Below are 57,458 nucleotides of genomic sequence, written 5' to 3' on the forward strand. Positions count from 1 at the left end.
AGTGAAGATCACATGCTACGCGTCCACTATGCGGTTCCCAACCAACAACAGGAACCACCGAAGAACCACCACCGAAGAACCACAACTGAATACTGGTACATCCACGACCAGGCACCCCCCGGGGACCACCCGATCCCACGATCAGGACCCCCGGACCCCGTGCCCGGTCCGACACGATGTAACCCCACAGATTTACCGGCACCCACCCCACCCGCCAACGCGGGACAGGACCACGGGTGCGTCAGGTAGCAAGGGTTACGGCGGTCATAGCGTGGGGGAAACGCCCGGTCCCATTCCGAACCCGGAAGCTAAGACCCACAGCGCCGATGGTACTGCACCCGAGAGAGTGTGGGAGAGTAGGACACCGCCGGACAACCACTCACGAGCAAAGACCCCACCACGGTGGGGTCTTTCCTCGTTAACCACCCACCCATCAGGACGCCGTGATCGGTATGGTTCGTGTGCCGAGCACGCGGCGCGGTGGCGCAGAGGCATGCACCACAAGCGGCCGTCCCGGGCAGCACGATGAAGTAGAGGCGATCGCTTCGTGGTTCCATAGATGGGTAGAACCCACAGCACAATAGAGACCCGCCGGTAGAGATGCCGGAACCTGATGAGAGGACCGCGCTGCCATGGCTGAGCAGGAGCACACTGCCGGACGAGACGGAGATGCCGACCCGTCGGACGGGGTGCCGGAAGGCAATCAGGGAGGGTCCGGTCAGCCCGAACGCCGCCACTCCTGGGGCTCGAAGTCGGCCGGCAAGGACTCTCGCTCGTCGACTCCCCGTGCGTCGGCTGACAGTCGCACCGATCGGCCGGCCTGGAAGGGGCATTCGGACGCGCATGGTGCTGGAAGCCGGGGCGGGCGGCCTGAGCGAGCCGGCCGGGACCGTGCGGATCGGCCACGCGACGAGCGGACGGGTCAGCCCGGGGCCGCTGGCAGCAGGCAGCAGTGGAGTGACCGCAAAGCTCAGGATCCCGATCGGACAGCACCGCGGTCGACAGGTCGTCCGGCACGAGGCTCCGAGGAGGGGAGAGGCGCCGAGTTGCGTGGATCGGCCTCCCGCGGTGGGTCGTCGTCGGGCTCCGCCGCCGACCGGCAGTCGCGTTCCTCCGGCCGCGGCCAGGCTCCGACGCGCCGGTCCGATGAGGGTCGCGACCGGCCGTGGCAGCCGCGGTCCTCGTCCGGTGAGGGCCAGTCCGGGCAGCGGCGTTCACCCGAGCGCGGCAACGCCAACCGGCGACCATCGGATCGCCAGGAGAGAGGTGCCGGCCCCGAGCGCAGGGACAGTGACCGCCATCAGGGCTACGGAGCGGAGGAGTCCGCAGCGCCACGCCCCCACAACGCACGGGACCTCCGGAGTGCCAACAGGCCGGACCGCGAGCGTTCCCCGGAGATCGACGAGGACGTCAAGGGCGACGAGCTCGACCGCGTGACGCGGGCGCAGATCCGCAACCTCGAGGAACGCAGCGCTCTGTGGGTCGCCAAGCACCTCGTGATGGCGGGTCGACTGCTCGACGTCGACCCGGAGCTCGCCTTCCAGCATGCCCTCGCTGCCAGCCGCCGCGGCGGACGACTCGCTGCCGTCCGGGAGGCCGTCGGGCTGACGGCGTACGGTGCGGGACACTACGGTGAAGCCCTCCGTGAGTTCCGGACGTTCCGCAGGATCAGCGGTTCCAATGTCCATCTCCCGGTAATGGCCGACTGTGAACGCGGTCTGGGGCGTCCCGACAGGGCGCTGGACCTCGCCCGCAGCGAGGAGGCCGAGTCGCTGGACGCCGCGGGCAAGGCCGAACTCGCCATGGTGGTGTCCGGTGCGCGCACGGACCTGGGCCAGTTGGATGCCGCCGTCGCCGCCCTGGAGATCCCTCAGCTCGACCTGCACCGGGCGTTCTCCTTCACACCCCGCCTGTTCCGTGCCTACGCGGCGGCTCTCGACGCGGCCGGACGGTCCGGTGAGTCGGAGAAGTGGCGGCGCCAGGCCCGGGTCGCGGAGAAGGCCCTCGGCCTGGACGACGAGCTCGAGCCCGACATCATCGACCTCGGCGAGGACGACGAACCTGCTCCCGGCCCGGTGCCGAAGGTGGCGGACATCCTCGGTGCACCAGCACCAACGCCCGTAGGCGCCGCGGCCGACAGGCCTGCCGGTGAGGCGTCAGCAGTAAGCGGCGAGTCCGCCGACGAGTCCGCGGAAGCCGCTTCGCTCTTCGACGCGGCGGACGCGACGGACGATGTGTCAAGAGTGGACGCAACGGATGATGCCGATGCCGTCGGGACGGCAGCAGCGGTCGGAGAGCCTGCTGACGGCGAGCGGCCTTCCGCCGCCGTGTTGGAAGGCGCTGACGAGGATACGGACGAGCGCGAGCACGAGCGCGCGCCTGAGCCGGCGGGTGCTTCGACCGAGGCGGATGAGCCGGCAGTGAAGGCCGACCCGGTGCCCGTCGACGCCATCCCGGCCGGTGAGTCGGCTGCTGCGGTGCAGCCGCTCCAGACCGAGATGCTGTTCAGCATGGATGACGCGGGAACCGCTGACCTCGCGCCGTCGGATGCCAAGGATGCCGAAGACACCGAAGATGCCAAGGATGCCGGCTCTGCAGTGGCACCGTCGACGCCGGTCGAGTTCTCAGCGGCGTCCGACGTGACGGGCCCGCAGGACGCCGTCGATGAGTGATCGGTTGATCGACGCCTACGACGGCGTGCTCGCGGACCTCGACGGCGTCGTGTACGCCGGACCTCGGGCCATCCCGGGGGCCACAGCCGCCCTGGAACGGCTCGCGGACGAGGGCAAGAGCCTTGCCTACGTGACGAACAACGCTTCGCGATCCTCCGAGCAGGTGGCCGCACACCTGCGGGAACTCGGAGCGCCGGCCCGTGGCGACCAGGTCTTCGGGTCCGCGCTGGCGGGCGCGGAACTGCTGGCCGGCCTGGTGCCCGCCGGCTCGTCGGTCCTCGTGGTCGGCAGCAGGTCCCTCGCCGACTGCGTCCGGCAGCAGGGGCTCGTCGTCGTCGGATCAGCGGCTGACACCCCGGACGCCGTCATCCAGGGATTCTCGCCGGACCTCGGGTGGAAGGACCTCGCGGAGGCGGCCTACGCCGTCGCCGCGGGCGCGGTGTGGGTCGCGACCAACACCGACCTGTCCATCCCGCAGGAGCGCGGGATCGCCCCCGGCAACGGGACCCTGGTCGCTGCGGTCACCGCCGCGACCGGACGATCACCCTCCGTGGCCGGCAAGCCGGAGGCAGCTCTCTTCCGGACGGCCGCACGCCATTCGGGCGCCGAGCGCGCCCTCGTGGTGGGGGACCGCCTCGACACGGACATCCTGGGCGGCAACCGGGCGGGCATGGCCACGGCCCTCGTCCTCACCGGCGTGGACTCCGTCAGGACAGCCCTGGCGGCACGCGCCGACGAACGCCCGGACTACCTCCTCGGCTCCCTCGCGGAACTGTACGAGGAGTACCCCGCGGTCACCGGCGAGGCCGGCGCATCCACGTGTGGCGACGCGACGGCGCGCGTCTCCGGCTCGACGGTGGCCATCACCGGCCGCGAGGACGACGTCGACAGCTGGCGTGCGGCCTGCGCCGCCTGGTGGGCCGCCCACCCTGGAACGACGACGGCGACCGTACCCCACGTGAGCTTCGACGCCGCTGACTAGGCCGGACGCAGCACGCGCCGGACAGGCAGGCCACACCGCTACAGGCAGGCCACACCGCTACACGCAGCACGCGCCGGACAGGCAGGCCACACCGCTACACGCAGGCCACACCGCTACACGCAGACCACACCGCTACACGCAGGGCACCGGGAGGGGATCAGATGGACGAGGCGCAGGCCGACGCTCCGGAGGGCGGCACGCCGTCGTCCTGGACGGAGGACACACACGTCGACCGGATCCTCCGACTCCTCGACGGGCTGGAGGACCTCCCGGTCGCGGAGCACGCTGGCGTGTACCTGGACGTCCATGACCGGCTGAGCGGGGAGCTGGACCAGGACCGGACGTTCCGTCAGGCGGGGGCCCATGGCTCGGCTTGACCAGGAACTCGTGGCCCGGGGGCTGGCACGCTCCCGCTCGCACGCGGCCCAGCTGATCGCCGCCGGCAGGGTGCTCAGGGGCGGCGTCGTGGCGCGAAAGCCCTCGATCCCGATCCCGCCCGGGGACGTCCTCTCCGTCGAGGAGCAGGGCGAGGACTACGTGAGCCGTGCAGGGACCAAGCTCGACGGCGCCCTGCGCGCCTTCCCCGGCGTCGACCCGGCGGGTCGGCGCTGCCTCGACGCCGGAGCCTCTACCGGCGGGTTCACGGATGTCCTGCTCCGCCGCGGTGCACGCGAGGTCGCGGCAGTCGACGTGGGTCACGGCCAGCTCGTGCAGCAGCTGCGCGACGACCCGCGGGTGCACGTGTTCGAGGGCATGAACGTCCGGCACCTCGAGCCCGTGCACATCGGCGGGCCGGTCCAGCTGACCGTCGCCGATCTCTCGTTCATCTCCCTCCGGCTCGTGATGGCGGCCCTGGCGGGCGCGACGGTCCCCGGCGGAGATCTGCTCCTGATGGTGAAACCCCAGTTCGAGGTGGGGCGCAGCGGCCTCAACCGCCTCGGCGTCGTCACCTCGCCGGAGGCACGCCGGCGCGCGGTGGCCGGCGTGCTGCGCAGCGCCCTCGAGTGCGGGCTGGACATCGGCGGCCTCGCGCAGAGCGAATTGCCCGGACAGGATGGCAACCTCGAGTACTTCGTGTGGATAAAGATGCCGAGCCGGGCGATGGTGCCTAGGATCGAGGGGGAGCTCGACCGGTTGACGGAACAGGCGCTCGCCCAGGCAGCACTCTTCCCGCCGCCCCGACCGACCAATCAGACGGAGCTTGATGAGTAGACGAATTCTGGTGCTCGCGCACACCGGCCGCAGGAACGCGATGATCGCGGCGCAGGAAGCGTGCACGCGCCTCCACGACCTCGGGCTCACGCCCGTCATGCGCCAGGAGGAACTCGCCGACCTCCAGGGCGAGTACGGCGCCCTCGCCGCGCCCGCCGAGGAGCTGGCCGACGGCGTCGACTTCGGCGACGTCGAGCTCGTCATGGTCCTCGGCGGCGACGGCACCATCCTGCGCGCCGCGGAGCTGGTGCGGGAGGCCGACATCCCCCTGCTCGGCGTCAACCTCGGGCACGTGGGCTTCCTCGCGGAGAGCGAGCGGGCCGACCTCGCCGAGACGGTGCGCTGGGTCGCGGACCGCAGCTACACCGTCGAGGAGCGGACCACCATCGAGGTCCTCGTCTGGCAGGGCGATACCCTGCTCGGGCAGAGCTGGGCGCTGAACGAGGCCGCCATCGAGAAGGCGAACCGCGAACGCATGATCGAGGTGGTCATGGAGGTCGACGGCCGCCCGGTCAGCTCCTTCGGCTGCGACGGCGTGGTCCTCGCCACCCCCACCGGATCGACCGCGTACGCATTCTCCGCCGGCGGACCCATCGTGTGGCCGGAGGTCGAGGCACTGCTCATGGTGCCCATCAGCGCCCACGCCCTGTTCGCGAAGCCGCTCGTCGTCGCGCCCACCTCCGTGCTCGCCGTCGAACTGCTGACCCGCACCGACGCCGCCGGCGTGCTGTGGTGCGACGGACGGCGGAGCATCGACCTGCCGCCCGGCGCGCGCATCGAGGTGCGGCGCTCCAACAACCCGGTACGCCTCGCCCGCACCCGGCAGACGCCGTTCTCCGAGCGCCTCGTCCGCAAGTTCGAACTGCCCATCCAGGGGTGGCGGGGCCCCCTGCAGCACCAAGACGGACCCACACGATGATCGAGGAAATGCGCATCCGCGACCTCGGCGTCATCACCGACGCCACCCTCCGCCTCGGGCCCGGCCTGACGGTCGTCACCGGCGAGACCGGCGCGGGCAAGACGATGGTCATCACGGCCCTCGGACTGCTCCGCGGTGCCCGGTCCGACGCCGGCGCCGTCCGGCTCGGGGCCGGATCAGCGTCCGCCGAGGCCGTGCTGCGGCTCGAACCGACGAGCTCCCCCGCCCTGCGGGCCGCGGAGGCAGGAGCCGCCCTGGAGGAGTACGACGGCATGGCCGAGCTGATCCTCGCCCGTACCGTGACCAGTGAGGGTCGCAGCCGGGCGTACGTGGGAGGCCGCGCCGCGCCCGTCGGGGTCCTCGCCGAACTGGGCGACGAACTCGTCGTCGTGCACGGGCAATCGGACCAGTTGCGGCTGAAGGGCGCAGCCGCGCAGCGGCAGGCGCTCGACAAGTTCGGCGGCAGGCCCGTCGACGAGGCGCTCCGCGCCTACGGTGAGGCGTTCCGCCAGTGGCGCGACGCCCTCACCGAGCGTGACCGGTTGAGGAGCGAGGCTCGGGAACGCCTGCGGGAGGCCGAGGGCCTCGAGGCGGCGCTGACGGAGATCGGCGACCTCGACCCGCAGCCGGGAGAGGACGCCGCCCTGAAGGCCGAGTCGATGCGCCTCGGCAACCTCGAGGAGCTCCGCACCGCGGCGCTCGTGGCCCATCAGGCCCTCGTGTCCGAGGAGATCGGGGCCAGCGCGGACGCGGTCTCCCTGGTCGACGAGGCGAAACGCCAGCTCGAGGCAGTCGCGGAGCACGACGCCGACCTGGGCAGGCTCGCCGAGCGGCTCGCCGAGGTGGGTTACCTCCTGGCGGACATCTCCGCGGAACTGGCCGGTTACGGGACGGCGCTCGACAGCGAGGGCGCCGGCCGGCTCGAGGAGGTCGAGTCGCGGAGGGCCGCACTCTCCGTCCTCGTCCGGAAGTACGCCCCCACCATCGACGAGGTGCTGGCGTGGCAGGAGGACGCCGTCAAGCGGCTGCTCGAACTCAGCGGCGACTCCTCCCGCGTGGAGGAACTCGACGACGTCATCGCCGACCTCGACCGGCAGGTGCACGGGCTCGCCGACACCCTGTCCTCCCTCCGCCGCGCGGCGGCCGAGAGCCTGGCGCGGAAGGTGAGCGACGAGCTGACGGCGCTGGCCATGCCGGACGCCGAACTGCTCATCGAGGTCACGCCGGGCGAGTCGCTCTCCGTCCACGGTGCGGACGACATTTCCTTCAACCTGCAGCCGCATCCCGGCTCCGCGCCGCGTGCCCTGGGCAAGGGGGCGTCGGGCGGAGAGCTCTCCCGTGTCATGCTCGCGATCGAAGTGGTCCTCGCCGCCGTCGACCCGGTGCCCACCTTCGTGTTCGACGAGGTGGACGCAGGCGTCGGAGGCAAGGCCGCCGTCGAGATCGGTCGGCGGCTGGCCATGCTGGCCGAGCACGTACAGGTCATCGTGGTGACCCACCTGCCGCAGGTCGCCGCGTTCGCCGCCCGGCACATCCGGGTCACCAAGAACGTCTCCCGGGACGGGGAGGGCGGGGGAGTGACGGCCAGCGACGTCGAGGTGCTGTCCGACGACGAGCGCGTCCGCGAGCTCGCGAGGATGCTCGCCGGCCAGGAGGACTCGGCCTCGGCGCGCGCCCACGCGGAGGAACTGCTCGCTGATGCTGCCCGGACCGCCGCTCGGTGATAGTCTCGAATTCCGTGGCGCAGCAACTAAACTCCCGGTTCCTTAAATCCGCAACGACCAAGCACATCTTCGTGACTGGCGGCGTGGCCTCCTCACTCGGCAAGGGACTGACGGCCTCCAGCCTGGGTCACCTCCTGAGGGCGCGTGGCCTCTCCGTGACGATGCAGAAGCTTGATCCCTACCTCAACGTCGACCCCGGCACGATGAACCCCTTCCAGCACGGTGAAGTCTTCGTGACGGACGACGGCGCAGAGACCGACCTCGACATCGGGCACTACGAGCGGTTCCTCGACGAGAACCTCGACGGGTCGGCGAACGTGACGACCGGCCAGGTGTACTCGACGGTCATCGCGAAGGAACGCCGCGGCGAGTACCTCGGCGACACCGTGCAGGTCATCCCGCACATCACGGACGAGATCAAGCGCCGCATGCGCCTGCCGGCGGAGCACACTCCGGGCAGGAAGGCACCGGACGTCATCATCACCGAGATCGGCGGGACGGTGGGCGACATCGAGTCGCAGCCCTTCCTCGAATCGGCCCGCCAGGTCCGCCAGGACATCGGCCGGAACAACGTCTTCTTCCTGCACGTCTCCCTGGTCCCGTACATCGGACCCTCGCAGGAGCTCAAGACCAAGCCCACCCAGCACTCCGTGGCGATGCTGCGCTCCATCGGCATCCAGCCCGACGCCATCGTGATCCGCTCGGACCGCGAGGTGCCCATGGCGATGCGGGAGAAGATCGGCCGCATGTGCGACGTCGACATCGACGCGGTCGTCAACGCGGCCGACGCCCCGAGCATCTACGACATCCCGAAGACGCTCCACGCCCAGGGCCTCGACGCGTACATCGTCCAGGCGCTCGACCTGAAGTTCAAGGACGTCAACTGGACGCGGTGGAACAAGCTCCTCGACGTCGTCCACAACCCGAAGCACCACGTCGAGGTGGCGCTCGTCGGCAAGTACATCGACCTGCCCGACGCGTACCTCTCCGTCACCGAGGCGCTGCGCGCCGGCGGGTTCGCGAACAAGACGAAGGTCACCATCAAGTGGGTCCCCTCGGACGAGTGCCAGACCCCCGAGGGGGCCAAGCAGGCCCTCGACGGCGTCGACGCCATCTGCATACCGGGCGGCTTCGGCATCCGCGGCCTGGAGGGCAAGCTCGGCGCGCTGACCTACGCCCGGGAGAACAGGATCCCCACCCTGGGCCTCTGCCTCGGACTGCAATGCATGGTCATCGAATACGCCCGGAACGTCGTCGGCCTCGAGGGCGCGTCGTCGAGTGAGTTCGAGCCCGACACGGAGTACCCGGTCATCGCGACCATGGCCGAGCAGCTCCACATCGTCAGCGGTGAGGGTGACATGGGCGGCACCATGCGCCTGGGCCGCTGGGAGGCCAAGCTCCAGGAAGGCTCCGTGGTCGCCGGGACCTACGGCAAGACGACGGTGTTCGAACGCCACCGCCACCGGTACGAGGTGAACAACGAGTACCGCGAGCAGATCGCCGACGCCGGCCTCGTGTTCTCCGGCACGACGACGGACGGCAAGCTGGTGGAGTTCGCGGAGCTGCCGAAGGACGTGCACCCGTACTACGTCTCGACGCAGGCCCACCCCGAACTGGGCTCGCGCCCCACGCGGCCGCACCCGCTGTTCGCGGGCCTGGTCAAGGCCGCCCTCGAACGCCGCGGCGCGAAGGTCTGACGTGCAGCCCTCGGGGAGCAGCGACGCCGGCTTCGGCGACGAGCAGAGCCCGCGCCGGCTCCTCGGGACCACCACGGTCTACGAGGGGCGGGTGTGGGACGTCGTCAGCGAGCAGTTCACGCTGACCGGCGACGGTGAGACCATCACCCGGGACTTCATCCAGCACCCGGGTGCCGTCGCCGTCCTGGTGCTGAACGACGACGGCCAGGTCCTCCTGCTGCGCCAGTACCGGCACCCGGTGCGCATGGCGCTGTGGGAGATCCCCGCCGGCCTGCTCGACGAGGAGGGCGAGGACTTCGTCGACGCCGCGGCCCGCGAGCTCGCGGAGGAAGCCGATCTCACCGCAGGGCGATGGAACGTCCTCGTGGACCTGTTCCTCTCGCCGGGGTCCTCCTCGGAGGCGCTGCGCGTCTATCTGGCGCGCGACGTCGGGGATGTCCCCGAGGCGGACCGGCACACGCGCACCCATGAGGAAGCCGAGATCGAGCTGAAATGGGTGGACCTCGACGCCGCCGTGGACGCCGTCCTCGAGGGGCGCATCCACAGCCCGTCCGCGGCCGCGGCGATCCTGGCGGCCCGGGTGGCACGCGAGGACGGCTTCGCCGGTCTCCGCCCCGCGTCGGCCCCCTGGCCCGAGCACCCCAGCCAGCACTCCGCCTGGCCGCGCGGTGCAGTACTCGGGGACTGACGATCATGCCGGGAACGGCACCCGCGGGCGACGACGGACCGCTGACCGTGCTCGTCCGCGACTATCTGCAGCACATGTCCGTGGAGCGGGGCCTGTCGGCCAACACGCTCGCGGCCTACCGGCGCGACCTGCGGCGGTACGAGGCGTTCCTCGGCGCCCGGGGCGTGGAGGACGCCGCCCGCATCACGCGCCATGACGTCTCCGCCTTCGCGCAGGCCGTCGTCTCGGGGGAGGACGGCCTGTCGCCCCTGAGCCCGCGGTCCGCCGCGCGGACCGTCGTCGCAGTCCGAGGCCTGCACCGGTTCTGGGCCCTGGAGGGCATCACCGCGGGGGACCCGGCCCGCGACGTGCACCCGCCCCTGGCGGGGCGCCGCCTGCCGAAGGCGATCCCCGTCCCGGAGGTGGTGCGCATCCTCGAGGCCGTCGACACGGGCTCCCCCTCGGGCCAGCGCGACCGCGCCCTGCTCGAGTTCCTGTACTCGACGGGGGCCAGGATCAGCGAGGCGGTGGGGCTGGACGTCGACGACGTCTCCGTGACCGACGCCGCGGACGGCCCCGCCGTGGTCCGGCTCACCGGCAAGGGGTCGAAGGAGCGCCTCGTCCCCGTCGGGTCCTACGCCGCCCGGGCCGTCGAGGCCTACCTCGTGCAGGGCCGCCCGGGTCTGGCCTCGAAGGGCACGGGCAGTCCTGCCCTGTTCCTCAACATGCGGGGAGGGCGCCTCAGCCGCCAGAGCGCGTGGACCATCCTCAAGACCGCGACAGAACGCGCCGGGGTCACGCGCGAGGTATCGCCCCACACGCTCCGGCACTCCTTCGCCACCCACCTGCTCGAGGGCGGGGCGGACGTGCGCGTGGTGCAGGAACTCCTCGGCCACGCCTCGGTCACCACGACGCAGGTTTACACGCTGGTCACCGCCGACACGCTGCGGGAAGTGTACGCGGCGGCCCATCCGCGGGCCCTTGCCTGACACGGGAGCGCCGGGGCGGGACGCGGATCCCGTGCCATCCGGCGAGTGGGTGCGCATCGACGGCGTCGACTACCGGCGTGTGGTCCTGTGCTTCCTCTTCCGGGACGGTGACGGTGACAGGGTCGGTGACGGCGACCAGGGCGGTGACGGTCGCGGCGGCAGGCAGGTACTGCTCGGTCTCAAGCGCACCGGGTTCGGTACCGGCCGGGTCGTGGCCCTCGGCGGGAAGATCGACGGTCGGGAGACCGCCCGCGAGGCGGCGGTGCGCGAGGTCGCGGAGGAGAGCGGCATCGATCTCGTGCCGGCGGACGTGCATGCGGCCGGGGAGATCACCTGGCACTTCCCCGCAGAGCCCGCCTGGAACATGGCGGCGTCGCTGTTCACGGCAGAGGCCGGGGACGCCGCAGCCGAAGCCTGCGAGGAGATCGAACCGCGCTGGTACGGCGTCGACGCCATCCCCTGGCAGGACATGTGGCAGGACGCCCCGCACTGGATCCCGGCGCTCCTCGCAGGACGGCCGGTCCGTGCCCGGTTCGTCATGGCCACCGACAACGAGAGCGTCGCCGGCGTCGTCGTCGACTGAGCACGACGACGACGACGCCGCCGACGGCGGGCTCAGCCCCCGACGTGCCGCTCGTCCGGCCCGTTGTAGAGGCTCAGCGGGCGGATGAGCGAGTTGGCGGCCGTCTGCTCCATGATGTGCGCGGTCCAGCCGGTGATCCGCGCCGCGATGAAGAGCGGTGTGAACATCTCCGTGTCGAACCCCATGAGGTGGTAGGTGGGCCCGGCGGGGTAGTCGAGGTTCGGCTTGATGCCCTTGGCCTCGTCCATCGCCGTCTCGAGGCCGGAGTACAGCCCCAGGATCTCGCTGCGGCCGTAGTGTCGAACCATGGCGTCGAGCGCGGACTTCATGGTGGGGACCCGGGAATCGCCGTTCTTGTAGACGCGGTGGCCGAACCCCATGACCTTCTTCTTCGCGGCCAGCGCCTCCTCCATCCACGCCTTCGCACGGGCCGCGGCCTCCTCGGTCGACTCGTCCTCGCGGATGCCGATCTCCTCGAAGGTGTGCATGACGGCCTCGTTCGCCCCGCCGTGCAGTGCTCCCTTGAGGGCGCCGATCGCGCCGGTCACGGCCGAATGCAGGTCGGAGAGGGTGGAGGTGATGACCCTCGCGGTGAAGGTCGACGCGTTGAAGGAATGCTCCGCGTACAGGACCATCGAGACGTCGAACGCGTGCACCACCTCGGCGGGGGCCTCCTCCCCGAAGGTCATCCACAGGAAGTTCGCCGAGTAGCCGAGATCGTCGCGGGGCTCCACGCGGGCCTGCCCGCGGCGGCGGCGCTGATCGTACGCGACGACGGCGGGGAACACCGCGAACAGCGTGGCGGCCTTCTCCATGTTCGCCTCGACCGAGGTGTCGTTCGCCAGCGGGTGGCAGGCGCCCAGCACGGAGACCGCCGTCCGCGCCACGTCCATGGGGTGGGCCGTCAGCGGCAGCAGGTCGATTGCCGCGACCACCTGCTCGGGGAGGGCCCGGTGCGCGCGCTCGAAGGCGTCGAACCGCGCCCGCTCCCCGGGGTCCGGCAGTTCGCCGTTCCACAGCAGGTAGGCGACGTCCTCGACGTCGCGGTGCCCGGCGAGCTCCTGCACGGGGTATCCCCGGTACAGGAGCGAATTGGTGTCCGGATTGACCTTTGAGATCGCGGTGTAGTCCACCACGACTCCCGCGAGCCCCTTGTGGATCTGTGGTTCTGTCACGCCTGGTCCTCCTGTGCAGTCGGTCGTGCGGATCCGGGGCTTCCCGGCGGGCGTCCGTCGGGAATCTCGAAGTCGAAGACGGAGGAGTCGAAGCGGTTGTAGCCCTCGTAGTCCACCAGCTCGTAGAGCCGGCTCCGCGTCTGCATGCCGGCCACGGCCGGCTCCTGCGTCCCCTGCGTCCTGATCGAGTCCAGCGTACGCTCGGCGGCGCCCATCGCACTGCGCAGCAGCGTGACGGGATAGATCACCATGGTGACGCCCACCTCCTGCAGCTGTTCGACGGTGAAGAGGTCGCTCTTGCCGAACTCGGTCATGTTGGCCAGGATCGGCACGTCCACGGCGTCACGGATGGCGCGGAACTCCTCGAGGCTCCGCAGGGCCTCGGGGAAGATGGCGTCGGCCCCGGCTTCGACGAGAGCCCGCGACCGCTCGCAGGCGGCCTCCAGGGTGTCCGTGCCGCGGATGTCCGTGCGCGCCATGATGAGGAAGTTCGGGTCCCGGCGGGCGTCGGCGGCGGCACGGATGCGCTTCACGGCCGTGTCGAGGTCGACGACGTTCTTCCCGTCGAGGTGGCCGCAGCGTTTCGGGTTGAACTGGTCCTCGATGTGGCAGCCCGCGAGGCCCGCGTTCTCGAGCTCCTGCACGCTGCGGGCCACGTTCATCGGCTCGCCGAACCCGGTATCGGCGTCGACGATGCACGGCAGGTCGGTCATGCGCGCGATCTGCCCGGCGCGCTGCGCGACCTCCGTCAGCGTCGTGAGGCCGATGTCCGGCAGGCCGAGATCGGCGGCGATGACCGCCCCGGAGATGTAGACGCCGTCGAAGCCCTTGTCGGCGATCAGGCGGGCCGAGAGCGGGTTGAAGGCGCCCGGGAACTGCTGGACGCGCCCGGAGGCGAGCCCGTCCCTGAGGGCTCTGCGCTTCTGGTCGGGGGTGACGCTCGAGTACAGCACGGCGGCCTCCTAGAGGAGTCCCTGCGGCGCGGCGGCCGCATCGACGACGCCCGGGCGCGCCAGGATGTTCAGTTGCCCCAGCGAGCCGGCCGGCAGGTCCGGCAGCTGCTCGACGGCGGCGAGGAAGCGGTCCAGCTCGGCGTCGTCGACGACGCCCGTGGCGAGCATGCGCAGCTTCGCGATGTAGTCGGCACGGGCGAAGGGACGGGCGCCGAGGGGGTGTGCGTCCGCGACGGCGATCTCGTCGGTGATGACGGTGCCGTCCGTGAGCGTGATCTCGACCCGCCCGCCGAAGGCCTTCTCCGCGATGTCCAGGGAGTGGTAGCGGCGGGTCCACTCGGGGTCCTCGAGCGTGGTGACCTTGTGCCAGAGCGCCACCGTGTCCGGCCGTGCGGCCCGCTCGGGGGCGTAGGAGTCCTCGTGGTGCCAGCGACCGTCCTGCAGCGCGACGGTGAAGATGTAGGGGATCGAGTGGTCGAGCGTCTCCCGGGAGGCCGAGGGGTCGTACTTCTGCGGATCGTTGGCGCCGGAGCCGATCACGTAGTGGGTGTGGTGGGAGGTGTGGATGACGACCGAGGCGACGTTCGCCGGGTCCGTGGCCTCGGGGTGCGCGCCGTGGAGACGCCGGGCGAGGTCGATCCAGGCCTGCGCCTGGTACTCGGCGGAGTGCTCCTTGGTGTAGGTGTCGAGGATGGCGCGCTTCGGCTCGCCCTGCGTCGGCAGGGGCACCTCGTAGGCGGCCTGGGGGCCGTCGAGGAGCCAGGCGATCACGCCGTCCTCGCCCTCGTAGATGGGCGTGGGGGAGGTCTGGCCGCGCAGGGCGCGGTCGATGGCCTCGACGGCCATCTTCCCGGCGAACGCCGGGGCGTGCGCCTTCCAGGTGGAGATCTCGCCCTTGCGGGACTGGCGGGTCGCCGTCGTCGTGTGCAGGGCCTGTCCGACGGCGTGGAAGATGACGTCGGCGTCCAGGCCGAGCAGCGTGCCGATGCCCGCTGCGGCGGACGGGCCGAGATGTGCGACGTGGTCGATCTTGTGCTCGTGCAGGCAGATGGCCTTCACGAGGTCCACCTGGATCTCGTAGCCCGTGGCGATCGCCCGGACCAGGTCCCGGCCCGAGGCGCCGGTGTGCTGCGCCGCGGCGAGGATGGGCGGGATGTTGTCCCCCGGGTGCGAGTAGTCCGCCGCGAGGAACGTGTCGTGGTAGTCGAGCTCACGGACGGCGACGCCGTTGGCCCAGGCGGCCCACTCGGCGGAGACGGGGGAGTCGACGCCGAAGACGGCGGCACCTGAGCCGTGCACGGAGACCGGGTGGCTCAGCGCCTGGGCGCGGGCTGCGACGACGGGCGCGCGGTTGAGCGACGCGAGGGCCACGGAGGCGTTGTCGATGATCCGGTTGATCACCATGTCGGCGACCTCCGCCGTGACCTCGACGGGATCCGTGGCGACCTCGGCGATCTTCCAGGCGAGTTGGCCCTCCCGGGGGAGGTTCTCCTCACTGCGGTGGACGCGGACGGGGTGGAGTTCGACCATGGTGTTCCTCTCGGTGCTGCGGGGCTGGTTCGGGGTTCGGTCCAGGAGTGGTCCGGGGGGTGTCCGGGTGCGGGGCGAGCAGGTGGTGGAGGCTCATGTGGAGGTGCACGCGCATCGAGGCCTCGGCGAGATCGGCGTTGCCGGTGCTCAGGGCGAGGGCGATCTGCTCGTGCTCGCGGGCGGAGGCCAGGAGGCGGGCCGGATGGTCCCGGGCCAGCCGCCGGACCCGCGCCAGATGGGTGCGGATCGGTTTCTGGGCCTGCAGTAGGTAGCGGTTCCCGGCCGCGTCGTCGATCTGCTGGTCCAGCCGCGCCACGAGGGCGTAGTAGGCGTCCTGGCCGCCGTCGTCGTCCCCGATGAGCCGACCGGCCCGGGCGAACTCCCCGGCGAGCGCCGCGAAGACGGTGCGGTCGCCACGCACGGCGGCGAGCCGGACGGCGGCGCATTCGAGGGGTACACGGACGTCGAAGAGATCGGCGACCGCAGCCAGGGAGATCGCGGAGACGACGACGCCGCGCCCGGCGTGCGGGCTGGCGAGGCCTTCGGCGACGAGGCGTGAGAGCGCTTCGCGCAGGGGGGTCCGCGAGACGCCGAGCCGCGCCGACTGCTCGACCTCGGCGAGCACGTCCCCCGGGGCCAGCCGCCACTCGACGATGTCCGAGCGCAGGAGCGTGTAGGCGCGATCGCTGGCCCGCATCCCGTCTCCTCCCCGCTCGTCCTGGTGGTGCCGGTCCGCCCGTTGTCACGGCGCAGTACCGACTCCAATGTATGCAGAAGAGGCCACTAGTACAAGAATCTACGGCTCTCGCCCGGAAGGGATCACGTCTGTGTATACAGAAGGGGATGGTGGATACTGGTCCTCACCATCCACGCGCGACGAGGGGCGATCATGGCTGCTGAACACGATGCCGGACCCGGGGCTCTGCCCGGCCAGGACTACCGACGCCTGCACGCGGAGAGCCTCGCGGACCCGGAACGGTTCTGGCTCGCGGCCGCGCGTGCGATCGACTGGATGAGCCCACCCGCGGCGGCCCTGGACAGCGCGGACGCCCCCCTGCACCGCTGGTTCCCCGGGGCGTCCCTCAACACCAGCTACAACGCGCTCGACCGCCACGTCGAGGCCGGCCGGGGGGACCAGGCGGCCCTCGTCCACGACTCCGCGATGCACGGGACGGTCCGCACCCTCACGTACGCCGAGCTCCGCGACGAGGTCGCCGTCTTCGCCGGCGTCCTCGCACGCCTCGGCGTCGGCAAGGGCGACCGGGTGCTCGTCTACCTGCCGATGATCCCCGAGGCCGCCGTCGCCATGCTCGCCTGCGCGCGGATCGGCGCCGTCCACTCCGTGGTCTTCGGAGGGTTCGCCGCCGTCGAACTGGCGGCCCGCATCAGGGACGCGAGGCCGGCCGCGATCGTGACGGCGGACGGCGGCATCGAACCTGCCCGCCGCGTCGAGTACCTCCCCGCGGTCCAGGAGGCGCTCGCGCTCGCCGACAGCGTCGGGACGCCCGTCGTCGTCAGGGCACGGGACGGGTTCAGCCACGGTGTCGCCGAGTACCGGGAACCCGGGACGCGGTGGCTGGACTGGGACGAGGCGGTGTCCGACGCCGAGGCCGTCCCGCCCGTGGAGGTCGCCGCGACCGACCCGCTCTACATCCTCTACACCTCCGGCACCACGGGCTCCCCCAAGGGCGTGGTGCGCGACAACGGCGGGCACGCCGTCGCGCTCACGTGGTCGATGCGGGCGATCTTCGGCGTGGGGCCGGGAGACACCATGCTGACGGCGTCCGACGTCGGCTGGGTGGTGGGTCACTCCTACATCGTCTACGGGCCGCTCCTGGCCGGGGCCACGACGGTCCTGTACGAGGGGAAGCCCGTGGGCACCCCCGACGCCGGGGTTTTCGGCCGGCTCGTCGAACAGCACCGCGTCACGGCGCTGTTCACCGCGCCCACCGCACTGCGATCCATCCGTCGGGCGGACCCCACCGGTGCGGCCGTCCGGTCCCACGACCTCTCCTCGCTGGAGACGCTCTTCTCGGCCGGCGAGCGGCTCGACACGGGGACCTCGGAGTGGATCGGGGAGGTCCTGGGAGTGCCCGTCGTCGACAACTGGTGGCAGACGGAGACCGGGTGGCCCATCTGCGGGAACCCGCGCGGACTGGGCGGGGTGCCGCTGAAGGCGGGGTCGCCGTCCCTGCCCTCACCCGGGTTCGACGTCGTGATCCTCGACCCCGGCGGGTTACCGGTCCCGGCCGGGACCGAGGGGAGCATCGCCCTGCGCCTCCCGCTCCCGCCCGGCACCCTGACCACCCTGTGGGGGAGTGACGACCGCTACCGGGACGCCTACCTCAGCGACTTCGAAGGCTTCTACACGAGCGGCGACTCCGGGTACCTGGACGAGGACGGCTACCTGTTCGTCATGGGCCGCACCGACGACGTCATCAATGTCGCCGGCCACCGGCTCTCGACGGGCGCGATCGAGCAGGTGATCGCCCAGCACCCCGCGGTCGCCGAGTGCGCCGTGCTCGGGGTGCAGGACCCGGTCAAGGGACAGCGCGCGAGCGGCTACGTGGTCCTCAAGGCGGGCGTCTCCATCGACCCGGCGACGCTCGAGGACGAGCTCGTGGCGATGGTCCGCCGCACCATCGGCCCCGTGGCCGACTTCCGGTCCGCCGTCGTCGTCGAGGCACTGCCGAAGACGCGGTCCGGCAAGATCCTGCGGAAGACGATGCGGCAGATGGCGGCCGGCGGCGCGTACGCCGTCCCCTCCACGATCGAGGACCCCTCGGTGCTCGACGCACTGGAGCCGCTGCTGCGCCCGTCGCCGGCCGGGTGAGCCGCCGAGGACCGTCGGGGACAGTCGCTACCGTTCCGGCGGGGTCCGTGCCCAGGTGTACTCGAACTCGGGGCGGCCCCGGGTGCCGTAGCGCGGTGTCCTGAGGACCGACCTCTGGTCGGCGAGGTACTCGAGGTACCGCCGTGCCGTGACCCGGGACATGGACAGGGCCTCCGACACCTCGACCGCGGAGGTGGGCTCGTGCCGTCGCTTCAGGACCCCCGAGACGGCGCGCAGCGTCTCCGCCGAGACGCCCTTGGGGAGGGCCGCCACGGTGGCCGGCCTGAGCGAGGCGAAGGCCTGGTCCACCTCCTCCTGCGTGGTCGCCGAGGCCTGCTCCACGAGATTCCGGCGGAAGTCCCGGTAGGCGTCGAGCTTCTCCCGGAAGGCCGAGAAGGTGAACGGCTTGATGAGGTACTGCACGATGCCGGAGGAGATCGCCGAGCGCACCACCTGCAGGTCCCGCACGGCGGTGATCGCGATGATGTCCACGGGGAGGCCGAGGCCGCGGAGGCGGCGGATGATGTCCAGGCCGTGCGCGTCCGGCAGGTTCATGTCGAGCAGGATGAGGTCGACGGCGGCCCCTCCTCGGCCCGGCTCCTCACCCGCCAGCCGGAGGAACGCCGCGAGGTCCGCGCCGCTCCGGGCGACTCCCGCCAGCTCGAACCCCTCGAGCCGCCGGACGTATTCGGCGTGCGCGTCCGCGGCGAGCGGATCGTCCTCCACGACGAGGACGCGGATGGCACTCATACGCCGACCCGGTCGTCGGGAGCGGACGCGACGGGCAGCCGGACGGCGAACCGCGCCCCGCCGTCGTCCGTGTCCGTGACCTCGATGGCTCCCGCGAAGCGCCGGACCGCCTGGCGGACGAGGGCCAGACCGATGCCGCGTCCCGCCGGGGTCCCGCCCTCGGCCGCATGCGGCGGTTTGGTGCTGTACCCGAAGTCGAAGATCCTCGCCTTCTCGGAGTCCGGCAGGCCGTTGCCGTTGTCCTCCACGACGATCTCCAGGACCGGCGCGTCGCCGTCGACCGCGCGCCGCACCGTGAGGCGGACGCGGGGTTCCTCGGACCGCGCGGCCTCGTCGAAGGCGTTGTCGAGGAGGTTCCCGAGGATGGTCACGAGGTCCACGGGATCGAGCAAGCCGGCCTGTGCGGCGGGGTCGATGTCCGAGGTGAGCTCGATCCCGCGCTCGTTGGCCTGGGCGGCCTTGCCGACCAGGAGGGCCGCGACGAACGGCTCGTCGACGGCCTGCACCACTTCGTCCGTGAGCCGCTGCGACTGCTGCAGGTCCCGGGTGGCGAAGTCCACGGCCTCGGCGTCCCTGCCGAGTTCCACCAGCGAGACGATGGTGTGCAGTCGGTTCGCGTGCTCGTGCGTCTGCGAGCGCAGCGCGTCCGTGAGGGTCCGCATGGTCTCGACCTGCCCGGTCAGGGCCTCGATCTCGGTGTGGTCGCGCAGGGTCGTGACGGTACCCAGGGCCCCCGGGGCCTGGGAGGCGCGGCCCGGGGGAGTGGGCGGGACGGCGGGCTCCTGGTTGACCACCAGGACGCGGGAGTCGGTGAGGTGCACCTCGTCCAGGGCACGCCGGCCCGAGGCGAGCAGCTCGCGCAGCGACGGCGGCACGGCCAGGCGCGACGCCGGGACGGGCTCCTGCGACCCGTCGAGTCCGAGGAGCCGGGCTGCCTGGTCGTTGTAGAGCACCAGGCGCCCCGCCGCGTCGGTCAGGAGCAGCCCTTCCCTCACGGAATGCAGCACCGAGTCGTAGAACACGAACGTGCGGGAGAGCTCGGCCGGTCCCATGCCCAGCGTGACGTCGCGGAGGCGCCGGCTGAGCAGGAACGAGCCGAGGGCTCCCAGCGCCAGCGCGCCCAGGGCGATGCAGGCGACGAGCGGGAGCTGCGCGTTCCGCGCGATGGCGGCCCGGTCCACGGTGATGCCCGAGGCGACCATGGCTCGCACCGTGCCGCCGTCGTCCACGACGGGCACGATCGCACGGATGGACGGGCCGAGGGTCCCGACGTAGGTCTCGGAGTGCGTGGTCCCGGCCAGGGCCTCGGCCACGGACCCCAGGTAGGGCCTGCCGATCTCCTCGGGGTTGCGGTGAGTGAACCGCGTCCGGTCGGTCGCCATGATCGTGACGAAGTCCACGCCCAGGCGGTCCATCACCTCCACTGCGTACGGCTGCAGCGTCACCGTGGGATCCGGGCCCCGGACGGCGTCCAGGACGGCGGGTTCGAGGGCGATGGACGTGGAGACCGCGATCATCCGCTCGGCTGCGGCATCGTTCACGCCCCGGGCCGCGTCGAGATAGAGGATCACCGACAGGGACGCCGACAGGACCACGATGAAGACGAGCTGGGCCAGGAAGAACTGGCGGGCGAGGCTCCATCGACTCACGCGGCTCCGCGCTCCTTCCGAATGATGCCGGCACCGCCGGGTGGGCCCACGTCCCGCAGGCGTGACCAGTATGAACGCAATCGTGATCCGGGTCACTCGCGCAGGCACGATGGGGAGGAACGACTCAACACTACGCTTCCTGGCCAGACCCCCGCGGACGAAGAACGACCTTCCCCGCCGGCGCCGCCGGGCGGCCGACACCAAGGGAGAACAGCATGGCCATGGCGCCAGCGCGGTCCGACAGCGGACCAGCACAACCCCGCAAGCGGGTGGACAAGACCCACTTCCTGTACATCGCCGTCATCGCGGCCGTGATCCTCGGCGCGGTCCTCGGACTCGTCGCCCCGGAATTCGCGAAGGCCCTCAAGCCCCTCGGCACCGGATTCATCAACCTCATCAAGATGATGATCGCCCCGATCATCTTCTGCACCATCGTGCTCGGGGTCGGCTCGATCGCCAAGGCCGCGACCGTCGGCAAGGTGGGCGGACTGGCGCTCGGCTACTTCATGCTCATGTCGACCTTCGCGCTCGCGATCGGGCTCGTCGTCGGCAACCTCATCCAGCCCGGTGAGGGCCTGGACATCTCGTCCTCGACCTACGCGGTGCCCGAGTCCGCCGAGGGCGGCGAGGGCGGGACGGTCGGCTTCCTGCTCGGCATCATCCCCACGACCCTGCTGTCCGCGCTGACCGGCCCCAGCATCCTGCAGACGCTGTTCGTCGCCCTGCTCGTCGGCTTCGCCCTGCAGAAGATGGGGTCGGCCGGGAAGCCGATCCTCCGAGGCATCGGCCACATCCAGGCGCTGGTCTTCCGCATCCTCGTCATGATCATGTGGCTGGCGCCGATCGGTGCGTTCGGCGCCATCGCCGCCGTCGTGGGCGAGACCGGGGTGCAGGCGATCATCAGCATGGCCACCCTCATGGTCGCGTTCTACGTCACCTGCATCCTCTTCATCGTCATCGTCCTGGGTGGCCTGCTGCGGCTCGTCACCGGCGTCAGCATCTTCAAGCTGATGAAGTACCTCGGCCGCGAGTACCTGCTGATCTTCAGCACCTCCTCCTCCGAGGCGGCCCTGCCCCGCCTGATCGCGAAGATGGAGCACCTCGGCGTCTCCAAGCCCGTCGTCGGCGTCACCGTACCCACCGGGTACTCCTTCAACCTCGACGGCACCGCCATCTACCTCACGATGGCCTCCCTGTTCGTCGCCGAAGCCATGGGCACGCCGCTCGCCCTCGGCGAGCAGATCTCGCTGCTCGTCTTCATGATCATCGCCTCCAAGGGCGCGGCGGGCGTCACCGGCGCCGGCCTGGCCACCCTCGCGGGCGGCCTGCAGTCGCACCGTCCCGACCTGGTGGACGGCGTCGGCCTCATCGTCGGTATCGACCGCTTCATGTCCGAGGCCCGCGCACTGACCAACTTCACCGGCAACGCCGTCGCGACCGTCCTCATCGGCACCTGGACCAGGGAGATCGACCGCGCCCGCGTCGACGAGGTCCTCGAGGGCCGCGAGCCCTTCGACGAGGCGACCATGAGCACCGACCACCGCTTCGACGACGCCGACGACGACGGCATCGAAGAGGCCTCGGCCGTCAGGACCGGCGCCGCGGTCAGCGCACCGACCGCGCGCTGACCGAGGAACGGCGGGAGCCACCCGCCGCGCAGTAACAGCACGAGAAGGACCGACGGCGACGCACCGGGTACCCCCGGTGCGTCGCCGTCGTCGTTCCGGGAGGGAACCCGTCCCCGCGGGAAGCTTCGACCTCAGGTTGAGGATCAAGGCTCGTCACCCCCGGACGTCGATCTTCACGGCGGCCGCCCTCGGCGTTGTACCGTTGACCTAGAGAAACGCGGCCCCGAGCGATCACGGGCCGGCCTGCACCGACATCGATGGAAGCGTGGAGACATACGTGAGTAGCGACCAGGGTTCAGCGACCCTGCCCAGCGCAGCGGACACGGACCTGGGGCCCACCGGCCGTCCAGTGACGGAGTTCCCGGAACCGAGGGTCCTGGATTCGCACGGCCCTGCGAGGGTCATCGCGATGGTGAACCAGAAGGGCGGGGTCGGCAAGACGACGTCCACCATCAACCTCGGCGCCGCGCTGGCCGAAGCGGGCCGCAAGGTCCTGCTGGTCGACTTCGATCCGCAGGGGGCGCTCTCCGCCGGCCTGGGCACCAACCCGCACGAGCTCGACGTCACCGTCTACAACGTCCTCATGGACCGCAAGGTCTCCATCCAGGACGCCATCCAGCACACCGCGATCGAGAACATCGACCTGCTGCCCGCCAACATCGACCTCTCCGCCGCCGAGGTGCAGCTCGTCAACGAGGTGGCACGCGAGCAGGTCCTCGACCGCGCGCTGCGCAAGGTCTCGGACGACTACGACGTCATCCTGATCGACTGCCAGCCCTCGCTGGGGCTCCTCACCGTGAACGCGCTCACCGCGGCACACGGCGTCATCATCCCGCTGATCTGCGAGTTCTTCGCGCTGCGCGCCGTCGCACTGCTGGTCGAGACCATCGAGAAGGTGCAGGACCGCCTGAACCCGCGCCTGCAGATCGACGGCGTGCTCGCCACCATGTACGACGCCCGCACGCTCCACAGCCGCGAGGTCATCGCGCGCCTCGTCGAGGCGTTCGGCGACAAGGTCTTCGAGACCGTCATCAAGCGCACCATCAAGTTCGCCGACGCGACCGTGGCGGCGGAGCCCATCACGTCCTACGCGGCCAACCACTCCGGCGCGGACGCCTACCGCAGCCTCGCCAAGGAGCTCATCAGCAGGGGCGGAGCACCCTAGTGCAGGTCCCCACCGGATCCTTCCGGTCCCGCTAGGGTGGTGCGCGTGGCGGCCGCCCCGGCGGTCGAGAAGCCGGCGGAGGCCGGAGCCCGCCAGGTCTTCGAGGTGCAGCTGACCAACTTCAGCGGGCCCTTCGACCTGCTGCTGAATCTCATCTCCCGGCGTGAGCTCGATATCACCGAGATCGCCCTGGCCCAGGTCACGGACGAGTTCATCGCCCACATCCGCCGCATCCAGGCCGCCGAGGGGGAGTGGAAGCTCGACGAGGCGAGCGAGTTCCTGGTGGTCGCGGCGACCCTCCTGGACCTGAAGGCGGCACGCCTGCTGCCGGCCGGCGCCGTCGAGGACGCGGAGGACGTCGCGCTCCTGGAGGCGCGGGACCTGCTGTTCGCCCGGCTCCTGCAGTACCGGGCCTTCAAGGAGATGGCCCGGCACCTCGCGGCCCGCCTCGAGGAGGAGGACGCCCGCCACCCGCGTGACGTGCCGCTCGAGCCGCACTTCACCCGCCTCCTCCCGGAACTCCTCTGGCGGCACTCCCCCGAGGAGTTCGCAGCCATCGCCGCAAAGGTGCTCGCGCCGCGCGAGGAACAGCCCGCCGCGGTGGGCATCGGGCATCTGCATGCGCCGACGGTCAGCGTGGGCGAACAGGCCCTGCTCCTGCAGGAACTCCTGCAGGGCCGGGGAGCGCTGTCCTTCCGCCACCTCACCGAGGACGCGGCGTCCCGGCTGGTGCTCGTGGCGAGATTCCTCGCCCTGCTCGACCTGTTCCGGGACGGCGCCGTCTCCTTCGAGCAGGCGGCCCCCCTGTCCGAGCTCGTCGTGCGGTGGACCGCCGAGGACGAGCGGTGGACGGCCGAGGCGGACGAGGACGACGACGAGAGGGGTGCGGTATGAGCGAGGAAGCCGCTCCCGACGGGCTGGAGCTTCCCGTCGAGGAACTGCCCGGCGGGCTGCGGGCGGCGGTGGAAGCGATCCTCATGGTCGCGGACCGGCCCGTCACCGACGAGCAGGTCGCGGCGGCCCTCGACCGGCCGGCCGGGCAGGTGAACGCGGTGCTGGTGGACCTGCAGCGGGAGTATGACGGCTATACTGGGTCAGGCTCCCAGGGCGCCGAACACTCCGTGCCGCGTGGTTTCGAACTCAGGAACATCGCCGGCGGGTGGCGCATCTTCTCGCGGAAGCACTTCGCGTCCGTCGTTGCAGACTTCGTGCTCGACGGCCAATCAGCCAGGTTGTCGCAGGCGGCGCTCGAGACCCTGGCGGTCATCGCGTACCGCCAGCCCGTGTCCCGTGCCCGGGTTTCCGCGATCCGGGGCGTCAATGTCGATTCCGTGGTCCGCACGCTGCTGCAGCGCGGGCTGGTTGTCGAGCTCGAGACCGATCCCGAGACCGGTGCCGTCCTTTATGGGACCACTGCCCTGTTTCTGGAAAGATTGGGGCTGGGCAGCGTCGACGGACTGCCCCGGATCGCTCCCCATCTGCCGGGCCTCGAGAGCCTTGGGGAGTATGACGAAACGACGTACTGAGCACGACCGACGAGAAGGACTTTCTACATGACACAGCAGCCAGGATCCGGTTCCGGACGCAATACGCCGCGCCGCGGCGGGTCGACCGGGCGCCCATCCGACGCTGCCCGCGCCAGGAAGTCCGCCCCCCGTACCGGGTCGGCGCAGGGCGGCGGACGCTCCGGTGAGGGCCGTCCCTTCCAGGAGCGTTCCGACCGGGGCGGACGTCCGGGTGAGGGCCGCCCCTCCAGGGACGACACCCGCTCCTCCGGAGGCCGCCCCTCCAGGGACGACACCCGCTCCTCCGGAGGCCGCCCCTCCAGGGACGACACCCGCTCCTCCGGAGGCCGCCCCTCCGGCGCGGGCGACCGCCGCGAATCGAATGATCGTCGCGAATCCGCCGACGGACGCGCCCGGTCTGCCGCGGGCCGACCCTCCGCAGGCACGCCCTCGAGCCGCTTCGGGACGAAGGCCGGAGGGCGTGCAGGCAGCAAGCCCGGCCGCCCCGGAGCCGCGACCGGCGGACGCCCGGGCGAGCCGAAGAGTGCTGCGCGCCAGAAGCCTGCCGGCGCCAAGCCCTTCGGGCGCGAGCGTTTCGGGCAGAACCTCGGACCGGTGCGCGCAGCCAGGCCCAAGCGCTCCGGCCGTCCCGCCGACGAGATCGACGTGCACAACCCGGAGGGCGTGCGCCTGCAGAAGGTCATGGCCCTCGCCGGCGTCGCCTCGCGCCGTGTCTGCGAGGAGATGATCCTCGACGGCCGCGTCGAGGTGGACGGCACCGTCGTCACCGAACTCGGGGTCCGTGTCGACGCCGCGCAGGTCGCCATCCACGTGGACGGCATCCGCCTGCAGCTCGACGAGAACCTCAAGTACTACGTCTTCAACAAGCCCCGCGGCGTCGTCTCCACCATGGAGGACCCCGAGGGCCGTCCGTGCATCAGCGACTTCCTGAAGAACAAGAACAAGAACGAGCGGCTGTTCCACGTAGGCCGCCTGGACGCCGAGACCGAGGGCCTGCTCCTGCTCACGAACGACGGCGAACTCACCAACCGCCTCACCCACCCCTCCTACGAGGTCCCGAAGACCTACCTCGTGCAGGTCCGGGGCCCAATGGGTCAGGGCATCGGAGCGCAGATGAAGGCGGGCATCGAACTCGAGGACGGCGTCGCGAAGGTCGACTCCTTCAAGCTCGTCGACTCGACGCCCGGCCACATCCTCGTCGAGGTCGTCCTGCACTCGGGCCGCAACCGTGTGGTCCGCCGGCTCTTCGACGCGGTCGGCCACCCCGTGGAGCGACTCGTCCGCACCCAGCTCGGCCCCATCCGCGTGGGCGACCAGCGCCAGGGCAGCATCCGCGTCCTCGGACGCCAGGAGGTCGGGCACCTGCTGGCATCGGTGGGCCTCTAGACCATGACCATCCGCACGGAGCAGGGCACGCACCTCGCCGGACCGGTCCTCGTCGTCGGGGCCGGCCTGCTGGGTGCCAGCATCGGGCTGGGCCTGCGCGCCCGCGGGCTCGACGTCGTCCTGTCCGACAGCTCGCCCTCCACCGAGGCCGTCGCCCGCGACATCGGGGCCGGCCGGCTCCTCGCGGAGTCGCGGGCCGCGGGGGAGCGGCTGGCCCCGGAACTCGTCGTCGTCGCGACTCCTCCCGACGTCACCGCGCGGGTCGTGGCGGCCGCGCTCCGGGACTACCCCGACGCCGTCGTCCTGGACATCTGCAGCGTGAAGGAAGCGATCCTGCGCGAGCTCGAAGCGACGCCGGACGCCGCAGCGCACCTCTCACGGTACGTGGGGACGCACCCGATGGCCGGCCGCGAGACGTCCGGGCCCGTCGCGGCCCGGGCGGAGCTGTTCACCGGTGCGCCCTGGGTGCTCTGCGGCGCCGAGAGTTCCGCCGAGGCCGTCCTGTGCGCCGAACGGCTCGCCGTCGACCTCGGGGCCGTACCGGCGAGGATGACCGTCGAGGAGCACGACCAGGCCGTGGCGCTCATCTCCCACCTCCCGCAGGTGGTGTCCTCGCTCGTGGCGAGCAGGCTTCAGGACTCGCCCGTCCGGGCGCTCTCGCTCGCGGGCAACGGATTGCGGGACGTGACGCGCATCGCGGCGAGCGACCCCCGCCTGTGGGTGCAGATCCTCTCCGCCAACGCCGGCCGTCTCGTCGAGATCCTGTACGGCGTCCGTGAGGACCTGAACCGCCTGATCAGTACCCTCGAGGATCCGACGGGCGGCGGCTCACGCCTCGACATGGCCCAGCTGATGTCCGAGGGGAACGCGGGCCAGGCACGCGTGCCCGGGAAGCACGGCACGCCGCCGAACTCCTTCGCACGCCTGACGGTGCTCGTCGACGACGTGCCCGGGCAGATCGCGAAGCTCCTGACCGAGATCGGCCTCACCGGCATCAATGTCGAGGATTTCCGCCTCGAACACTCTCCCGGCCGTGAAGTGGGCCTCGCCGAACTCTCGGTGATCCCCGGCAAACGACTAGAACTGACGGAGTCCCTGACGCAGCGGGGCTGGAAGGTAGTGCAGTGATGCAGGTTTCAGCAGTCCAGGCGCCCATCGCGCCCGGGCCGGAGGGCGAGTCCGCGCCGTCCGGTCCGTATTCGGGTTTCCGGCTCGGGAAGTCCCTCGTCGTCGCGATCGACGGTCCCTCGGGCTCCGGCAAGTCGAGCGTCAGCCGGGAAGTGGCACGGCGGCTCCGCGCCGCGTACCTCGACACCGGGGCGATGTACCGTGCCGTCACGCTCCACTGCGTCGCGCAGGGGATCGACCTCGAGAACGGTGCCGCGGTCGAGGCGGCGGCGCGGGACATCGAGCTGTTCATCAGCACCAGCCCGGACCACGAGTCCGTGACCATCGCCGGTGACGACGTCACGGCCGCCATCCGGGAGCCCGAGGTCTCGTCGGCGGTGAGCGCCGTCGCGACGACCATGGGGGCCAGGGCCGAGCTCATCCGGCGCCAGCGCGCGCTGATCGCCGGTGCAGGCCACCGCATCGTCGCCGAGGGGCGGGACATCACCACCGTCGTCGCCCCCGACGCCGAGGTGCGCATCCTCCTCACCGCGAGCGAAGAGGCGCGTCTGCGTCGCCGTGGGGACCAGCTCGGCGGCACCCAGACCGACGCCCAGCTGAAGCGGCAGGTCACCGACCGGGACGCCCGGGACTCGACCGTCGTCGACTTCCACCAGGCGGCGGACGGGGTCGTCACCCTCGACTCCTCGGACCTCGACTTCGAACAGACCGTGGACGCGGTCCTCGGCATCGTGCGCACGGTGGCGCACTGACCGTCCCGCGACGGACCACCGCCAGACCTCGGGCGCGAGCCCACCAGGATTGCCGTCGGGAGACGGCGAACACCAACCGAAGGAATACCAGATGAGCGAGAACCTTTCGCCGGACGAGCAGGGCCCCGGAGCCGACGAGGACTACGAGCCGAGCGGCGAGGACCAGGTCGGCGCACTGCTCGACACCCTCGACGACGCCGAGGCGGAGCAGCGCGCCGCCTCTCTCCGTGCGGGCCTCGAGGACTACGAGCTCGACGACGAGGACGCCGCGCTCCTGGACCGCCGGCACGAGGACTTCGACGAGGAGGCGGAGGGCCGGCTCAATCCCGTGCTCGCCATCGTCGGCCGCCCGAACGTCGGCAAGTCCACGCTCGTCAACCGCATCCTGGGACGCCGTGAGGCCGTCGTCGAGGACACGCCCGGCGTGACCCGCGACCGCGTCTCCTACCCGGCCCAGTGGTCCGGGCGGAACTTCACCCTCGTCGACACGGGCGGGTGGGAGCAGGACGCCAAGGGCATCGCCGCGCGCGTCGCCGACCAGGCGGAGATCGCCGTCGACATGGCGGACGCCGTCCTGTTCGTCGTCGACGCCACCGTCGGCGCCACCGCGACCGACGAGGCCGTGGTGCGCATGCTGCGCCGCAAGAACAGGCCCGTGATCCTCGTGGCCAATAAGGTGGACGACATCCAGAACGAGGCCGACGCCTCCGTGCTGTGGGGGCTCGGCTTCGGGCAGCCCTGGCCGGTGTCCGCGCTGCACGGCCGCGGCACCGCCGACATGCTCGACCAGGTCAACGAGATCCTGCCGGAGTTCTCCGAGCACGGCGGCATCGAACGCTCGGGCGGGCCCCGCCGCATCGCGCTGATCGGTCGGCCCAACGTGGGCAAGTCCTCGCTGCTGAACAAGCTCGCAGGATCCGACCGCGTCGTCGTCGACCCGCTCGCCGGGACCACGCGGGACCCCGTGGACGAGATGATCGAGCTCGGTGGGCGCACCTGGCGTTTCGTGGACACCGCGGGCATCCGCCGCCGCGTCCACATGCAGCAGGGCGCCGACTTCTACGCCTCCCTGCGCACCCAGTCCGCGCTGGAGAAGGCCGAGGTCGCCGTCGTGCTCCTCGCCGTGGACGAGGTGCTCAGTGAGCAGGACATCCGCATCCTGAACCTGGCCATCGAGTCCGGCCGCGCGATCGTGCTGGCCTTCAACAAGTGGGACCTGCTCGACGACGAACGCCGCCGCTACCTCGAGCGCGAGATCGACCAGGACCTGGCCCACGTGGACTGGGCCCCGCGCGTGAACATCTCTGCGCTCACCGGCTGGCACAAGGACCGCCTCGTCCCCGCCCTCGACGTCGCCCTCGAGTCCTGGGACCGCCGTATCCCCACAGGCCGCCTCAACGCGTTCCTCGGGGAACTCGTGGCCGCCCACCCGCACCCCGTGCGCGGCGGCAAGCAGCCCCGCATCCTCTTCGGCACCCAGGCCTCGAGCCGCCCGCCGAGGTTCGTGCTGTTCACCACGGGCTTCCTGGACCCCGGCTACCGCCGTTTCATCACGCGCCGCCTGCGGGAGACGTTCGGCTTCGAGGGCACGCCCATCGAGGTCAGCATGCGCGTCCGCGAGAAGCGCAGCCGCAAGCGCTGACTCCCTCCGCCGGTGTGCGGTTCCGCTGCCGGATGCTGTAGTGTTATCCGAGTGGTTTGGCCTGCTGGACGGGCCGTTCGGGATGTGGCGCAGCTTGGTAGCGCACTTGACTGGGGGTCAAGGGGTCGCAGGTTCAAATCCTGTCATCCCGACCATATGATGTCCTCCGACATCGGCCACGGAACGCCTTCCTTCGGGAGGGCGTTTCGTGTTTCCCGGCTCTTCCACGGGACTCTCGGCCCTAGGCGGGTCCCGAGGCGCGGGCGAGGATCGACGGGTGAACAGCGATCAGCCGCCCGCCGTCGCCGGAGGAGTCCGACCGGACGAGGCCTCCGCCCACACAATCGCTACGCCGTCGGGTCGACGGCCGGGTCCGGGTCTCCTCCAGGACGACACGGGGGGCACCCCTCCGTTGCGTCCGGGGGCCGCACACGGTCTGTCCGCCGCGCTGGGGGCGGCGACACTGCTCGCCGCCTCCGCGTCCTTCTTCGTCCCCGGGGTGCTGGAGGGGCCCGCCGTGACGCGGGGAAACCTTCGCGGAACGGCACTCGTGCTGATGGTCCTCGCCGTCCCGCTGCTCTTCGCCTCGATGTCCTTCGCGGCGAGGAACTCCGCCCGGGCCCTCGTGGTGTGGCTGGGGGTGGTGGCGTACATCATCTACCAGGCCGTGCTGTTCCTGTTCGGTACTCCCTTCAACAGCCTGTTCCTCGTCTACGTGGCCATGCTGTCGCTCGCACTCTGGTCCGCGGCGGCCCTGATGCGGCAGATCGATCTGGGGGAGTTCAGTGCCCGCTTCGACGAACGCCTGCCCGCACGCCGCATCGCGACCTACGCGTTCGTCATCGCAGCCCTCAACGCGCTGGTCTGGTTGCGGACGATCGTCCCCGCGATGCTCAGCGATGCCCCGCACGCATTCCTCGACGGGTCGGGCATGACGACCAACCCCGTCTTCGTCCAGGATCTGGCCGTCTGGCTTCCGCTCCTGATGGTCGCCGCGTGGTGGCTGTGGAAGGCTCGCCCGCTCGGTCGGCTCATCGTCGGTGCGCTGCTCGTCCTGCTGGTGGTCGAGGGCATCGGCGTGGCCACCGACCAGTGGTTCGGTGCGGGCGCGGACCCCGGTACGCCGTTCGCGTCGATGGCCGCGGTCCCCCTGTTCGCAGCTCTGGCCGTGATCGGCATGGTGCCGCTGCTCGTGTACCTCCGCCATCTGGAGGCGGGTGGCGGGGAGGCCTCCCGGTCCACGCGGTGACCCTGACCCCGGCCGGGGAGCGGCTGGCTGCGGTCGACGAGGCCAATCTCGTCCTGGACCACGCCGGGCAGGCGAACGTGTTCCTCGTCGCCGGATCCCGATCATCACCTCCGGCTCGTGGACGCCGTGACGGGACCGGCCGGGCTCGCTGGGGGCGGTGGCGATCGTGCAGTGCCCGTGTCCGTCCCGGTGGCGCTGCAGCGTCGGGGGACCATCGGGCAACCACGTCGGTGTCATGCTCGTGCACCTGCCGCTCGGCGAGCCCGATCCGGTGGAGCGCCTGCGCCAGGGCACACTCGAGTCCATGCGCGGGCCGCTCGGTGCGCGGGTCCTGCGCTGCAGTGTCCACTTCGACGCGACGGGCGTCCCCGGAGCCGTGTTCGCACGAGGCATGGGGGAGGAGTTCGAACACCGCACCGGGCGTCCTGCGACCGACCGCCCCGGCTGAGCAGCATTGCCCGACGCCGGATCACTCCCGGCGGGACGCCACCGGGACGAGCGACAGTGCCCAGTCGCGGGCACGCTGCTGTTCTCCCCGGAGGAGATGACTGCTGGAATCGACGAGGAAGTCCTGGTGGGCGTCGAGGACGAGATCCCTGCGGTGGAGCTGTCGCCGGATCACGGCCGTGGCATCGCCGGCGAAGATGCGCGGGATGTCCGCACGCGTCGAGAACGCCGCGAAGCGCGGCTCCGAAGCTGCCAGGGTCATGCGCTCGAGCCACTCCCGGATGCCGGGCTCCAGGGCATCCGCCTCGAGCATGAGGCCCCGGGTCGGGTCGTCGGCCCAGGTGGCGGCCTCCTGCCGTGACGACGGTTGCGGGAGGGTGTGTGCGTGGGTCGGCGCACCGATGACGACGATGTCGTACCCGGACAGCTGCACCGGGGCCTCGGCGGCGGTCGACACCGCGACGCCCCCGGTGGACCGGAGGGCGTCGGCGACGGCCTCGGCGATCATCCGGGTGCTGCCGAACATCGATTCGTACACGACCAGTGTGTTCATCTCCCGCACCTTTCCTCGGTCTGCGCAGAACAGTCTGCGCCGGCGGCCGGGACCCCAGAAGGGTCCAACGTCCTGTCGCAGCACCGATCGGGTGACCCGATGCCCTGCCTGCAGGCTCCGCCCGGGCACGATGAGAGGCGCGTCACGGTGTGGCGCGTTGTGCCTATACTCGACCAGTACTTGTACCGGGCGGCGCCCCGCGCGGCCGCCGCTCCAGCCCGCGTCCGAAAGGCAACCATGAGCAACATCCCAGACGGCCTCTACTACACCGCGGAGCACGAGTGGATCAGTGAGCCGGCTGTCGACGGCACGGTCCGGGTCGGCATCACCGACTTCGCGCAGGACGCCCTGGGGGATGTCGTCTACGTACAGATGCCCGAGGCCGGAACCGGCGTGACCGGCTCGGACGTCATCGGCGAGGTCGAGTCCACCAAGAGCGTCAGCGACATCTACGCCCCGGTGACGGGTGAGATCGTGGCGCGCAACGAGGCCCTCGACGACGACCCCTCCCTGATCAACTCCGACCCCTACGGTGAAGGCTGGCTGCTCGAGATCAAGGTCGCGGACCCCGGGGTGGTCCAGGGCCTGCTGAGTTCAGCCGACTACTCGCAGCAGGTAGGCTAGATCCACCTCGCAAAGGCAGGGACGGTATGGTCGGCGTCACGCCGGGCCACCGTGCAGTAGGTGGAGGAAAGACCATGGTGCCCGACGTGAATCCAGCCGGAAACGGAGAAGAGCCGAACATGACGTCTCCTGAGACAACGACCATCGGTCTGCCCCCGCAGGTCGAGGTGACCGAACTGGAACGGCATCTGACGCGCGAGGAGCAGGCATCCGTCGCGGCCCTGCCTGCGGGCTCGGCCCTGCTGATCGCCCACTCCGGCCCCAACGCCGGTGCACGGTTCCTGCTGGACGAGGACGTCACGAAGGCCGGCCGCCACCCCAACGCCGACATCTTCCTCGACGACGTGACGGTCTCACGCCAGCACGCCGAGTTCCGCCGTACCGAGAACGGTTTCATGGTCGTGGACACGCGCAGCCTCAACGGGACGTACGTCAACAACGACCGCGTGGACAGTGTGGCACTGCGCAACGGCAACGAGGTGCAGATCGGCAAGTTCCGCCTGACCTTCTACGCGGCGCGTACCGTTTCGGGCCGGGGCGGCCGACACACGACAGCGCAGGCGTAGTCCGCTCCATGCCCGTCTCCCAACCCGCCCGGCATCCGGCCGGCGTCGTCCCCGGTTCCTCCGGCAGCGGTGTCCGCAACATCGGCGAGGTCCTGCGTGAGCTGGCCGAGGAGTTCCCCCAGGTCACGGCGTCGAAGATCCGGTTCCTCGAGGAGAAGGGCCTGATCTCCCCGCAGCGCACACGGGCCGGGTACCGGAAATACGCGTCGCACGACGTCGAGCGCCTCCGGTTCGTGCTGGCCCTCCAGCGCGACCAGTACCTGCCCCTCAAGGTGATCAAGGACTACGTCGACGCCATCGATCGCGGTGAGCGTCCGGAGTCCCTGCCCGGCGGGATGACCCTCGCGCCGCGCGTCGTTTCCGACCAGCTCTCCCGCGAACTGCAGGGGCACGCGCGGCGCCTCACCGCGGAGACACTGGCCGCGGAAGCGGGAGCGCCGCGCCGGCTGGTCGACGACCTCGTGAGCTTCGGCCTGATCACGGCCGTCGACAACCGTTTCGACGAGCACGCCCTGAAGATCACGAAGGCCTGCGTGCAGCTCGAGGGCCACGGCATCGAGCCCCGCCACCTGCGGCCCTTCCGTGCCGCCGCGGACCGCGAGCTGGGGCTCGTCGAGAGCGTCGTCGCCCCCATGGCCTCGCGCAGGGATGTAGCCTCGAAGGCACGCGCAGCGGAGACCGCACGCGAGATCAGCGAACTCTGCCTCGGCCTCCACAGCGCCCTGGTGCACAGCCACATCGCCCGGATGGACAGTTAGGCGGCTTCCCGTGATCGAAGTAGAAGTGGTCGGCGTGCGGATCGAGCTGCCGTCCAACCAGCCGCTGGTCCTCCTGCGCGAGAGCGCCGGGGAGCGGCACCTGCCCATCTGGATCGGTGCCCCCGAGGCCAGCGCCATCGCCTTCGTGCAGCAGGGGATCGTCCCGCCGCGGCCCATGACGCACGACCTGCTCGTCGACGTCGTCACCGCCGTGGGGAAGCAGATCACCGAAGTGCGCATCACCTCGGTACAGGACACCGTCTACCACGCGGAGCTCGTCTTCGATGACGGGGTGACGGTCGGTTCGCGGGCGTCGGACGCCCTGGCCATCGCGCTGCGCGTGCCCTGCCCCATCTTCTGCGCGGACGAGGTGCTGGCCGTGGCCGGCGTCGAGATCGCCGAGGCGGACGCCGAGGAGCCGGGGGACGGCGGGACGGAGGAGACGGCCGAGAAGGAGGTCCTCCAGTTCCGGGAGTTCCTCGCGGACGTGGAGCCCGAGGACTTCGAACGGTGAGTTCCCGGACCGCGGAACCGGCTGCTCCGGCGGCGTTCCGCGGGCCGCCGACGACACGGTGATTCTTGAGGCGCATCGTCTTTGACCTTGCCCCTTCCGCGATCTAACGTCGAAGAATACAGTTCCCATTGCGTGCGTGGTGGACCCGGGGCACAGTTGAGTGCACATGCCGGGGTTCCGCCTGATCAGCAGGTGTCCCGGGGAACCCGACGAGGAGGCAGCACGTGAGTCCGAAGGGTGACGCCGGCAAGGCAGCCAGCCCATCAGGCACCGGTGTCCCGGCGAGCGCCCAGGGCCTGCTGTTCACGGAAGACCTCCCCGTCCTCGACGAGGACGCGGGCTATCGCGGCCCCACCGCCTGCAAGGCGGCCGGCATCACCTACCGCCAGCTCGACTACTGGGCGCGGACCGGGCTCGTCGAACCGGCGGTCCGCAGTGCATCCGGCTCCGGCACGCAGCGCCTGTACGGCTTCCGTGACATCCTCGTCCTCAAGGTGGTCAAGCGCCTGCTGGACACCGGGGTGTCGCTCCAGCAGATCCGGACCGCCGTCGAGCACCTCCGCGAGCGCGGGGTCGAGGACCTCGCCCAGATCACCCTCATGAGCGATGGCGCGAGCGTCTACGAATGCACCTCCGCGGACGAGGTCATCGACCTCGTGCAGGGCGGACAGGGAGTCTTTGGGATCGCCGTCGGCCGCGTCTGGCGCGAGGTCGAGGGAAGCCTCGCGGCCCTGCCCAGCGAGCACGCGGTGGACCAGGACTTCCCGGGCGACGAACTCAGCAAGCGCCGCGCCACCCGCAGGATCAGCTGACGCCCCCGGCGCCGTCGCCTTCGGCGCCGTGGCGCCGACGCCTCCGGCACCCTGCCGAGCACCTACCTCCGAGCGGTCCGGCTGCGCATCCTGTCCGGGTCCACGACGTTCGTGAGCAAGTCGTCGAAGTAGCCCGCCGCCTGCTGTGCGGACTCGCCGGGCCAGTGGTGCACGGCGTGGGCGGCACCCTGGATCTGCTGCCAGTTGGCCTGCTCCGGCATGGTGGGGCTCAGGACCAGGTCGCCGAACATCTGCCGCATCTCGCCGAGGCGGAACGCGTGCTCGTGGGACGACTCGCGGACCCGGTTCGCGAGGATGCCGGCGGTCGTCAGGTTCGGCGCGAATTCGCGGCGGAACAGCTCGAGGGCGCGCATCGTGCGCTCCGTACCCGCCACGGAGAACAGGCCCGGTTCGGCGACGAGGAGCACCTTGTTGCTAGCGGTCCACGCCATGCGCGTGAGCCCGTTCAGCGACGGCGGGCAGTCGATCAGGACGAGGCTGTAGCCCTCGACCCGGGACAGGAGGGAGGACAGGCGCCGCTGGTCGCGGCGTCCGAGGTCCGGCCGGTCGTAGATGCCCGAATGGGCCGACCCCATCGCGACGTCGAGCGTGGATGCCCGGGCGCCCGGCTGCTGCGCGGCGGTCGCCACCCAGCCACTGGGGACGGTGTGGGCGCCGAGGTCGCCGCGCCGCGCGTTCTTCAGCAGGCGCCCGATGTCGGTCTGCCCCGACGGTCTGACGCCGAGTCCGGTGGTCGCATCGGCGTGCGGATCGAGATCGACGACGAGCGTCGGGATGCCGGCCGCCAGTGCGGCCGAAGCCAGCCCCAGGGTCATCGACGTCTTGCCCACGCCGCCTTTGAGGCTGCTGATACTCACTACCTGCACGTGTCGAACCCATACCTATCCCTGGCCGCGACAGGCGGCCCGATGTCCTTGTGATCCCCGTCCATCATAGAGTGGCGCGGCCTTCCGCCCGGACCCGTGGGGGTCGCCCGTCCACATAGCGGCACCGCCATGGGCCGGCGCGGCCCCACGGGTAGGATCGAGCCACCGTGAAGAACCCGACCGGCAAGGATGCAGGAGTGCGATGTTCTCGAAGATTCTGGTAGCTAACCGCGGCGAGATCGCCATCCGGGCCTTTCGGGCCGGGCACGAAGTAGGGGCGAAGACCGTCGCGGTCTTCCCGCAGGAGGACAGGAACTCCATCCACCGCCAGAAAGCCGACGAGGCGTACCTCATCGGCGAGGAGGGCCATCCGGTCCGTGCATACCTGGACATCGAGGAGATCATCCGCGTGGCCCGGGAGTCCGGCTGCGACGCCATCTATCCCGGGTACGGCTTCCTGTCCGAGAATCCCGGCCTCGCCCGGGCCGCGGCAGAGGCGGGGATCACGTTCGTGGGACCGCCCGCCGACGTGCTGGAACTCGCCGGGAACAAGGTCAAGGCCCTGGACGCCGCCCGCGCGGCCGGCATCCCCGTCCTCGCATCGTCCCGCCCGAGCGCCGACGTCGCCGAACTGATCGCCGCGGCCGAGGAGATCGGGTTCCCCGTGTTCGCGAAGGCGGTCGCCGGTGGCGGCGGTCGCGGGATGCGCCGCGTGGACACGCGCGAGGCGCTGCCCGAGGCGCTGGAGGCCGCGATGCGCGAGGCCGAGTCGGCCTTCGGGGACCCCACCATGTTCCTCGAGCAGGCGGTCCTCCGCCCACGCCACATCGAGGTGCAGATTCTCGCGGACGCAACAGGCAACGTGATGCACCTCTTCGAGCGCGACTGCTCCCTGCAGCGACGGCACCAGAAGGTCATCGAGATCGCGCCCGCTCCGAACCTCGACGAGTCGATCCGTCAAGCGCTGCACCGCGACGCCGTGAAGTTCGCGACCGCCCTGGGCTACGTGAACGCCGGCACGGTCGAGTTCCTCGTGGACACGGTCGGGGAGCGGGCGGGCCAGCACGTGTTCATCGAGATGAACCCGCGCATCCAGGTCGAACACACGGTCACCGAGGAGGTGACCGAGGTCGACCTCGTCCAGTCCCAGCTGCGGATCGCCGCGGGGGAGACCCTCGCCGACCTCGGCCTGAGCCAGGACACCGTGACCCTGCGCGGCGCAGCCCTGCAGAGCCGCATCACCACGGAGGATCCCGCGAACGGGTTCCGCCCCGACGTCGGCAGGATCTCCGCCTACCGGTCCGCCGGCGGCGCCGGGGTGAGGCTCGACGGCGGCACCGTCTACGCGGGTGCAGAGATCAGCCCGCACTTCGACTCGATGCTCGTCAAGCTCACCTGCCGGGGCCGGGACTACCCCTCGGCCGTCACCCGGGCGCGGCGGGCCCTGGCGGAGTTCCGCGTCCGTGGCGTGTCGACGAACATCTCCTTCCTGCAGGCCGTCCTGGACGACCCGGACTTCATCGCGGGCAACGTGGCGACGTCGTTCATCGACGAACGCCCCGAGCTCCTGACGGCGCGGGTGCCCGCCGACCGCGGCACCAAGCTCCTCACCTGGCTCGCCGACGTGACCGTCAACCAGCCCAACGGCGCCCGGCCGGCGCACCTCGACCCCCGGGAGAAGCTGCCACAGCTCCCCGAGGACCGGCGCGGCGCCGACGCCCCGCCGGCCGGGAGCCGGCAGCGGCTGCTCGAGCTCGGTCCGGAGGGCTTCGCGAAGACGCTGCGCGAGCAGACCGCCGTCGCGGTCACGGACACCACGTTCCGGGACGCCCACCAGTCCCTGCTCGCCACCCGCGTCCGGACCCGCGACCTCGTCGCCGCCGGGGCGAGCGTCTCCCGGCTGACCCCGGAGCTGCTGTCCGTGGAGGCATGGGGTGGGGCCACCTACGACGTCGCGCTCCGCTTCCTCGGCGAGGACCCGTGGGAGCGCCTGGACGCGCTGCGCCGCGAGGTGCCGAACATCTGCCTGCAGATGCTGCTGCGCGGGCGGAACACCGTCGGCTACACGCCGTACCCCGAGGCGGTGACGACGGCGTTCGTCCAGGAGGCCGCCGCATCCGGCATCGACATCTTCCGCATCTTCGACGCCCTCAACGACGTGACGCAGATGGAGCCCGCGATCCGGGCGGTCCGGGAGACCGGGACGGCCGTCGCGGAAGTAGCCCTCTGCTACACCTCCGACATGCTCGACCCGGCCGAGAGGCTCTACACGCTCGAGTACTACCTCGACCTCGCGCAGAAAATGGTCGACGCCGGCGCGCACGTCCTGGCCATTAAGGACATGGCCGGTCTGCTCCGCCCGGCCGCTGCCGCGCAGCTCGTGACCGCCCTGCGGGAATGCTTCGACCTTCCCGTCCACCTCCACACCCACGACACCGCCGGCGGCCAGCTCGCCACGCTCCTCGCGGCCGTGGACGCGGGGGTCGACGCCGTCGACGTCGCCAGCGCCGCCCTGGCCGGCACCACCAGCCAGCCCTCGGCCTCCGCGCTCGTCGCAGCCCTGGCGCACACCCCCCGGGACACCGGTCTGGACCTCGACGCGGTCTGCTCCCTGGAACCGTACTGGGAGGCCGTGCGCCGGATGTACGTGCCGTTCGAGTCCGGGCTGCCCGGGCCCACCGGCCGCGTCTACCGCCACGAGATCCCCGGCGGGCAGCTGTCCAACCTGAAGCAGCAGGCCATCGCGCTCGGGCTGGGCGAGCGGTTCGAGGCGATCGAGGACATGTACACCGCGGCGGACCGCATCCTCGGCAGGCTCGTGAAGGTGACACCGTCCTCCAAGGTGGTGGGGGACCTCGCCCTGGCCCTGGTGGGCAGGGACGCCGACCCCGCGGAGTTCGAGGAGAACCCGCAGGCCTTCGACATCCCGGACTCGGTCATCGGGTTCCTCAACGGGGAGCTCGGCAACCCGCCCGGCGGTTGGCCGGAACCCTTCCGCACCAAGGCCCTGCAGGGCCGCGAGTTCAAGCCGCGCGACGTCGAGCTCACCGCCGACGACGAGGCGAAACTCGCCGGCTCCCCGTCGGAACGCCGGTCCGCGCTGAACACGCTCCTGTTCGCCGGACCGACGAAGGACTTCCGGGCCACGCGCGACACCTACGGGGACGTCTCCCTCCTCGGCACGGCCGACTACCTCTACGGACTCCAGCCCAACACCGAGCACGTCATCGAGCTCGAGAAGGGCGTCCGGCTCATCGCCACCCTCGAGGCGGTCTCGGAGCCCGACGAGAAGGGCATGCGGACCGTCATGTGCACGCTCAACGGCCAGATGAGGCCGGTCAGCGTGCGTGACAGGAGCGTCCACAGCGACGTCGCGGCGGCCGAGAAGGCGGACCCGGGAACCCCGGGCCAGATCGGCGCTCCGTTCGCGGGGTCCGTGACCGTCACCCGCGCCGAGGGCGACACCGTCGAGGCCGGGGACACGGTCGCCACCATCGAGGCCATGAAGATGGAGGCCAGCATCACCACACCCGTGGCCGGCACCGTCCAGCGCGTCGCCCTCGCAGGACCCGCGCCCGCACAGGGCGGCGATCTCCTGCTCGTGGTCTCGGCGTCCTGACCGGGGGCCGCGGGTCGCCGGGGTAGCCCGCGCCCCGCGGCCCGCGGCCCGCGGTCCCGCCCGGCCCCGGCCGTGACCGCCGCTAGACTGCGGGTGTGACCCACTACGACCTCGCGATCATCGGCTCCGGCTCGGGCAACACGCTCATCTCCCCGGAATGGGACGACCGCAAGGTGGTGCTCGTCGAGGGCGGGACCTTCGGCGGTACGTGCCTCAACGTGGGCTGCATCCCCACCAAGATGTTCGTGTACCCCGCCGGGCTGGCCTCGGCGCCGGCGGAGTCCTCGCGCCTCGGTGTGGACCTCACCCTGGACGGGGTGCGCTGGCAGGACATCCGCGACCGTATCTTCACCCGGATCGACGCCATCTCGAGGGGAGGGAGGACGTACCGGGCGGAGGAGCTCGCGAATGTCACCCTCATCGAGGAGTACGTCCGGCTGACGGGGGAGAAGTCCTTCGAGACGCCGGGCGGGGACGTCGTCACCGCGGATCAGCTGGTCCTGGCCGCCGGTTCGCGCGCCACGCTCCCGGACATCCAGGGCATCACCCTGCCCCAGGTGCACACCTCGGACTCCGTGATGCGCCTCGACGAGCAGCCGCGGCGCCTGCTCGTCATCGGCGGAGGCTACATCGCGGCGGAGTTCGCGCACGTGTTCGGCTCGTTCGGGACCCGCGTGACCCTCGCGGTCCGGTCCGACGGCATGCTGCGGCACCTCGACCACACCGTGTCGGAGTCCTTCACCGAGCAGGCCGCGAGCCGGTGGGACCTGCGGCTGAACACCGATGTCACCGGCCTCGCCGCCAACGCCGACGGCAGCGTCACCGCCCGGCTCGACGGGCCGGCCGGGGTCGCCGACCTCGAGGTGGACGCCGTGCTCGTGGCGATCGGCCGCACGCCGAACACCGACCGCCTGGGGGCGTCGGAAGCCGGGCTCGACGTGCACGCCGACGGGCGCCTCGCCGTCGACGAGTTCCAGCGCGTCCTGCGCAACGGGACGCCGGTGGACGGACTCTGGTCCCTCGGCGACGTGAGCAGCCCCTACCAGCTCAAGCACGTCGCGAACCATGAGGCGAAGATCGTCGCCCACAACCTGCTGCATCCCGAGGCGCTGCGGGCGAGGGACCACCGGTTCGTGCCCGCCGCGGTGTTCTCCCACCCGCAGGCGGCGACCGTCGGCATGACGGAGGCAGAGGCCCTCGCGTACGCCGAGACCCAGGGCACGGCCGTCGTGACGGCCGTCCAGCACTACGGCTCGACCGCGTACGGGTGGGCGATGGAGGACTCGCCCGGTTTCGTCAAGATCATCGCCGAGCAGCACTCGGGCCGGATCCTCGGCGCCCACATCCTCGGCCATGAGGCATCGATGATCATCCAACCGGTCATCCAGGCGATGTCCTTCGGACTGGACGCGCACACGATGGCGCGGGGCCAGTACTGGATCCACCCGGCCCTCACCGAAGTGGTCGAGAACGCGCTCCTGAACCTCAGGATCGACTGACCCGGCGGTCCCGCCCGCCGGGGCGGGACCTCGGTCCGGTCAGACGGCGGCCTTGCTGTAGATGGACTCCACGACGTCCGAGTAGTCCTTGAGGACCTGGGCCCGCTTGATCTTCAGGGACGGCGTCAGATGCCCGGTGGTCTCGGTGAAGTCGGTCGTGACGATCCGGAACTCCTTGATGGCCTCCGCCCGCGAGACGGTCGAGTTCGCCTGGTCCACGAGGGCCTGGATCTCCGCGAGGACCTTCGGGTGTTCGGCGGCCTCCGCCGTGGTGGTGCCGGCCGGCAGCTGGTGCCGGTCCAGCCAGCCCGGCAGGGCTTCCTCGTCGATCGTGACGAGGGCGGAGATGAAGGGCCGGCCGTCGCCGACGACGACGCACTGGGAGACCAGCGCGTTGGCGCGGATCGCGTCCTCCAGCATCGCCGGGATCACGTTCTTCCCGCTGGCCGTCACGATGATCTCCTTCTTCCGGCCCGTGATGCGCAGGAAGCCGTCGTCGTCGAGCTCGCCGATGTCGCCGGTGCGGAACCACCCGTCCAGGAAGGCCTCGGCGGTCAGGTCCGGGCGGTTGTAGTAGCCCTTCATGACGCAGACGCCCTTGGCGAGGATCTCGCCGTCGTCCGCGATCTTCACCGCGTTGCCCGGGAGGGGGGCACCCACGGTCCCGATCTTGATGCGCTTGGGCGTGTTCACCGTGATGGGAGCGGTGGTCTCCGTCAGCCCGTACCCCTCGAGCACCATGAGTCCGATGCCGTGGAAGAAGTGCCCGAGCCGGTCCCCGAGGGGGGCCCCGCCGGACACCGCGTGCTCGACCCGGCCGCCCATGGCCGCGCGGATCTTGCCGTAGAGCAGGCGGTCGAAGACGGCATGCTTGACCTTGAGGGTCAGCGGGACCTTCCCCGCCTGGTCGGCCTTCGACCAGGCGATGGCCACATCGGCCCCCGCGTGGAAGATCTTGCCCTTACCGCCGTCCTCGGCCTTGAGCATCGAGTTGTTGTAGACCTTCTCAAAGACGCGCGGCACGGCCAGGATGAACGTGGGCCGGTAGCTCTGCAGGTCGGGGAGCAGGTTCTTGACGTCGGGCGTGTGCGCCACCGTGGCGCCCGCCGCCACGCACAGGACCGAGATGAAACGGGCGAAGACGTGGGCGAGGGGGAGGAACATGATGGTCTGCCCGCCCTCGCGTGCCACCTCCGGGAGGGCCGCGGCGGCGTTCTCCGACAGTTCGACGAAGTTCCCGTGCGTCAGTTCACAACCCTTGGGCTTGCCCGTGGTGCCCGAGGTGTAGATGACTGTGGCGACGTCGTCCAACCCGGCGTACGCCCGGCGGTCGGACAGCATCTGCTCGTCCGTGCCCACCCCGGCCGTCCGCAGTGTGTCCAGGCCGTCGCCGTCGAACTGCCAGACGTGCTGCAGTGATCCGATGCCTTCCAGGGCCACGGCCTCACGGACCACGCCCTCGTGGCGTGCGGACTCGACGAAGGCCCCGACCGCGCCCGAATCGCTGAGGATCCAGGCGACCTGCGCGGGGGACGAGGTCTCGTAGACGGGGACGGACACCGCGCCGGCGAACCAGATCGCGAAGTCGGCCAGCGACCACTCGTACCGCGTGCGGGCCATGATGGCCACGCGGTCCCCGGCCTGGACGCCGGAGGCGATCAGCCCCTTCGCGACGTCCTCGACCTGGCGGCGGAACTCGGTGGCCGAGATGTTCTCCCACTCGCCCGAGGGTCCCTTGACGGCGAACAGGGCCGGGTTCGACGGCTTGGTCGCCTGCCGGACCACGAGATCCGTGGTGTTCGTCCGGCGGGGGACGTCGACAAGGACGGGGACGCTGATGTCGCGCACGATAGCTCCTTTGATATCACCCCACGATGAGGTGGTTTCACCCTATATGGTTACCTGTCCGAAACGCCCTCCAGTAATGTACGAATCGGTAACGGGTGCGCGCGCGTCCGCCATGACGAGGAGGACCGCATGCCGATCATGCCCGAGCCGGGAACTCCCCGTGCCCGGCGGCTGCGCTCCGGGACGGGCCTCCCGTGGAGCGGCCCCGGACCGATGGCCGCCCGGCCGGCCCGCACCGCCTTCCCCAATCCCGCGCGCCGCGGCCTGTCGGTCGGGGTGGACATCGGCGGCACCAAGATCGCCGCCGGCGTGGTCGACATCCACGGCCGGATCCTTGCCGAGGCGCGCAGGCCCACACCCGGCCAGGACGCGCGTGCCGTCGAGGCGGCCGTCACCGACCTCGTCCGCGAACTGTCGAGGGAATACCGCGTCCGCTCGGTCGGGATCGGGGCGGCGGGCTGGATGGACCTGTCCAACAGCACCGTGCTGTTCAGCCCGCATCTTGCATGGCGCAACGAGCCGGTGCGGCGCAACCTGGAGAGGCTGCTCCGGCGGCGCGTGACGGTGGTGAACGACGCCGACGCCGCCGCGTGGGCCGAGTGGCGGTTCGGCGCGGGGCGCGGGGAGTCCCGCCTGGTCTGCGTGACCCTCGGGACCGGCATCGGCGGGGCCATGATCATGGGCGGGCGCGTCGAGCGTGGCCGGTACGGTGTCGCGGGCGAGTTCGGCCACCAGATCATCGTCCCGCAGGGGCAGCGCTGCGAATGCGGCAATCGTGGGTGCTGGGAACAGTACGCCTCGGGCAACGCGCTGGGACGCGAGGCACGTGAGCTGGCTGCGGCGCAATCGCCCGTGGCGCAGGGCATCATCGACGCCGCGGCGGCCGACGGCGGCGCGATCACCGGGGCCCTCGTCACCCGGCTCGCCATGGAGGGGGACCCGACGTCCCGGGAACTCGTCGACGACGTCGGCCAGTGGCTGGGGCTGGGACTGGCCAACCTGGCGGCCGCCCTCGACCCCGGCACGTTCGTGATCGGCGGCGGGCTGAGCGCGGCGGGGGACCTCCTCCTGGAGCCGGCCCGGCGTGCCTTCGGAAGGAACCTGACCGGTCGGGGCTTCCGGCCCGTGGCGCGGATCGAGCGGGCGGCGCTGGGACCGGCCGCGGGGCTCATCGGAGCCGCGGACCTCTCCCGGCTGCTCTCACGTAGCGGCACCTGAGGCAGCGGGGCGGACGGGCAGGGTCGCCGGACGGGCAGGGTCGCCCGACGACGCCTGCGAGCGTCAGACCTCGGCGCCGTCGTCCCCCACGTCCCGCTGGTTGGGCAATCTGGTGACCAGGTATCCGGCGCCCGCGAGGAAGATCGCGAGCAGGCCGAGGGTCACGGCCATCGGGGCCGTCCGCCAGAACATGGCGATGAGGAACAGCATGATCGGTCCGCCTGCGGCGCCGATCCAGGCGAGGACCGTGAGCGGGTCACCCGATCCGAGCGGCGGCGGGTCCTCCGGCGTGAACCCCTCGTCCTCGTCGGGGTCGTCCGGCGCCGCGTAGTCGCGCGGTCCCGTGGAGCGGAGGGGCTGGTTGCGGAAGATGGCCTCCGCCCGTTCGCGACTGGTGGTCCCGGTGGCGTCACCCGGGACGTCATCCGCCGCACGGACGGCATCATGTGCGCCGTCGTGAGCGCCTCGGGAGGGTGGCTGCTCCTGGCCGTGGGGATCGTCCGGTCGGGGCGCGGGCGCTCCGTCGATCCGCGCGCGGAGCGGCGCGGCGGGGGAATCGGGATCGGTGGGCGTGCCTTCCAGCCGCGCCACGAGGTCCTGCCAGACGGCGTCATCCGTGGATTCGTTCGGTTCCTGCCCTCGGGGGCCCATACTTTGCTACCTGCCGTCGCGTGCTGCGGCCAGGGTTCGGAGGATCTCCGCCCGGCATCTTCGGACATCAGTGGGCGTGCTCGTTCAATCGTGGACACCCTACGGCCCTACGTCAACCGATTCCCAGCGTGTCGGTACTGCCCGGCCACGGGTTCGTGACGCCGTCCGTCACGCCGGCACCCTTAGAGTAGGCTTCCAGAGGAAAAAGCGGGCGGCATTGCCGAGTGCCGCACCGTCCATCCAGGGAGGCTGGCAGCGTGTTCTATTGGGTGATGAAGCGGATCATCGTCGGTCCGATCCTCAACCTCCTCTTCCGGCCGTGGGTCAAGGGACTCGACAACGTCCCCACCTCGGGACCGGCCGTGATCGTCAGCAACCACCTGTCGTTCTCCGACTCGATCTTCCTCCCGATCGTCGTTCCCCGCCCCGTCGTCTTCCTCGCGAAATCCGAGTACTTCACGGGCAAGGGCGTCAAGGGCCGGCTGACGGCGCTCTTCTTCCGGCTGTCCAACCAGCTGCCCATGGACCGCTCCGGCGGGGCGGCGTCGTCCTCCTCGCTGAGCGCCGGGATGGACATCCTGAACGACGGCGGCGTCCTCGGCATCTACCCCGAGGGGACCCGCAGCCCCGACGGGCGCCTCTACCGGGGCAAGACGGGCGTCGCGAAGCTGGTCCTCGCCACCGGCGTGCCGGTGATCCCGGTGGCGATGATCGGCACGGACAAGGTGCAGCCCATCGGCCGCCGCATCCCCAACATCCGCCGTGTCGGCATCATCATCGGCGAGCCCCTCGACTTCTCCCGCTACGAGGGGCTCGAGGACGATCGCTTCGTCCAGCGGTCCGTCACCGACGAGATCATGTACGAACTGATGCGCCTGTCCGGGCAGGAGTACGTCGACGCGTATGCCAGTACCGTCAAGGAGCGGCTCGCCGCGGAGAAGGCCGCCGGCCGGAAGGCGTCCAGGCCCGGCGCCGACACCCGGAGGGCCGCCGTGCGGATCGGCAACGAGGGCGGCACCCCCGCACCGGGCGCCGTCACCGAGGTCGGCCGTGCATCCTCGGATGCGCAGGGCAAGGCCGACGAGGGCCAGGACGCCCCGGGCGACGGGACGACCGGCCCGGCCTAGCGCGTCGGGCAGGCAAGCGCAGGTCACCGCAAGCGCGGCACCGGAGCCTCCGCGGAGGCGCCCGTGCATGGGGTGTCCCTCTGTGACACCGCCCGCGGCTGCCATGACAGGCCGAATCGGGCCGTGGTCGCCCAGCCAGTAGAATTCGGGTGTGACCGATTCTCTAGCTCCCGTCCTCCCGCGTACCGCGGATCCCGCTTCGTCCACCCTTGCCGGCCTCGATGCCTGGCGTTCGATGACCGCAGCGCAGCAGCCCTCGTGGCAGGACCCGGGAGTCTATTCGGCATCGGTCAAGGAACTCTCCAGCCTCCCGCCCCTCGTCTTCGCCGGGGAGGTGGACGTGCTGCGCGAGCGGCTCGCCGCGGCTGCCCAGGGCAAGGCCTTCCTGCTGCAGGGCGGCGACTGCGCGGAGACGTTCGACGGTGCGACGGCCGACAAGATCAGTGCCCGTGTCCGCACGATCCTGCAGATGGCCGTCGTCCTGACCTACGGCGCCTCCCTGCCGGTCATCAAGATGGGGCGCATGGCCGGCCAGTTCGCCAAGCCGCGCTCCTCCAACGACGAGACGCGTGACGGCATCACCCTGCCGGCCTACCGGGGGGACATGGTGAACGGCTACGACTTCACCCCGGAGAGCCGCGGGCACGATGCCTCCCGGATGGTGAAGGCCTACCACACGTCGGCGTCGACCCTGAATCTGATCCGGGCCTTCACGCAGGGCGGATTCGCGGACCTCCGGCTGGTCCACCACTGGAACAAGGGCTTCATGGCCAATCCGGCGCACTCCCGCTACGAGTCGCTCGCCCGGGAGATCGATCGCGCCGTCCGTTTCATGGACGCGTGCGGCACCGACTTCGAAGCCCTGAAGCGTGTCGAGTTCTTCGCCAGCCACGAGGCCCTGCTCCTCGACTACGAACGTGCGCTGACACGGATCGACTCCCGCACCTCCCTCCCGTACGACACCTCCGCGCACTTCCTGTGGATCGGGGAGCGCACCCGCGAGATCGACGGCGCACACGTGGACTTCCTGTCGCGGGTGCGGAACCCGATCGGCGTCAAGCTCGGTCCGTCGACGTCGGGGGACGACGCCCTCGCGCTCATCGACAAGCTCGACCCGAACCGCGAACCGGGCAGGCTCACGTTCATCACGCGTATGGGCGCCCGGAACATCCGCGAGAAGCTGCCGCAGCTCGTGGAGCGCGTCACCGACTCGGGTGCGCAGGTCCTCTGGGTCACCGATCCGATGCACGGCAACACGGTGACCTCGCCCAACGGCTACAAGACACGCAACTTCGACGACGTCATCGACGAGGTGCGCGGGTTCTTCGAGGTGCACAACTCCCTGGGTACGTTCCCGGGCGGGCTGCACGTCGAGATGACCGGCGACGACGTCGCCGAGTGCCTGGGCGGCGCCGACCCGATCGACCAGGAGGCCTTCCTCGAGCGGTACGAGTCCGTGTGCGATCCCCGCCTGAACCACATGCAGTCACTCGAGATGGCGTTCCTCGTCGCGGGGGCACTCTCGAAGAGCTGATGTCCCGACGCACGTCGACGCCGGAGGCGGCCACCCTGGTGGCCGCCTTCGGCGTTCGTGGGGGAGCCGGGCCTCAGGTGACCGTGATGCGGATGACGGTACCCTCGGGCTGTTCGCCCGAAGGGCTCTGCCCGGCGACCAGACCGAGGACCGGGCTGCCGAAGGTGTAGTCGACCTGCACCTCGAAGCCGGCCGCTTCCAGGGCGGCCACGGCACGCTCCTCCGACAGCGAGAAGACGCTGGGGACCTGCACCAGGCGCGGACCGCGGGAGATCGTGAGTGTGACGCCGGTCCCGCGCTGGACGTCGGTGCCGGAAGGGCTCTGGCCCACGACGGCGCCCTCCGGCACCGTCCGGCTGTACTCGCGGGTCCCGTCCACGACCGGCATGAGCCCCGCCTCCTCGAGGGCGGCCACGGCGTCCTCCTCGGCGAGACCGACGACGTCGGGGACGGCGATCGGCGCGGGGCCGAGGGACATCACGAGATCCACGACGGAACCGCGCCGGCGCTCGGCGCCCTGCTCCGGGTCCTGCCGCAGGATCACGCCGGCCGGCACGCTCTCGCTGTACTCCTGGCCCAGCGCGCCGACGGCGAGTCCGGCGGCTTCGAGCTCGGCCGCGGCCTCGTCCTGCGTCCGGCCGCCGAGGTCGGGCACGGCGAACAGCTCGGGCCCCCTGGAGACGAGGAGGTCCACGCGCTCGAAGCGCCGGACCTCGGTGTTCGCGGCGGGCTCCGTGCCGATCACCAGGCCGGGGAGGACCTCCTCGCTGAAGGCCTCCTCCGTGGACACGGACACGAGCCCCTCGTCCTCGAGGACGGCCCGCGCCTCCCCGAGCGGGACGTTCGCGACGTCGGGCAGGGTGACGACCCCGGCCGGCCCGGCACCGAAGACCCAGCCCAGCCCCGCGACCAGGCCCGCGAGGACGATCAGCAGGGCCACGAGCAGCCGCACGGAACGCCGCCCGGTCCGCCCGCGCAGGGTCTTCTGCGGACGCTGCGCCTCCCGCGCCTGCTGCCGCTTCGACAGCGGGCGGGCAGTGCGTCCGCCGGGACCGCCCGCGGCGGCGGCCGTGCTGCCCGACCGCTCCTTCTCCACGGGCGGTGCGAGCGGGCCCGACGCCGGCGGGACGGCGGGCATCGCTCCGATCACCCGGGTCGCGTTGCGGTCCCTGCCGATGACGCTGGTGCGGTGGTCCTCGCCCGCCCCGCCGGGCAGGACCTCCGTGCGGCCGGTCCCGGCGGCGTCATCGGGCCCGGCAGCCCACGCGGACCGGGCCAGGGCCACGGTCCGGGCGCCGTCGTCCGGGAGCTGCGGGACGACGGCGACGGTGAGCTGATCCTGCTCCGGGACGGCGTCGGGTGCGTCCTCGGGTGCGAAGTCCAGTTCCTCGTCGGTGAGCGTCGCGCGGATGTGCCGGAGCTCGCCGAGCAGCGCCGACCCGTCCACCGGGCGGTCCTCGGGATCCCTGGAGGTGCACCACTGCACCAGCTCGTCGATGTCCGCGGCCAGGCCGGGAAGGAACCGGGACGGCGCCGGCACGTCCGCCTGCGCGTGCTGGATGGCGACCTGGATGGGGGTGTCGCCCGTGAAGGGCTGCCGCCCGGTGAGGAGTTCGAAGAGCATCACGCCCGTCGAATAGATGTCGCTCTGGGCTTCGGCGGGCCGGCCGAGGACGAGCTCGGGGGACAGGTAGGCGACGGTGCCCACGAGGGTCGCCGTGCCCGTGGTCGCCGACACGGCGCGGGCGAGCCCGAAGTCGGCGATCTTCACCTGGCCCGTCTCGGAGAGGAGGACGTTCTCCGGCTTCACGTCGCGGTGGATCAGTCCTGCGTCATGGGCGGCGGCCAGCCCCTCGACGACCGCGTCCAGCAGGTCCAGCGCACGGCGGGGTGTGAGCCGGCCGTGCTCGCGCAGGACGTCCCGCAGGGTGCGGCCCTGGACGAACTCCATGACCAGGTAGGCGACGTCCTGCCCGTCGACGTCGTCCACGCCCTGGTCCAGCACGCCCACGACGTGCGGGTGGGACAACCGGGCCGCGGATTTCGCCTCCTGCTCGAAGCGATCGATGAAGCCGGCCTCCTCGGCCAGGTGCGGGTACAGGACCTTGAGCGCCACGCGCCGGTCCAGGCGGCGGTCGGTGGCGAGGTAGACGGTGGACATGCCCCCGCGGGCCAACCGCGAATGGACGACGTAGCGCCCGTCGACAGTTGCTCCCTCGAGGGGGTCCTTCCGTTGCTGGTGCACCCTTCGATACTAAACGGGAGCAGCGAAAAGGGGGTGGGACCACACGGCCCCACCCCCTCACCGGTACCGGGCCGGCGTCGACCTACCGGAAGGTCTTCTGGAGGGCCTTGACCGACGCGACGTACTGCTTGGTGTCCGCGAACATGCCCCGGGTCTGCACCGAGTACTGGCCCTGGTAGTAGGACGCGATGGCGATGTCCAGCGACGGACTGGTGCGGGTAAGCGAGCGGATGATCGCGACACCGGCCGTGGCGTTGTCGTACGGGTCCAGGAGGTTGAGCTTGCGCCCCACGAGGTCGCTCGCCCACTGACCGGACGACGGGATGACCTGCATGGTGCCGATGGCGTTCGCCGGCGAGACCGCGCGCTGGTTGAAGCCCGATTCCTGATGGGCGAACGCCATGGCAAGGCTCGGGTCGACGCCCATGGAGCGTGCGGTGTCGGCGACGATCTTCTTCATCTCGGCCTGCGACGGCGCGGGAAGCGCGTTGAGCAGGGCCTTGTTCGCGTTGGCGTCCGCGACGACCTTGTCCGGGTACGTGAACCCGAGGAAGCTCGACGGCACGAGGCCGGTCGGCGCGGGGGCCGGGGCGGGGGCGGGCGTGGCGCCCGGACGCGGGATGGTGAGCTTCTGTCCCGGGTAGATGACCGTGGTCATGCTCATGCGGTTCGCGGCGAGCAGGCCGGAGAGGCCCACACCGTTCCGGGAGGCGATGGCGCCCAGCGTGTCGCCGGCCTTCACGGTGTAGGACCCGGCGGACGGAGCGGGCGCGGGGGCCTGCACCTTCGGGGGTGTCGCCTGCGGCGTGACGGAACCGGTGAGCTTCAGCTTCTGGCCGGGGTAGATGATCGACGACCGCGAGAGGCCGTTGGCGGTGAGCAGCGAATCCAGGCCGATGCCGTTGCGTGAGGCGATGGCTCCGAGCGTGTCGCCGGACTTCACCACGTAGGTGCCGCCCGCCGGGGAGGGCGCCGGTGCGGGCTTCGACTTGACGGGAGCGGGAGCGGGAGCGGCGACGGGAGCCTTGCCGCCGAGGCTGAGCTTCTGGCCGGGGTAGATGATCGAGGACATCGAGAGCCTGTTGGCCGTGAGGACGCTCTGCAGGCTCACCCCATGGCGGGAGGCGATGGCACCCAGAGTGTCGCCGGGCTTGACGACATAGGTCGCCGCGGCGGCCGGGGCGGCCGGTGCTGCGGGGGCGGACTTCGCTGCAGGGACGGACCCGCCGGTCAGCTTGATTTTCTGTCCGGGGTAGATGACGGTCCGCGCGGTCAGTCCGTTGCGCGTCAGGACGGCCGCGGTGGAGAGTCCGTACCGCTTGGCGATCGCGCCGATGGTGTCGCCGGGCTTCACGGTGTAGGTGCCGGGCACCGTCTGCGCGACGACGGCGATCTTCTGTGCGGGGATCTGCGCGGCGACGAGGCCGGCCGGGACGACGGCCCGCGGGGGAAGGACCGTCTGCGTTGCTCCGAGGTGCCGGGTGACCGGGACCTGCACGGCGGGAGCCGCCGACGCCGGCTGGGCGAGGGCCACGGAGGAGAGAAGCACCGCGGGGAGGGCGGCGGTGGTCACGGCGACGTTCAGGCCGCGCCGGCTCGCGCCGTCGGCCTTCCTGCGGGTGCCGTTCAGCGGTGCGTTCGATCGCTGGGCAGTCATGTTTCGTTCCTCGTCTGTTGGCGGATGAGTCCGCGCGGACGCACGCCCCCGGGGTGACTCTTCCTGTCCGGGAACGTGCAGGTGCTGATGATGCTGCTGTTTTACGTGTTAATGGTGTGATCTGTGTGACTCAAGTGAATCTACACGATGGGTTCGATAGCACAAGGGCGTGAAAATGCAGGGAATCGTCAAGATCGGCGTGTCCCTCCCGGTGCTTCTTGAGGAGTCCTTGCCGAAGGGGCGGCCGGGTGGAGTTGGGTGCGGGAGCATGGCACCCTTGGACGGTGACTGAACTCGAACAACTCGTTCCGGCCTGGCTCAATCTCCCCGAGGTGGCCGAGGCGCTCGATCTGCCCATCACCCGCGTGCACTCGCTCGTCAGCGAGCGTGCACTCGTGAGCGTGCGGATCGGAGAGCGCAACATCCGCAGTGTGCCGGCGGACTTCCTGGTCGACGGGGGCGTCCTCGACAGCCTCAAGGGCACCGTGGTGGTCCTGGCGGACAGCGGCTACGGCGACGAGGACATCATCCGGTGGCTGTACACCGAGGACGAGTCGCTGCCGGGCCGGCCCATCGACGCCCTGCGGGAGGGCCGGAAGACGGAAATCCGCCGCCGCGCCCAGGCCGCCGCCTGGTAGGGATCCCCGTCCGACCCGGACTGTCCGGGGCGGGTGCTTCCCGGTGCGGGACCGTCAGGCGGTCCGCGTCACCGCAGCCTCCGCGAGGAGGCGCAGCGCCCGCAGGGAGACGGCGTCCACCTCGAGGTCCCCGAGCGCCAGGAACGCCTCCTCGGATTTCTGCCCGATGAGCTGCTCCGTGTGGGCCAGCGCTCCGCTGTCCACGATGATCGCCCGCAAGATGTCCACCGCGTCGGCGTCGAGGGACGTGTCGCCGAGCATCGCGTTGATGCGGGCACGCCCGGTCCCGGTACTGGATCCGAGTGCCCGCGCGATCAGGAAGGTCCGCTTGCCCTCGCGGAGATCGTCCCCGGCGGGTTTGCCCGTCACCGACGGGTCGCCGAAGACGCCGAGGACGTCGTCGCGCAACTGGAACGCCTCACCCAGCGGCAACGAGAACGCCGAGTAGGCGGCGAGCAGGGCGTCGTCCGCGCCGGCGAGCGCTCCACCGAGCATGAGGGGCCGCTCCATCGAGTACTTCGCGGACTTGAAGCGGAGGATGTTGAGAGCGCGGTCCGCGGCCACCGCCGGGGTCTGGTCCGGACCGACAGCCTCTTCCAGCAGGTCCAGGTACTGGCCCGCCATCACCTCCGTGCGCATGCGATTGAAGATCACCCGCGCCGCGGTCCCGGCGTCGCCCGTGACGCCGGAGCAGCAGCCCGTGAAGAGCTCCTCGCTGAAGGCGAGGCAGAGATCGCCGGCCAGGATGGCCGCGGCGACCCCGAACCGCTCCGCGTCGAGGTGCCATCCCGCGTCTGCGTGGCGGGCCGTGAACTGCCGATGGACGCTCGGGCGCCCGCGCCGGGTGTCGGACCGATCGATGATGTCGTCGTGGATCAGCGCCGCGGCCTGGAAGAACTCGAGGGCCGTGCCTGCCGTCACCGGGGCGGACGCCAGCGGTGATCCGCCCGCCGCCCGCCAGCCCCAGTAACACAGCAGCGCCCGCATCCGCTTCCCTCCGCTCGTCAGCGTGGCGATGCTCGAGATGAGGGGAAGCGCCTCGTCGGAGATGGAGCCGAGGACCGTGCTCTGGTCGGCGAGGAAGCCCTCGATGGACCGCGTAAGGGAGGATCGGAACCGTTCCTGCTCCACGGTGATGGCGTCGGGAGCGGGGCCGCCCTGGTCGGGGATGGCAGGTGCGGACAGCATGAATCTCCCGTGCGGCTCGTCTTCGGTGGTGTCCCCACTCTAACCGGCGGCCCCTGCGGTGTCGGTGCCGGTGCGTACGATGAAGGCGTGCCAAAGGACGCGGGGCAGGAACCTGTCGAGTATGCGGAGTGCCACATCCTGCATATCGACATGGACGCTTTCTACGTCTCCGTGGAACTGCTGGACCACCCGCACCTGCGTGGCGTGCCGGTGGTCGTGGGCTCCCCGTCCGGACGGTCGGTGGTCCTGTCCGCCTCCTACGAGGCCCGCCGGTTCGGCGTGCGGTCCGCGATGCCGATGGCGGTCGCGATGCGGCAGTGCCCCACCGCGGTCATCCTCCCTCCGCACCACCGCCGGTACTCGGAGGTCTCCGCCCAGGTCATGGGGATCTTCCGGTCGGTCACGCCGGAGGTCGAGCAGCTGAGCGTGGACGAGGCCTTCCTCGACGTCGCCGGCTCGCTCCGGCGACTCGGCAGCCCGCGGGCCATCGGTGAGCAGATCCGCGCGGAGATCCACTCCACGCTGGGGATCACGGCGAGTGTCGGGGCCGCGACGACGAAGTTCGTGGCGAAGATCGCCTCCACGAGGGCCAAGCCGGACGGCCTCCTGCTCATCCCGGGGGACCAGACGGTCGCCTATCTCCACACGCTTCCCGTCTCCGCCCTCTGGGGTGTGGGCGCGAAGACGCAGGAGGTCCTGGCCCGTATCGGCATCCGCACCGTCCAGGACGTCGCGCACACCCCGGTGGCCACCCTCCGACGCCTGCTGGGCGCCTCGGGCGAGCACGTGCACCACCTCGCCTGGGGCCGCGACCCGAGGAGGGTCGTGGTCTCACGTCCCGAGAAGAGCATCGGTGCGGAGGAGACGTTCTCCCGCGACGTCGAGGACTCCGACGTCCTCCGGCGGGAACTGCTGCGGCTTGCCCACCGCACCGCGACGAGGCTGCGGGCCTCGGGCCACCGCGCCGGGTCGGTTGCGCTCAAGCTCCGCTACGAGGATTTCTCGACACTCACGCGATCGAAGAAGCTCGACGAGCCCGTCGACAATGCGAATGCGCTCTACCGGGCGGCGACGGCACTGCTCGCCGGTCTGGGCGACAGGCCCATGGCGGTGCGGCTGATCGGCCTCCGCGCGGAATCTCTCGTGACCGGCGGCGACGGCTCCACGCAACTGACGATCGACCGGCAGGACGACAACTGGAGGCTCGCCGAACGGGCCCTCGACGACGTGAACCGGAAGTTCGGGGACGCCGGTGTCATGCCGGCGGGCCTCCTCGCACGAGGACGCCCGCCGGCACCTCCGGGCAAGCCCGGCGGCGGCCTGCCGCCGGAGGCCGACGACGACCGGGCCGGGACTCCTCCGGACGTCCGTGGCGGTGGTCGGCCGCCGCCGTCCGGACCGTCCGGAGGGTCACGGCGGGGACCTGTGCAGGGCGATCGGGATCCTCGCCGTTGAGCGCCAGGAGGGTCCCATATCATCCAGAAGAGGTGGCTCCCAACACCGCATTGTGACTTTGCGCCCCGGGGGTAGCACACTAGTCTTTAACCCGGTAGTCCAACTACCGGTCATGACGCAAATCCACCACCCGGAACCTGCGGTCCCGGACCCCCGCATCGGGAACCGGGACAGCGTCAGGAGCGTTGGTTGGGTGGAGGAACGTTGGTACCCACATCAAGGAGGCGGTCATGGCACTCTCGGAACACGAGCAGAGGTTGCTTGATCAGCTTGAACAGCAGTTGCACGCCGACGATCCCAAATTCGCGCACTCCATGGCCTCGGACAGTCGGAAGTCGATGTCGACCCGGCGCCTGGTCATCGGTTCGCTCATCACGATCGCGGGCATCCTCGTCCTTCTGGCGGGCATCGTCTACCAGAACATCTTCATCGGCGTCGCAGGCTTCCTGATCATGGGAGGTGGCGTGTACTTCGCCACGACGAAGTCGAAGCAGGTCGATGCCGGCCAGCCACTCGGCAAGCCGACCAAGGCATCGACCGGAGGCAAGAGCGGTTTCATGTCCAGTCTCGAAGACAAATGGGACGAGCGGAAGCGCGACCAGACATAGGAGTCAGGGACGCCCGACCGTAGTCCAGAAGGATCCGCCCCGGCGGGTCCTTCTTCGTTTAACCCCTCCACTTCACTCCCCGCGGGGATCGGGCGCGCCGTCGCGCGGTCGCCCGCCGCGAAGACCGCGACACGCCGCGACGAAAAGGGCGCGGCGCGCGCCGAATACGTTGACCGGGGAGAGTTGTGGAGTAAAGTGGGGAATATAAGAGCGGTACGGCACCAAGCTGGGCTTGGCGGACTCAGAACAGGCGGTCAGGGATGTTCCTCGGAACTCACACCCCCCGTCTGGACGAGAAAGGCAGGCTCATTCTCCCTGCGAAGTTCCGCGAGGAACTGAGCGAGGGTCTTGTCCTCACGAGGGGCCAGGAACGGTGCATCTACGTCTTCAGCATGAGTGAGTTCGAAAGGGTTCACGAACAGATGCGCGCGGCCCCCATCTCGTCCCGCCAGGCGAGGGACTACAACCGCATCTTCCTGTCGGGCGCCTCGGACGAGGTACCCGACAAGCAGGGCAGGATCACCATCCCGCCCGCGCTGAGGACCTACGCGGGACTCGACCGGGACCTCGCGGTCATCGGGGCGGGGAGCCGCGCGGAGATCTGGGCGGCGGACGCCTGGGACTCCTACCTGACGGAGAAGGAGACGGCGTTCTCCGAGACGGACGAGGATGCCTTCCCGGGCATCCTCTGAACAACAGCAGGACCAGCACGCAGCACGACGGCGCAGGTGGGAACGTCCCTTGGATGAGATCTCCAGCCGCCGGATACGGTACGCCTCCTGGCTTCACTTCCCCGAAGCCAGGCGACGACCCTCCGGCCGGATGGGGGTCTGATCCAAGAAGGCCGGCCTCCCTACCTGCCTGCAGTGACACCCGAGACGAGTACGAACTGCAGGAGGGAGAGGACGCATGACGGGTGACCGGCCGACGGGGGAACGCCACGTCCCCGTCCTCCGCGACCGCTGCGTCTCCCTCCTCGCACCCTCCGTCGCCGCAGCGGAAGCCGCCGGTCGTCGCGCGGTCGTCGTCGACGCCACGCTCGGCATGGGAGGCCACGCCGAGGCCATGCTCCAGCGCTTCCCCGATGCGCACCTCGTCGGCGTCGACCGCGACACCGAGGCGCTCGGACTCGCCGGCGAACGGCTCGCCCCCTACGCGGCCCGCACCGACCTGGTCCATGCCGTGTACGACGAGCTGCCCGAGGTGCTCGAGGACCTGGGCATCGACGGCGTGGACGGCGTCCTCTTCGACCTCGGCGTCTCCTCCCTGCAGCTCGACGAGCGCGATCGGGGGTTCGCCTACTCCTACGACGCCCCGCTCGACATGCGCATGGACACGAGTCGCGGCATCACGGCGGCCGAGGTGGTCAACACCTACGGCGAGGACGACCTCCTCCGCATCATCCGCACCTGGGGCGAGGAGAAGTTCGCCGGCAGGATCGCATCGGCGATCGTGCGGGGGAGGGAGACCGGACCGTTCAGGACCACGTCCCAGCTCGTGGACGTCATCCGCGGCGTCGTCCCCGCCGCGGCAGCCCGCACCGGCGGGCACCCCGCCAAGCGGACGTTCCAGGCGTTGCGGATCGAGGTCAACGAGGAACTCACCGTTCTCGAGCGGGCCGTCCCCGCGGCCATCGCCTCCGCCCTGATCGGTGGCCGCGTCGTCGCGATGTCCTACCACTCCCTGGAGGACCGCATCGTGAAGAGCGCCTTCACCGCGGGAACGAAGTCCTCCGCGCCCGTCGGGTTCCCGGTGGAACTCGAGGAGCACAAGCCCTACCTCCGATCGCTGACCCGCGGCACCGAAGCGCCCACCGCGGCGGAGATCGAGGAGAACCCGCGGGCGGCCTCGGCCAAGCTGCGGGCAGTTGAACGAATCAAAGCCGGACCCGTCGACAGGATGACCATATGAGCCAGGCACTGACCGTGGAGAAGCGCCACGGCGTCGCGGCCTTCTCCGGGAACGGCGCCTACGCGCTGGCCCCGGGACGGCTGACCGGACCGTCCACCGCAGCCATCGCCACCCCGAAGGCCCGGACGCCGCTGTCCGTGGTCCCCGCGCGCCCGGCCCGACGCAAGGTGCCCTTCGCCGTCTTCAGCCTGCTCGTCCTCGCCGCGGCGCTTGCCGCGGTGCTCATGCTCAACATCTCCGTCTCCGGCACGCAGTACGAACTCGTGCAGCTCCGCAACCAGCAGACAG

Annotated in this window: 50 protein-coding genes, 1 tRNA gene and 1 rRNA gene (1 of these 52 running past the window's edge); 39 read left to right on the plus strand and 13 right to left on the minus strand. The window is 70.8% G+C overall.

Going from position 1 to position 57,458, the window contains the following annotated elements; all coding sequences use genetic code 11:
- Positions 1–256 precede the first annotated feature (256 nt).
- The 11 genes from rrf to CXQ92_RS00055 all read left to right on the plus strand — a co-directional run bounded on the left by rrf (position 257) and on the right by CXQ92_RS00055 (position 11,445).
- Positions 257–373: ribosomal RNA gene (rrf, locus tag CXQ92_RS00005) — 5S ribosomal RNA — on the plus strand.
- A 673-nt stretch (positions 374–1,046) separates the two neighbouring features.
- Positions 1,047–2,672 (plus strand): hypothetical protein, encoded by a 1,626-nt coding sequence (locus CXQ92_RS18350; protein ID WP_219815658.1) that lies wholly within the window; start codon positions 1,047–1,049, stop codon positions 2,670–2,672.
- Complete coding sequence (locus CXQ92_RS00015) at positions 2,665–3,654, plus strand: HAD-IIA family hydrolase (protein ID WP_181033503.1); 990 nt, start codon at positions 2,665–2,667, stop codon at positions 3,652–3,654. The genes CXQ92_RS18350 and CXQ92_RS00015 overlap by 8 nt, the downstream gene beginning before the upstream one ends.
- A gap of 161 nt (positions 3,655–3,815) precedes the next feature.
- Entirely contained in the window at positions 3,816–4,031 is a 216-nt protein-coding gene (locus tag CXQ92_RS00020; RefSeq protein ID WP_104164163.1) for a hypothetical protein, read from the plus strand.
- Positions 4,018–4,866 (plus strand): TlyA family RNA methyltransferase, encoded by an 849-nt coding sequence (locus CXQ92_RS00025; RefSeq protein WP_104164166.1) that lies wholly within the window; start codon positions 4,018–4,020, stop codon positions 4,864–4,866. Before CXQ92_RS00020 ends, CXQ92_RS00025 begins: the two co-directional genes overlap by 14 nt.
- Positions 4,859–5,785 (plus strand): NAD kinase, encoded by a 927-nt coding sequence (locus CXQ92_RS00030; protein ID WP_104164168.1) that lies wholly within the window; start codon positions 4,859–4,861, stop codon positions 5,783–5,785. The genes CXQ92_RS00025 and CXQ92_RS00030 overlap by 8 nt, the downstream gene beginning before the upstream one ends.
- Positions 5,782–7,509 carry a DNA repair protein RecN gene (gene recN, locus CXQ92_RS00035; RefSeq protein WP_104164171.1) on the plus strand — a complete coding sequence of 576 codons (1,728 nt, stop codon included), beginning with the start codon at positions 5,782–5,784 and terminating at the stop codon, positions 7,507–7,509. Before CXQ92_RS00030 ends, recN begins: the two co-directional genes overlap by 4 nt.
- Positions 7,506–9,206, plus strand: a complete 1,701-nt coding sequence (locus tag CXQ92_RS00040; RefSeq protein ID WP_104164174.1) for a CTP synthase — start codon at positions 7,506–7,508, stop codon at positions 9,204–9,206. The genes recN and CXQ92_RS00040 overlap by 4 nt, the downstream gene beginning before the upstream one ends.
- Position 9,207: 1 nt before the next feature.
- Positions 9,208–9,894 (plus strand): NUDIX hydrolase, encoded by a 687-nt coding sequence (locus CXQ92_RS00045; RefSeq protein WP_104164176.1) that lies wholly within the window; start codon positions 9,208–9,210, stop codon positions 9,892–9,894.
- A gap of 5 nt (positions 9,895–9,899) precedes the next feature.
- Positions 9,900–10,862 (plus strand): site-specific tyrosine recombinase XerD, encoded by a 963-nt coding sequence (xerD, locus tag CXQ92_RS00050; RefSeq protein WP_104164178.1) that lies wholly within the window; start codon positions 9,900–9,902, stop codon positions 10,860–10,862.
- A gap of 31 nt (positions 10,863–10,893) precedes the next feature.
- Positions 10,894–11,445: an 8-oxo-dGTP diphosphatase gene (locus tag CXQ92_RS00055; RefSeq protein ID WP_181033504.1), complete on the plus strand. Its 552-nt coding sequence runs from the start codon at positions 10,894–10,896 to the stop codon at positions 11,443–11,445.
- Between the two features lie 32 nt (positions 11,446–11,477).
- On the opposite strand, the gene CXQ92_RS00060 is transcribed toward CXQ92_RS00055, so the two are convergent.
- Genes CXQ92_RS00060 through CXQ92_RS00075 form a run of 4 tightly spaced genes read right to left on the minus strand, consistent with a single transcriptional unit; the run spans position 11,478 to position 15,800 of the window.
- Complete coding sequence (locus CXQ92_RS00060; protein WP_104164182.1) at positions 11,478–12,620, minus strand: bifunctional 2-methylcitrate synthase/citrate synthase; 1,143 nt, start codon at positions 12,618–12,620, stop codon at positions 11,478–11,480.
- Positions 12,617–13,573 carry a methylisocitrate lyase gene (gene prpB, locus CXQ92_RS00065; protein WP_104164184.1) on the minus strand — a complete coding sequence of 319 codons (957 nt, stop codon included), beginning with the start codon at positions 13,571–13,573 and terminating at the stop codon, positions 12,617–12,619. The genes CXQ92_RS00060 and prpB overlap by 4 nt, the downstream gene beginning before the upstream one ends.
- Positions 13,574–13,582: 9 nt before the next feature.
- Positions 13,583–15,103 carry an MmgE/PrpD family protein gene (locus CXQ92_RS00070; protein ID WP_104164186.1) on the minus strand — a complete coding sequence of 507 codons (1,521 nt, stop codon included), beginning with the start codon at positions 15,101–15,103 and terminating at the stop codon, positions 13,583–13,585.
- Positions 15,066–15,800, minus strand: a complete 735-nt coding sequence (locus tag CXQ92_RS00075) for a GntR family transcriptional regulator (RefSeq protein ID WP_104164188.1) — start codon at positions 15,798–15,800, stop codon at positions 15,066–15,068. The genes CXQ92_RS00070 and CXQ92_RS00075 overlap by 38 nt, the downstream gene beginning before the upstream one ends.
- A 192-nt stretch (positions 15,801–15,992) precedes the next feature.
- Here CXQ92_RS00075 and CXQ92_RS00080 point away from each other — a divergent pair, with 192 nt between their 5' ends.
- A complete protein-coding gene (locus CXQ92_RS00080; RefSeq protein ID WP_104164190.1) occupies positions 15,993–17,936 on the plus strand; it encodes an AMP-binding protein in 1,944 nt (647 codons plus the stop codon).
- Positions 17,937–17,963: 27 nt separating this feature from the next.
- Here the strand turns inward: CXQ92_RS00080 and CXQ92_RS00085 are convergent, their stop codons facing one another.
- Both CXQ92_RS00085 and CXQ92_RS00090 read right to left on the minus strand, forming a co-directional pair.
- Positions 17,964–18,686 (minus strand): response regulator, encoded by a 723-nt coding sequence (locus tag CXQ92_RS00085; RefSeq protein ID WP_104164192.1) that lies wholly within the window; start codon positions 18,684–18,686, stop codon positions 17,964–17,966.
- Positions 18,683–20,335, minus strand: coding sequence for a sensor histidine kinase (locus tag CXQ92_RS00090; protein ID WP_104164194.1), 1,653 nt, complete (start codon positions 20,333–20,335; stop codon positions 18,683–18,685). The genes CXQ92_RS00085 and CXQ92_RS00090 overlap by 4 nt, the downstream gene beginning before the upstream one ends.
- Positions 20,336–20,556: 221 nt before the next feature.
- On the opposite strand from CXQ92_RS00090, the gene CXQ92_RS00095 reads away from it, so the two are divergent.
- The 11 genes from CXQ92_RS00095 (at position 20,557) to CXQ92_RS00145 (ending at position 31,259) form a co-directional block, all read left to right on the plus strand.
- Positions 20,557–21,963 (plus strand): cation:dicarboxylase symporter family transporter, encoded by a 1,407-nt coding sequence (locus CXQ92_RS00095; RefSeq protein ID WP_104166539.1) that lies wholly within the window; start codon positions 20,557–20,559, stop codon positions 21,961–21,963.
- Positions 21,964–22,240: 277 nt separating this feature from the next.
- Positions 22,241–23,128 (plus strand): ParA family protein, encoded by an 888-nt coding sequence (locus CXQ92_RS00100; protein ID WP_104166541.1) that lies wholly within the window; start codon positions 22,241–22,243, stop codon positions 23,126–23,128.
- Between the two features lie 45 nt (positions 23,129–23,173).
- Positions 23,174–24,022: a ScpA family protein gene (locus tag CXQ92_RS00105; protein WP_258069598.1), complete on the plus strand. Its 849-nt coding sequence runs from the start codon at positions 23,174–23,176 to the stop codon at positions 24,020–24,022.
- Positions 24,019–24,654 carry an SMC-Scp complex subunit ScpB gene (scpB, locus tag CXQ92_RS00110; protein ID WP_104164198.1) on the plus strand — a complete coding sequence of 212 codons (636 nt, stop codon included), beginning with the start codon at positions 24,019–24,021 and terminating at the stop codon, positions 24,652–24,654. Before CXQ92_RS00105 ends, scpB begins: the two co-directional genes overlap by 4 nt.
- A gap of 27 nt (positions 24,655–24,681) precedes the next feature.
- Entirely contained in the window at positions 24,682–26,040 is a 1,359-nt protein-coding gene (locus CXQ92_RS00115; protein ID WP_104164200.1) for a pseudouridine synthase, read from the plus strand.
- 3 nt (positions 26,041–26,043) lie between these two features.
- On the plus strand, positions 26,044–27,168 hold the full coding sequence (locus tag CXQ92_RS00120) for a prephenate dehydrogenase (protein ID WP_104164202.1): 1,125 nt from the start codon (positions 26,044–26,046) through the stop codon (positions 27,166–27,168).
- Entirely contained in the window at positions 27,168–27,920 is a 753-nt protein-coding gene (cmk, locus tag CXQ92_RS00125; protein ID WP_104164204.1) for a (d)CMP kinase, read from the plus strand. Before CXQ92_RS00120 ends, cmk begins: the two co-directional genes overlap by 1 nt.
- Before the next feature lie 91 nt (positions 27,921–28,011).
- Positions 28,012–29,562 (plus strand): ribosome biogenesis GTPase Der, encoded by a 1,551-nt coding sequence (gene der, locus CXQ92_RS00130; protein WP_104164206.1) that lies wholly within the window; start codon positions 28,012–28,014, stop codon positions 29,560–29,562.
- A gap of 78 nt (positions 29,563–29,640) precedes the next feature.
- Positions 29,641–29,717, plus strand: a tRNA-Pro gene (locus CXQ92_RS00135).
- A gap of 122 nt (positions 29,718–29,839) precedes the next feature.
- A complete protein-coding gene (locus CXQ92_RS00140; protein ID WP_146067323.1) occupies positions 29,840–30,811 on the plus strand; it encodes a hypothetical protein in 972 nt (323 codons plus the stop codon).
- A gap of 235 nt (positions 30,812–31,046) precedes the next feature.
- Complete coding sequence (locus CXQ92_RS00145; RefSeq protein ID WP_258069599.1) at positions 31,047–31,259, plus strand: hypothetical protein; 213 nt, start codon at positions 31,047–31,049, stop codon at positions 31,257–31,259.
- 21 nt (positions 31,260–31,280) lie between these two features.
- Here the strand turns inward: CXQ92_RS00145 and CXQ92_RS00150 are convergent, their stop codons facing one another.
- A complete protein-coding gene (locus CXQ92_RS00150) occupies positions 31,281–31,811 on the minus strand; it encodes a flavodoxin domain-containing protein (RefSeq protein ID WP_104164210.1) in 531 nt (176 codons plus the stop codon).
- 237 nt (positions 31,812–32,048) lie between these two features.
- On the opposite strand from CXQ92_RS00150, the gene gcvH reads away from it, so the two are divergent.
- From gcvH to CXQ92_RS00175, 5 genes are all read left to right on the plus strand, one after another.
- Positions 32,049–32,435: a glycine cleavage system protein GcvH gene (gene gcvH, locus CXQ92_RS00155; RefSeq protein ID WP_104164212.1), complete on the plus strand. Its 387-nt coding sequence runs from the start codon at positions 32,049–32,051 to the stop codon at positions 32,433–32,435.
- Positions 32,436–32,554: 119 nt separating this feature from the next.
- Positions 32,555–33,001, plus strand: coding sequence for an FHA domain-containing protein (locus tag CXQ92_RS00160; RefSeq protein WP_258069600.1), 447 nt, complete (start codon positions 32,555–32,557; stop codon positions 32,999–33,001).
- A gap of 8 nt (positions 33,002–33,009) precedes the next feature.
- Positions 33,010–33,759 (plus strand): MerR family transcriptional regulator, encoded by a 750-nt coding sequence (locus tag CXQ92_RS00165; RefSeq protein ID WP_104164215.1) that lies wholly within the window; start codon positions 33,010–33,012, stop codon positions 33,757–33,759.
- 10 nt (positions 33,760–33,769) lie between these two features.
- Complete coding sequence (locus tag CXQ92_RS00170; RefSeq protein WP_104164217.1) at positions 33,770–34,273, plus strand: bifunctional nuclease family protein; 504 nt, start codon at positions 33,770–33,772, stop codon at positions 34,271–34,273.
- A gap of 224 nt (positions 34,274–34,497) precedes the next feature.
- Complete coding sequence (locus CXQ92_RS00175) at positions 34,498–35,085, plus strand: MerR family transcriptional regulator (protein ID WP_104164219.1); 588 nt, start codon at positions 34,498–34,500, stop codon at positions 35,083–35,085.
- Between the two features lie 62 nt (positions 35,086–35,147).
- Here CXQ92_RS00175 and CXQ92_RS00180 read toward each other — a convergent pair whose 3' ends face one another.
- On the minus strand, positions 35,148–35,972 hold the full coding sequence (locus CXQ92_RS00180) for a ParA family protein (protein WP_104164221.1): 825 nt from the start codon (positions 35,970–35,972) through the stop codon (positions 35,148–35,150).
- 202 nt (positions 35,973–36,174) lie between these two features.
- On the opposite strand from CXQ92_RS00180, the gene CXQ92_RS00185 reads away from it, so the two are divergent.
- Both CXQ92_RS00185 and CXQ92_RS00190 read left to right on the plus strand, forming a co-directional pair.
- On the plus strand, positions 36,175–39,591 hold the full coding sequence (locus CXQ92_RS00185) for a pyruvate carboxylase (protein WP_104164223.1): 3,417 nt from the start codon (positions 36,175–36,177) through the stop codon (positions 39,589–39,591).
- Positions 39,592–39,686: 95 nt separating this feature from the next.
- The gene (locus CXQ92_RS00190) at positions 39,687–41,090 is read left to right on the plus strand and encodes a mycothione reductase (RefSeq protein ID WP_104164225.1); all 1,404 of its coding nucleotides are present in this window, start codon (positions 39,687–39,689) and stop codon (positions 41,088–41,090) included.
- 39 nt (positions 41,091–41,129) lie between these two features.
- On the opposite strand, the gene CXQ92_RS00195 is transcribed toward CXQ92_RS00190, so the two are convergent.
- The gene (locus CXQ92_RS00195; protein WP_104164227.1) at positions 41,130–42,938 is read right to left on the minus strand and encodes a long-chain fatty acid--CoA ligase; all 1,809 of its coding nucleotides are present in this window, start codon (positions 42,936–42,938) and stop codon (positions 41,130–41,132) included.
- Positions 42,939–43,151: 213 nt separating this feature from the next.
- Between CXQ92_RS00195 and CXQ92_RS00200 the strand changes: the two genes are divergently transcribed.
- The gene (locus tag CXQ92_RS00200; RefSeq protein WP_104166543.1) at positions 43,152–44,156 is read left to right on the plus strand and encodes an ROK family glucokinase; all 1,005 of its coding nucleotides are present in this window, start codon (positions 43,152–43,154) and stop codon (positions 44,154–44,156) included.
- A 63-nt stretch (positions 44,157–44,219) separates the two neighbouring features.
- Here CXQ92_RS00200 and CXQ92_RS00205 read toward each other — a convergent pair whose 3' ends face one another.
- Positions 44,220–44,807 (minus strand): hypothetical protein, encoded by a 588-nt coding sequence (locus tag CXQ92_RS00205; protein WP_104164229.1) that lies wholly within the window; start codon positions 44,805–44,807, stop codon positions 44,220–44,222.
- Between the two features lie 257 nt (positions 44,808–45,064).
- Between CXQ92_RS00205 and CXQ92_RS00210 the strand changes: the two genes are divergently transcribed.
- Both CXQ92_RS00210 and CXQ92_RS00215 read left to right on the plus strand, forming a co-directional pair.
- Positions 45,065–45,934, plus strand: a complete 870-nt coding sequence (locus CXQ92_RS00210; protein ID WP_104164231.1) for a 1-acyl-sn-glycerol-3-phosphate acyltransferase — start codon at positions 45,065–45,067, stop codon at positions 45,932–45,934.
- A gap of 151 nt (positions 45,935–46,085) precedes the next feature.
- Positions 46,086–47,468, plus strand: coding sequence for a class II 3-deoxy-7-phosphoheptulonate synthase (locus tag CXQ92_RS00215; protein WP_258069602.1), 1,383 nt, complete (start codon positions 46,086–46,088; stop codon positions 47,466–47,468).
- A 73-nt stretch (positions 47,469–47,541) separates the two neighbouring features.
- Here CXQ92_RS00215 and CXQ92_RS00220 read toward each other — a convergent pair whose 3' ends face one another.
- Positions 47,542–49,713, minus strand: coding sequence for a Stk1 family PASTA domain-containing Ser/Thr kinase (locus CXQ92_RS00220; protein ID WP_258069603.1), 2,172 nt, complete (start codon positions 49,711–49,713; stop codon positions 47,542–47,544).
- An 82-nt stretch (positions 49,714–49,795) separates the two neighbouring features.
- Positions 49,796–51,370: a LysM peptidoglycan-binding domain-containing protein gene (locus CXQ92_RS00225; RefSeq protein WP_146067324.1), complete on the minus strand. Its 1,575-nt coding sequence runs from the start codon at positions 51,368–51,370 to the stop codon at positions 49,796–49,798.
- 284 nt (positions 51,371–51,654) lie between these two features.
- Here CXQ92_RS00225 and CXQ92_RS00230 point away from each other — a divergent pair, with 284 nt between their 5' ends.
- Positions 51,655–52,008 carry an Rv2175c family DNA-binding protein gene (locus tag CXQ92_RS00230; RefSeq protein WP_104164233.1) on the plus strand — a complete coding sequence of 118 codons (354 nt, stop codon included), beginning with the start codon at positions 51,655–51,657 and terminating at the stop codon, positions 52,006–52,008.
- Positions 52,009–52,062: 54 nt separating this feature from the next.
- On the opposite strand, the gene CXQ92_RS00235 is transcribed toward CXQ92_RS00230, so the two are convergent.
- Complete coding sequence (locus CXQ92_RS00235; RefSeq protein ID WP_104164235.1) at positions 52,063–53,196, minus strand: polyprenyl synthetase family protein; 1,134 nt, start codon at positions 53,194–53,196, stop codon at positions 52,063–52,065.
- 87 nt (positions 53,197–53,283) lie between these two features.
- Here CXQ92_RS00235 and dinB point away from each other — a divergent pair, with 87 nt between their 5' ends.
- The 5 genes from dinB to CXQ92_RS00260 form a co-directional block, all read left to right on the plus strand.
- Positions 53,284–54,651 (plus strand): DNA polymerase IV, encoded by a 1,368-nt coding sequence (dinB, locus tag CXQ92_RS00240; RefSeq protein ID WP_258069605.1) that lies wholly within the window; start codon positions 53,284–53,286, stop codon positions 54,649–54,651.
- A 230-nt stretch (positions 54,652–54,881) separates the two neighbouring features.
- Positions 54,882–55,259 carry a DUF3040 domain-containing protein gene (locus CXQ92_RS00245; protein WP_104164237.1) on the plus strand — a complete coding sequence of 126 codons (378 nt, stop codon included), beginning with the start codon at positions 54,882–54,884 and terminating at the stop codon, positions 55,257–55,259.
- A gap of 260 nt (positions 55,260–55,519) precedes the next feature.
- Positions 55,520–55,951 (plus strand): division/cell wall cluster transcriptional repressor MraZ, encoded by a 432-nt coding sequence (gene mraZ / locus CXQ92_RS00250; protein ID WP_104164239.1) that lies wholly within the window; start codon positions 55,520–55,522, stop codon positions 55,949–55,951.
- 217 nt (positions 55,952–56,168) lie between these two features.
- Positions 56,169–57,170 (plus strand): 16S rRNA (cytosine(1402)-N(4))-methyltransferase RsmH, encoded by a 1,002-nt coding sequence (gene rsmH / locus CXQ92_RS00255; RefSeq protein ID WP_104164241.1) that lies wholly within the window; start codon positions 56,169–56,171, stop codon positions 57,168–57,170.
- Positions 57,167–57,458, plus strand: the start of a protein-coding gene (locus CXQ92_RS00260; protein WP_104164243.1) for a hypothetical protein. It continues 305 nt past the right edge of the window; 292 of the gene's 597 nt are visible here — the first part of the coding sequence; it begins with the start codon at positions 57,167–57,169; its stop codon lies beyond the right edge, outside the window. Before rsmH ends, CXQ92_RS00260 begins: the two co-directional genes overlap by 4 nt.

Origin of the sequence: Arthrobacter sp. SX1312, assembly GCF_002929295.1 — a bacterium.
In the GTDB taxonomy this organism is placed as follows: Bacteria; Actinomycetota; Actinomycetes; order Actinomycetales; family Micrococcaceae; genus Arthrobacter_D.

Excerpts from the sequence above, each read along its gene's own strand:
- CXQ92_RS00070 (WP_104164186.1), bottom strand. The coding sequence starts at position 15,103 with ATGGTCGAACTCCACCCCGTCCGCGTCCACCGCAGTGAGGAGAACCTC.
- recN (WP_104164171.1), top strand. The coding sequence starts at position 5,782 with ATGATCGAGGAAATGCGCATCCGCGACCTCGGCGTCATCACCGACGCC.
- CXQ92_RS00115 (WP_104164200.1), top strand. The coding sequence starts at position 24,682 with ATGACACAGCAGCCAGGATCCGGTTCCGGACGCAATACGCCGCGCCGC.
- CXQ92_RS00025 (WP_104164166.1), top strand. The coding sequence starts at position 4,018 with ATGGCTCGGCTTGACCAGGAACTCGTGGCCCGGGGGCTGGCACGCTCC.
- CXQ92_RS00165 (WP_104164215.1), top strand. The coding sequence starts at position 33,010 with ATGCCCGTCTCCCAACCCGCCCGGCATCCGGCCGGCGTCGTCCCCGGT.
- CXQ92_RS00145 (WP_258069599.1), top strand. The coding sequence starts at position 31,047 with ATGCTCGTGCACCTGCCGCTCGGCGAGCCCGATCCGGTGGAGCGCCTG.
- CXQ92_RS00085 (WP_104164192.1), bottom strand. The coding sequence starts at position 18,686 with ATGAGTGCCATCCGCGTCCTCGTCGTGGAGGACGATCCGCTCGCCGCG.
- CXQ92_RS00030 (WP_104164168.1), top strand. The coding sequence starts at position 4,859 with ATGAGTAGACGAATTCTGGTGCTCGCGCACACCGGCCGCAGGAACGCG.
- mraZ (WP_104164239.1), top strand. The coding sequence starts at position 55,520 with ATGTTCCTCGGAACTCACACCCCCCGTCTGGACGAGAAAGGCAGGCTC.
- cmk (WP_104164204.1), top strand. The coding sequence starts at position 27,168 with ATGCAGGTTTCAGCAGTCCAGGCGCCCATCGCGCCCGGGCCGGAGGGC.
- CXQ92_RS00075 (WP_104164188.1), bottom strand. The coding sequence starts at position 15,800 with ATGCGGGCCAGCGATCGCGCCTACACGCTCCTGCGCTCGGACATCGTC.
- CXQ92_RS00245 (WP_104164237.1), top strand. The coding sequence starts at position 54,882 with ATGGCACTCTCGGAACACGAGCAGAGGTTGCTTGATCAGCTTGAACAG.
- der (WP_104164206.1), top strand. The coding sequence starts at position 28,012 with ATGAGCGAGAACCTTTCGCCGGACGAGCAGGGCCCCGGAGCCGACGAG.
- CXQ92_RS00015 (WP_181033503.1), top strand. The coding sequence starts at position 2,665 with ATGAGTGATCGGTTGATCGACGCCTACGACGGCGTGCTCGCGGACCTC.
- gcvH (WP_104164212.1), top strand. The coding sequence starts at position 32,049 with ATGAGCAACATCCCAGACGGCCTCTACTACACCGCGGAGCACGAGTGG.
- CXQ92_RS00225 (WP_146067324.1), bottom strand. The coding sequence starts at position 51,370 with ATGACTGCCCAGCGATCGAACGCACCGCTGAACGGCACCCGCAGGAAG.
- CXQ92_RS00020 (WP_104164163.1), top strand. The coding sequence starts at position 3,816 with ATGGACGAGGCGCAGGCCGACGCTCCGGAGGGCGGCACGCCGTCGTCC.
- CXQ92_RS00235 (WP_104164235.1), bottom strand. The coding sequence starts at position 53,196 with ATGCTGTCCGCACCTGCCATCCCCGACCAGGGCGGCCCCGCTCCCGAC.
- CXQ92_RS00205 (WP_104164229.1), bottom strand. The coding sequence starts at position 44,807 with ATGGGCCCCCGAGGGCAGGAACCGAACGAATCCACGGATGACGCCGTC.
- CXQ92_RS00200 (WP_104166543.1), top strand. The coding sequence starts at position 43,152 with ATGGCCGCCCGGCCGGCCCGCACCGCCTTCCCCAATCCCGCGCGCCGC.
- CXQ92_RS00095 (WP_104166539.1), top strand. The coding sequence starts at position 20,557 with ATGGCGCCAGCGCGGTCCGACAGCGGACCAGCACAACCCCGCAAGCGG.
- scpB (WP_104164198.1), top strand. The coding sequence starts at position 24,019 with ATGAGCGAGGAAGCCGCTCCCGACGGGCTGGAGCTTCCCGTCGAGGAA.
- xerD (WP_104164178.1), top strand. The coding sequence starts at position 9,900 with ATGCCGGGAACGGCACCCGCGGGCGACGACGGACCGCTGACCGTGCTC.
- CXQ92_RS00120 (WP_104164202.1), top strand. The coding sequence starts at position 26,044 with ATGACCATCCGCACGGAGCAGGGCACGCACCTCGCCGGACCGGTCCTC.
- CXQ92_RS00150 (WP_104164210.1), bottom strand. The coding sequence starts at position 31,811 with ATGAACACACTGGTCGTGTACGAATCGATGTTCGGCAGCACCCGGATG.
- CXQ92_RS00185 (WP_104164223.1), top strand. The coding sequence starts at position 36,175 with ATGTTCTCGAAGATTCTGGTAGCTAACCGCGGCGAGATCGCCATCCGG.
- CXQ92_RS00160 (WP_258069600.1), top strand. The coding sequence starts at position 32,555 with ATGACGTCTCCTGAGACAACGACCATCGGTCTGCCCCCGCAGGTCGAG.
- rsmH (WP_104164241.1), top strand. The coding sequence starts at position 56,169 with ATGACGGGTGACCGGCCGACGGGGGAACGCCACGTCCCCGTCCTCCGC.
- CXQ92_RS00080 (WP_104164190.1), top strand. The coding sequence starts at position 15,993 with ATGGCTGCTGAACACGATGCCGGACCCGGGGCTCTGCCCGGCCAGGAC.